This window comes from Citrobacter sp. VF227 (assembly GCF_052950715.1).
This window is the reverse complement of sequence record NZ_JBRFVF010000004.1, coordinates 250,670-308,340: the sequence shown is the minus strand read 5'-3', so window position 1 is coordinate 308,340 and position 57,671 is coordinate 250,670. Positions and strand designations below refer to the sequence as shown.

Here is a 57,671-nt window from a genome sequence, read left to right as displayed (position 1 = left end):
GCGCATTTCCGACGACCTGTATGTGTTTAAAGATGCGACTGGCACAGTGAATGTCGATATCGACCACAAGCGTTGGAACGGCGTAACCGTCACGCCGCAGGATGTGGTTGAAATCCAGGGTGAAGTGGATAAAGACTGGAACTCCGTTGAAATAGACGTGAAACAGATTACCAAAGTTGCCAAATAATCCTCATCAGGGCCGCATTCGTGGCCCTTTTCTTTGTGACTCAACACGCCAGATAGGGTAGTATCTGCGGCAATATTGCCCTTCAATAAAGGGGTACAAAGTTGAGGAACCACGATTAATGAGCGATATGGCAGAGCGCCTGGCGCTGCATGAATTCACGGAAAACGCCTATCTGAACTACTCCATGTACGTCATCATGGACAGGGCGTTGCCGTTTATCGGCGATGGTTTGAAACCCGTTCAGCGTCGCATCGTGTACGCGATGTCCGAGCTGGGGCTGAATGCCAGCGCCAAATTTAAAAAGTCCGCCCGTACCGTCGGTGACGTACTGGGTAAATACCACCCCCACGGCGACAGTGCTTGCTATGAAGCGATGGTGCTGATGGCGCAGCCGTTTTCTTACCGTTATCCGCTGGTTGACGGGCAGGGGAACTGGGGGGCACCGGACGATCCGAAATCCTTCGCGGCAATGCGTTATACCGAATCCCGCCTGTCTAAATATGCGGAAGTCCTGCTGGGTGAACTCGGCCAGGGCACGTCGGATTGGGTGCCTAACTTCGATGGCACCATGCAGGAGCCGAAGATGTTGCCTGCGCGTCTGCCGAATATTCTGTTAAACGGCACTACCGGTATCGCCGTTGGTATGGCGACGGACATTCCGCCGCACAACCTGCGTGAAGTGGCTAAAGCAGCGATCACCCTGATTGAGCAGCCGAAAACGACGCTGGATCAATTGTTGGATATCGTGCAGGGGCCGGATTATCCGACCGAAGCAGAGATCATTACGTCGCGTGCGGAGATTCGTAAGATTTACGAAAACGGACGCGGCTCCGTACGTATGCGTGCGGTATGGTCGAAAGAAGACGGCGCGGTGGTGATTTCCGCGCTGCCGCATCAGGTTTCCGGGGCTAAAGTGCTGGAGCAGATCGCCGCTCAAATGCGCAATAAAAAGCTGCCGATGGTCGACGACTTGCGCGACGAATCGGATCACGAAAACCCGACCCGTCTGGTGATTGTCCCACGCTCCAATCGCGTGGATATGGAACAGGTGATGAACCACCTGTTTGCGACCACCGATCTGGAAAAAAGTTACCGCATCAACCTGAACATGATCGGGCTTGATGGGCGTCCGGCGGTGAAAAACCTGTTGGAGATCCTCACTGAATGGCTGGCGTTCCGCCGCGATACCGTGCGTCGTCGCCTCAACTATCGTCTGGAAAAAGTGCTTAAACGCCTGCACATCCTCGAAGGTTTGCTGGTGGCGTTCCTCAACATTGATGAAGTGATCGAAATTATTCGTCATGAGGATGAACCAAAGCCAGAGCTGATGTCGCGGTTTGGCATTTCTGAAACCCAGGCTGAAGCCATCCTCGAGCTGAAATTACGCCATCTTGCCAAACTCGAAGAGATGAAAATCCGCGGTGAGCAGGATGAGCTGGCGAAAGAGCGCGATCAGTTGCAGGGCATTCTGGCCTCCGAGCGTAAAATGAGTAACCTGCTGAAGAAAGAGCTGCAGGCTGACGCCGAGGCCTATGGTGACGATCGTCGTTCTCCGCTGCAGGAGCGTGAAGAAGCGAAGGCGATGAGCGAGCATGACATGCTGCCGTCTGAGCCGGTGACTATTGTGCTGTCCCAGAGTGGCTGGGTGCGTAGCGCGAAAGGCCACGACATCGATGCGCCAGGATTAAGCTATAAAGCGGGCGACAGCTTTAAGTCGGCGGTGAAGGGTAAGAGCAACCAACCGGTAGTGTTCGTTGACTCGACCGGACGCAGCTACGCCATCGACCCGATTACGCTGCCGTCGGCGCGTGGTCAGGGTGAGCCGTTGACCGGGAAGCTCACGCTGCCGCCAGGCGCGACGGTTGAGCACATGCTGATGGAAGGCGACGACCAGAAACTGCTGATGGCATCCGACGCGGGCTATGGTTTTGTCTGCACCTTCAATGACCTGGTAGCACGTAACCGTGCGGGTAAAGCATTGATTACGCTGCCAGAAAATGCGCGCGTTATGCAGCCGGTAGTGATTGAAGATGAAACCGATATGCTGCTGGCGATTACTCAGGCCGGTCGCATGTTGATGTTCCCGGTAAGCGATTTACCGCAGTTGTCGAAGGGCAAAGGGAACAAGATCATTAATATCCCCGCAGCGGAAGCGGCAAAAGGCGAAGATGGTCTGGCGCTGCTCTATGTGTTACCGCCGCAAAGCACGCTGACTATCCACGTCGGCAAGCGCAAAATTAAACTGCGTCCTGAAGAGTTGCAAAAAGTTACCGGCGAGCGTGGTCGTCGCGGTACGCTAATGCGCGGCCTGCAGCGTATCGATCGCATTGACATTGATTCGCCTCGACGCGCCAGTCACGGCGACAGCGAAGAATAACGCTACCGTCCAGCTCTCCCTGTTTTCGCGCAGGGAGAGCCAACGTTAAAAATTCCCGTGAAACCGTTGTTTATTCGAGCGTTGCGATTAACAATACGCTTTTCCTTAAGAGCCGTTCTTAACAAAGCCCTAACCTGATGCCGAGTTGTGCATCCGGTGACGTAAAACGCCAGGTTCTTAGGCCTTTAGAGGTTGTTATGCTATATATTTTTCGTGTCATCATTACTGTTATTTACTGCGTTCTGGTCTGTATCTTCGGGTGCATATACTGTCTGTTCAGCCCGCGAAATCCTAAACACGTCGCCACGTTTGGCCACATGTTTGGCCGCCTGGCTCCCCTTTATGGTCTGAAGGTCGAATGCCGCATGCCGGCAGACGCGCAGAACTATGGTAATGCTATCTATATTTGTAACCATCAGAACAACTACGACATGGTTACCGCTGCGAATATCGTTCAGCCGCCGACGGTAACGGTAGGTAAAAAAAGCCTGCTGTGGATCCCGTTCTTTGGCCAACTTTACTGGCTAACCGGTAACCTGCTGATTGACAGAAACAACCGCGCAAAAGCGCACAGCACCATTGCAGCCGTGGTTAACCATTTCAAAAAACGTCGCATTTCTATCTGGATGTTCCCGGAAGGAACACGCAGCCGCGGTCGCGGTTTGTTGCCGTTTAAAACCGGTGCGTTTCACGCGGCGATTGCGGCAGGTGTCCCGGTTATTCCGGTGTGCGTTTCAACAACCTCGAACAAGATAAATTTAAATCGCCTCAATAATGGTCTGGCGATTGTCGAGATGTTGCCGCCGGTGGATATTAGCCACTTTGGGAAAGATCAGGTTCGTGAACTGGCAGCGCATTGCCGTACGCTGATGGAACAAAAAATCGCAGAACTCGATAAAGAAGTTGCTGAACGGGAAGCCGCCGGTAAGGTTTAATCCGTGCTATTCGGGTTTTTTACAGGAAAAGATTTCCTGTGTGTTAATCGCCAGTTTTTCATGGAGTTTATATGTCATTCAGTCGGCGTCAGTTCATTCAGGCATCGGGGATCGCACTGTGTGCAGGTGCTGTTCCGCTGAAGGCTAATGCTGCCGGTCAGCAACAACCGTTACCCGTACCTCCGCTGCTGGAGTCCCGTCGGGGGCAGCCGCTATTTATGACGCTGCAGCGCGCGCACTGGTCCTTCACGCAAGGCACGCGCGCACCTGTCTGGGGAATTAACGGTCGCTACCTGGGACCGACAATCCGCGTCTGGAAAGGGGATGACGTCAAGCTTATCTACAGCAACCGTTTGACTGAAAATGTCTCGATGACTGTCGCCGGTTTACAGGTACCTGGCCCGCTAATGGGCGGCCCGGCACGCATGATGTCTCCTAATGCGGATTGGGCGCCAGTGCTGCCGATTCGGCAGAATGCCGCCACGTTGTGGTATCACGCTAATACACCAAATCGTACAGCCCAGCAGGTCTATAATGGCCTTGCCGGGATGTGGCTGGTTGAGGATGAAGTGAGTAAATCGCTGTCTATCCCCAATCACTACGGGGTGGATGATTTTCCGATCATTATCCAGGACAAGCGTCTGGACAACTTTGGTGCGCCGGAATACAGCGAACCCGGCAGCGGTGGTTTTGTTGGGGATACGCTGTTGGTCAACGGGGTGCAAAGTCCGTATGTCGAGGTTTCTCGCGGCTGGGTGCGCTTGCGCTTGCTCAACGCCTCAAACTCGCGCCGTTACCAGTTGCAAATGAGCGATGGCCGTGCGCTGCATGTGATTTCCAGCGATCAGGGCTTTTTACCTGCGCCCGTTTCGGTGAAGCAGCTCTCGCTGGGGCCTGGCGAGCGCCGTGAAATTCTGGTGGATATGACTAACGGTAATGAGGTCTCTATCACCTGCGGTGAGGCGGCCAGCATTGTCGACAGGATCCGCGGATTCTTTGAGCCTTCCAGTATTCTTATCTCCACGCTGGTATTGACGCTGCGTCCGACTGGCCTCCTGCCGCTGGTGACCGACAGCCTGCCAATGCGCCTGTTGCCAACGGAAATCCTCAGCGGTTCGCCGATTCGCAGTCGTGACATCAGCCTGGATGATGATCCTGGTATCAATGGTCAGCTGTGGGACGTCAATCGCATGGATATTACCGCTCAGCAAGGCTCCTGGGAGCGTTGGACTGTGCGGGCGGATATGCCCCAGTCTTTCCATATTGAAGGCGTCTCGTTCCTGATCCGTAATGTGAATGGCGCGATGCCGTTCCCGGAAGACAGAGGCTGGAAAGATACCGTTTGGGTCGACGGCCAGGTTGAATTACTGGTCTACTACGGACAACCTTCCTGGGCCCATTTCCCGTTTTACTTTAACAGTCAGACGCTGGAAATGGCGGACCGTGGTTCGATCGGACAGATGTTGGTGAACCCGGCGCCGTAATGCGCCGGGGTTTCCGTTACGCCCGCCAGAACATGCGCGAGAACAGGATTAGAATGGGGTAAATCTCCAGACGCCCCAGGATCATGGCCGCGCACATCAGCAGTTTTGCTTCATCGTTCAAAGTACCAAATGTCGTTGCGGTGACGCCAAATCCCAGACCCATGTTGTTGATGCAGGCGGCGACGGTGGCAAAAGAGGAGAAAAGATCGTAGCCCATCAGATTGAGCGCCCAGATAAAAAAGCTGGTGAACAAAACGTAAAGAAAGAAGAAGCTCCATACCGAACGCACCACGCGGTCGCTTACCACGCTATTACCCACTTTGATATTCAGTAAAGCGCGAGGATGTGCGAGTTGGTGTAGCTCCTGACGGCACTGCTTGAACATAATTAAAAAGCGCAGCACCTTAATCCCACCGCAGGTCGAGCCCACGCAACCGCCGAAGAAACTGGCGCTGAGCAGCATAAAGATGGTATGCGAGGGCCACTGCGCGTAATCCGCCGTGGACAGGCCATTATCCGTCAGCATGGAGCTGGCGAGAAAAAAGGCATGCACCAGACTGTCCGTTATCCCATACATGCCCGCCCGCCAGACCTGCCAGGTGGCGATCACGGTGACAACCAGCGCAATAAGCAGAAAGAAACGCAGTTCGGCATTGCGACGAAAGGGTTTGAAGGTACGTTTCGCAATAGCCACGTACCAGAGGGTGAAGTTAAAAGCAGACAACAGGGAAAACACCCCAGCGACCAGCTCAATCGCATGGCTGTCATAGAAGCCGATACTCTCACTGCGCGTGGAAAAACCGCCGAGGGAGACCGTCGACAGCCCATGGCACAAGGCGTCGAAAAACGACATCCCGGCTGCCCAGTAGGCCAGAGTACAGATTAGACCCAAAATGACATAGGTCAGCCACAGCGTACGTGCAGTATCGGCAAGTCTTGGCGTGAGGCGTTCTTCTTTAAAGGGCCCCGGCATTTCAGACTGATACAGCTTCATGCCGCCGATACCCAAAAGCGGTAATACCGCCACGGCGAGGACAATAACCCCCAGCCCGCCAATAAAATTGAGCTGGGCCCGATAGTAGAGATACGATTTCGGCAACGCGCTGACGTCGTGAATCACCGTTGCACCCGTGGTGGTTATACCGGAAACCCCTTCAAACAGGGCATCGGCAAAAGAGAGATTTAAGCCGTCGTCCATCCACATCGGCATCGCGCTGATAAACGAAAACAGCAGCCAGAACAGAACGATAATGACGAAGCCATCCCGGGTTCGTAGTTGAATACCCGCATGCTTGGTTGCCAGCCATGCGCCGCCGCCGAGGGTAAAGAAGGTCATAAACGTGCTGAAAAAAGCGAAAAAGCTCCGCTCTTTGTTTAACAAAGCAATGGTCATCGGTGGCAGCATGGAGAAGCTGTAGAGAAGAACCAGAAATCCGCACAGGTGAACAACCACCCGTAACTGGGAAATATGCAGTGAATCGTTGAGTCGCAATGAAAAATCCCCCGCCAAAAAAGAGTGACCTCAGCTGGTCGGCATGGCGTTAATAATGATGGATCAAAATGGGCTGCGTAAAATTTAACAATTTATAAATCTTTCTACTCGTCTGGTTCAGACTCCACTTCATTTCTTGCCGACATACAGCGTATAATCCCCGGCCTTTGATTATTTTTTTACCATTTTTGGAAGCACTATGAGCGCAATATCCCTGATCCAGCCGGACAGAGACCTTTTCTCCTGGCCGCAGTACTGGGCTGCCTGTTTTGGCCCGGCACCGTTTTTGCCGATGTCACGCGACGAAATGGACCAACTTGGCTGGGATAGCTGCGACATCATTCTGGTTACCGGCGATGCCTACGTCGATCACCCCAGCTTTGGCATGGCAATTTGCGGCCGTATGCTGGAAGCTCAGGGCTTTCGTGTTGGGATTATCGCCCAGCCGGAGTGGAACAACAAAGACGATTTTATGCGTTTGGGTAAACCGAACCTGTTCTTTGGTGTAACCGCAGGCAATATGGACTCGATGATCAACCGTTATACGGCCGATCGCCGACTGCGCCATGACGATGCCTATACGCCAGACAACGTGGCGGGCAAACGCCCGGACCGTGCCACGCTGGTCTATACCCAGCGCTGTAAAGAAGCATGGAAAGATGTGCCGGTTATTCTCGGTGGTATTGAGGCCAGTCTGCGCCGTACCGCGCACTACGACTACTGGTCTGATACCGTTCGTCGCTCCGTGCTGGTGGATTCAAAAGCCGACATGCTGATGTTTGGTAACGGTGAGCGCCCGCTGGTGGAAGTGGCGCATCGTCTGGCGATGGGGGAAACCATCGATCAGATCCGCGACGTGCGTAACACTGCGATTATGGTTAAAGAAGCACTACCGGGCTGGAGTGGGGTGGATTCCACGCGCCTCGACACGCCGGGCAAAATTGACCCGATCCCGCATCCGTACGGCGAAGATCTGCCGTGTGCCGACAACAAACCGGTCGCCCCGAAAAAGCAGGAAGCGAAAGCGGTAACGGTACAGCCGCCGCGCCCGAAACCGTGGGAAAAAACCTACGTGCTGCTGCCCTCTTTCGAAAAAGTGAAGGGTGACAAAGTGCTGTATGCGCATGCGTCGCGTATCCTGCACCACGAAACCAACCCAGGCTGCGCGCGTGCGCTGATGCAAAAGCATGGCGATCGCTACATCTGGATTAACCCGCCAGCTATTCCGCTTTCTACCGAAGAGATGGACAGCGTCTTTGCGCTGCCGTACAAGCGCGTGCCGCACCCGGCGTATGGCGATAGCCGCATTCCGGCCTACGAGATGATCCGTTTCTCGATCAACATTATGCGTGGCTGCTTTGGCGGCTGTTCGTTCTGTTCGATCACTGAGCACGAAGGCCGCATCATCCAGAGCCGCTCTGAAGATTCGATAATCAATGAGATCGAAGCCATTCGCGACACCGTTCCGGGCTTTACCGGCGTGATTTCCGATCTCGGTGGTCCAACGGCGAACATGTATATGTTGCGCTGTAAGTCACCGCGTGCTGAGCAGACCTGCCGTCGTCTGTCCTGCGTTTACCCGGATATCTGTCCGCATATGGATACCAACCACGAACCGACGATTAACCTTTATCGCCGGGCGCGTGATTTGAAAGGCATTAAAAAGATCCTCATTGCTTCCGGTGTGCGCTATGACATCGCGGTTGAAGATCCGCGCTATATCAAAGAGCTGGCGACCCACCACGTTGGCGGCTATCTGAAGATTGCGCCAGAGCATACTGAAGAAGGCCCGCTGTCGAAGATGATGAAGCCGGGGATGGGCAGCTACGATCGCTTTAAGGAGCTGTTCGATACCTACTCTAAACAGGCGGGTAAAGAGCAATACCTGATCCCATACTTCATCTCCGCGCACCCGGGTACGCGTGACGAGGATATGGTGAATCTGGCGCTGTGGCTGAAACAACGTCGTTTCCGTCTGGATCAGGTGCAGAACTTCTATCCATCGCCGCTGGCGAACTCCACAACCATGTATTACACCGGGAAAAACCCGCTGGGTAAAATTGGTTATAAGAGTGAAGACGTGGTGGTGCCGAAAGGCGATAAGCAGCGCCGTTTGCATAAAGCCCTGCTGCGTTACCACGATCCAGCTAACTGGCCGTTAATCCGCCAGGCGCTGGAAGACATGGGTAAAAAGCATCTGATCGGCGGTCGTCGTGAATGTCTGGTTCCGGCGCCTACGCTGGAAGAGATGCGTGAAGCACGTCGCCAGAACCGTCATACCCGTCCTGCGTTGACCAAGCATACGCCAGTGGCTCATCAGCGCCAGACGCCTGCCGCGAACAAAAAACGCGGCAAAGTTGCGGGGCGTTAATGCCAGATTGAATGCCGGATAAGGTACAAATGCTTTACCCGGCAATCACATCCAACGTTATGCCTCACGAATTCTGGCCGCTAATGCGGCCAGTTTTGCATCATCCGCTCGTTCGTGGTCGTGTGATGACAGATAGCCTTCATACTGCTCGAAAAATTTGGTCTGCCGCGACTCAATCGGTTTCCAGTGGGGGAGGTCGCCAGTACCGTGCATAGGGCTTAATTTGCTGTGCACATGGTCTACGCCGAAACCTTCGAAGAACATCCCCGTACGACTGACATCCGGGAAAGCCTTATCCAGTTTCTTAGCCACTTTTTGGGTTGCCATCATCAGGTCAGCCAACGCCTGCGGCGGCATATCGAAGGCATAGCTGGGGTAATGCTTTTTCGGGATCACCACGGTAAAACCGTCAGTGTTCGGGAAAATAGACAGAAAAGCCAGATGGTGCTCGTCTTCCCAGACCTTATGGCAGGGGGCTTTGCCTTCAACTATTTGACAGAAAATACAGGTCATTCCTTTTCTCCGCAGTAAGGTATGTCGTCAGGACGCAGTCAGTTTAGTACAGACCCAATACCTTCCACCACATCAACCCCACGGTGATAAACACCGCCTGGTTAAACAGGCTGATGATAAAGCCTGTGCGCCACCAGACGCCCGTTGGAACGTACCCGGCGCCAAACAGGATTGGACCGCGAGCGTGGGTGTACTGGGTGAGCGAGCAGTACAAACTGCTGGTGAAGGCCAGCATTAGCGCCGTGGGGGCAGCGGGGATGTTCAAATGCAGACCTACGCCGAGGAAAACGGCGTACAGCGCGGCAATCTGTGCATTGCCGCTGGCAAAAAAGTAGTGAGTATAGAAATAGGCGGCGTTCAGCAGCAGCAGGACGATTACCCAACTGGTACCGTGCATGGTGCTGCTCAGGCTGTCACCGATCAGATTGCCAAACCAGGTGGTAAAACCCAGTTTTTTCAGCTGGTTTGCCATCATCAGCAGCGCGGCAAACCAAATCAGTGTGTCCCAAGCGCCTTTTTCACTTTTGACGTCTTCCCAGCTCAGAACACCGCTTAGTAATAAAATAGACAGTCCCACGAACGAGGCAGTGGTGGCGTCGACGCCTAACGTATCGCCAAAAATCCACAGCACCAGCAGCACGCCGACGGTAGCCAGCATCAGCCATTCCCCACGAGACATCCGACCCATTTCCACCAGCTCTTTACGCGCCAGATTCGGGGCATCTGGTGTGTGTTTAATTTCCGGGCGTACAATCCAGTAGACCAGCAATGGAACCAGCAGTAAGGAGACCAGGCAAGGCAGCAGCGCCGCCATGAACCAGCCGCCCCAGGTCAGCGTGACGCCCGCATTGGCCGCCAGCTTCACCGCTAACAGATTGCCAGTGTAGCCGGTCATAAATAGTGCGGCAGTGACGTCGTTGACGTTGCCAATACAGGTGATAAGAAAGGTACCGATTTTACTGCGGGACTCATCTTCCGGATTCGAATGAAAACTGCGCGCCAGGGAGTCGGCAATGGGGTAGATGACGCCGCCGCAGCGTGCCGTATTGCTCGGCATTGCGGGGGATAGGATCAGATCGGCAAAGGCCAGACCGTAGGCGAGTCCGAGAGTGCGTTTGCCAAGCAAACGGATCATCTGCAGCGCAATACGTCGTCCGAGGCCTGTTTTGATAAACCCGCGGGCAATCATAAAAGCGACGACGATAAGCCAGATAAGCGAACTGTTCAGTTCGCTTAGCGCTGTGGTGATAGCGCCGCTGGCGGTTTTATCTCCGGCAGCATAGGCGAGTGCAAAAACCGTAATTCCAATAATGCCGACTGCGCCGATGGGTAACACTTTCGCCACGATAGAGGCGATGGTGGCGACGAAGATAATTGCTGAATGCCAGGCTGGCGTACTTAGCCCTGTCGGCGGGGTAAGCTGCCACAGTCCAGCGGAAATGAGTGTTATAAGAATCAATGGGAGCCATTTGACACTATTGCTTTTTTTCTCAGTCACGGTTACGCACCTATAGGTGTTATAAATATATTCATATCATGAATATATTTACTGAATAATTAACAGGTTATGTTGCGTAATGCTGCTCCAGGGATTGCAAGAAATACATCAATATATGTGTGTGAATTGTTTCCTGATATTTCAAATCAGAAAAGGCCCGACGAGAGTGTCGGGCTGGAAGGAAGGGGTTAACCGCCGAACTGGTCTGGATCGGGTCCCAGACGTTTACCCTGATCGAGTTTCGCGATTTCGCCTAATTCATCTTTATCCAGGCGGAAGTCCCAGACGTTAAAGTTTTCTACGATACGCGCAGGGGTGACCGATTTCGGAATCACCACCAGGCCGCTATCCAGATGCCAGCGGATGACAATCTGCGCGGGTGATTTGCCATATTTCTCTGCGAGGTCACGGATTATCTTTTGATCGAAGACATCTTTGCCGCCCTGCGCCAGTGGACTCCAGGATTCGGTCTGGATTTTATGTGTGGCGTTCCAGGCGTGCAGTTGGCGTTGTTGCATGAGCGGGTGAAGTTCTATCTGATTAATCACCGGAGGTACGCCGGTTTCATCCATTAGCCGCTGGAGATGGTTTATCTGAAAGTTGCACACGCCGATGCTCTTAATCAGCCCTTCTTTTTGCAGGTCTATCATGCTTTCCCACGCTTCAACGTAGTGGTCGATCGCCGGAACGGGCCAATGCATCAGATACAGATCGAGGTAATCAAGCTGGAGTTTCTCCATGCTTTCGAGTAAGGCTTCCCGGGGGCGTTTCTGGTCATCATTCCACAGCTTAGTGGTAATGAATAACGCTTCCCGCGGCACGCCTGCATCGCGTATTGCTTTGCCGACACCTTCTTCATTTTTGTACGCTGCCGCGGTATCGATTGAGCGATACCCCACTTCCAGCGCTTTATGAATGGCGGTGATGACTTCTTCGTTGCTTGCCTTCCAGACCCCCAGGCCCAGTTGTGGCATGACGTTGCCATCCTGTAGTTTTATAATGGTTGGAGTGGTCATAATTCCCCCCTTAATGTCTGTCACCGGAACATACTCCGGTGACATAGGTGTGACTTAAGCCTGGTATAAATACCCAAAAACGAAAGGTGGAGGTCAAAAAACCTTAGCGGGCAGCTTCGTAAATCCGACGGCTGACGTCGAGCGTAATGTCCTGATGTTCTCCCAGTTTCGTATTCCCATGGGCTTCCAGTTTTTCCAGTAACGCCGGGATAGAACTGCCGTCCAGACCGTAGTCAGACAGGCGAGTCGGTACGCCCATTTGCTCGAAGAAAGCGCGGGTTGCTGCAATGGCGGCATCGATGCGCTGGTCATCGCGTCCTTCGGTGATATTCCACACGCGTTCAGCATACTGCAGCAGTTTGGCGCGCTTGGCATCGCGTTTTTCATTCCACAGCGCAGGCAGAACGATGGCCAACGTTTGGGCATGATCGAGACCATGCATTGCGGTCAGTTCGTGACCCAGCATATGCGTTGCCCAGTCCTGCGGTACGCCTGCACCAATCAGGCCGTTGAGTGCCTGGGTTGCCGCCCACATGACGTTTGCACGGACGTTGTAATTTTCCGGCTCCTGCAATGCTTTCGGGCCTTCTTCGATAAGCGTCAACAGAATGCCTTCGGCAAAGCGATCCTGAATTTTCCCGTCGACCGGATAGGTCACATACTGCTCAACGGTATGAACGAACGCATCCACGACACCGTTAGCAACCTGACGCGGCGGCAGTGTATAGGTGTAAACCGGATCCAGCACGGCAAATACCGGCTGCACAAACGGGGTCATAAAGGCCAGTTTATCGCCAGTGGTTTTACGTGAAATTACCGCACCGGAATTAGATTCAGAGCCGGTAGCTGGCAGGGTTAATACGGAGCCCATCGGGATGGCGCTTTTTACGTCATTACCGTGGGTTTCCAGAATACGCCATGGATCAACGCCGTCCGCGTACTGTGCCGCAGCCGCGATGAATTTGGTGCCATCCAGCACTGAACCACCGCCCACCGCCAGCAGGAACGTCACTTTCTCATCACGTACGATTTTTACCGCGTTCATTAGCGTTTCATAAGACGGGTTCGGCTCAATACCGCCAAACTCAATCACGTCCAGACCTTTTAGCGCGTCCTGAACCTGTGCCAGAACGCCGGTTTTTTTCACGCTGCCGCCGCCGTAGGTAACCAGTACGCGAGCGTCCTGAGGGATTTGATCGCGCAACTGTGCAATTGCGCCTTTACCAAACAGAATGCGGGTTGGGGTATGGAGATTAAAATTGTTCATTGCTCGTTCCCTTATGTGGGTAAAAAAGAGGGCAGGAGAGTATCTGCCGGATGATGAACATTGTGGTCGTCAGTCGCGTAGCTCTCAATGCTCATTTCTGCCGATGTCTTGCCCATTTCTACAGACGACTGGAGAAAAAGTATAAATCTGCGCATTATGGCAGGGTTACAAACCGATGATGAACTGGTGCTCTATGAACCGTGATGAGATCTGCCTTCTGCTGACAGATAAAATTAAGCAGTTGAAAAATAATGAAAATAAACTCAGCGAACTGCTGCCAGATGTTCGTCTGCTCCACGGTACTGAGCCGGCGGCGCGTACACCGGTGATGTATCAGCCTGGCATCATATTTCTCTTTTCGGGGCATAAAATTGGTTATATCAATGAACGCGTATTTCGTTATGACGCCAACGAATATCTGTTGCTGACAGTACCTTTACCCTTTGAATGTGAAACGTATGCGACGCCGGAGGTTCCACTGGCCGGTATTTACCTGAATGTCGATATTCTGCAATTGCAGGAGCTGTTGATGGACATTGGGGAAGACGAGCTGTTCCAGCCCGCCATGGCGGCCAGCGGGATCAACTCCGCGACGCTCTCTGACGAAATTCTCTGTGCCGCTGAGCGTCTGCTGGATGTGATGGAGCGGCCGCTGGATGCGCGTATTCTGGGAAAACAGATCATTCGCGAGATCCTCTACCATGTGCTGACCGGGCCGCGTGGCGGCGCGTTACTCGCGCTGGTTAGTCGCCAGACGCATTTCAGTTTGATAAGCCGGGTGTTGAAGCGAATTGAAACCAAATACACCGAAAACCTCAATGTAGAACAGCTGGCGGCAGAAGCGAACATGAGCGTGTCGGCGTTTCATCATAATTTTAAAGCGGTGACCAGCACATCGCCGCTGCAATATCTCAAGAGTTATCGGCTGCATAAAGCACGGATGATGATGATCCACGACGGAATGAAGGCCAGCGCGGCCGCCATGCGTGTCGGCTATGAGAGCGCATCGCAATTCAGTCGTGAGTTTAAACGTTTCTTTGGCGTAACGCCGGGAGAGGATGCGGCCAGAATAAGAATGATGCAGGGGAGTTGACTTCTTGTCGGCCTGACAGGTACACCGTACGCCTTAAAGCTGCGTGCTATAAGGCGAAATGCCGGAGAGTATCCGGCCTACGGATGCGATTCAGGCGCTACAGTATTTTTTTTTAATCACCACGAACAGCGTTCCCAACAGACCTGCGGTTAACAGGGCAATCGGCAGGATCATTAAAAAGGTCATCACCTGATCTTCATGGCGTTTGACGAACGGGATCATGCTTAGCGCATAGCCGAAGCCGGTGACGACCGTGACCCACAGCAGTCCGCTCAGCCAGTTAAAAAACTGGAATCGACGATTAGGAAGCCCTGAAATACCCGCCATTGTTGGCAGCAGGGTACGAACGAATGCCAGAAAGCGTCCGGCCAGCAGCGCCATCAACCCATGTTGATCAAACATACAAGTGGCACGCTGATGATACTTTTCAGGTAATTGCGCCAGCCAGCCTTTTACCGTCCGCGTGTTGCCCAGCCATCGTCCCTGAATGTAGCTCAGCCAGCAGCCCAGACTGGCTGCGGCGGTCAGAATAGCTATGGTAGGTAAAAAACTCATCACGTCCTGAGCGATCAGTGCACCTGCCAGCAATAACAGGCTGTCTCCGGGTAAAAAGGAGGCGGGCAGCAGACCATTTTCTAAAAACAGTGTGGCGAACATAACGAAGTACACCACGCTCACAACGTGTGGATCCGCCAGCGCGGCAAAATCGTGTTGCCAGAGCGCGGAGACAATATCTTGAATGACTACCATGGACTTTCCTGTGGAACAGCGTTTATGTGTGGATTGTACTCCTGAATTGTCCGGGATGCCTTGATCCCGGACGCAACAATTGCAGACTTTTCCACCAGAAGTGTCTGCATATATGTCCATCTATGGCAATTTTACTCGATTCGGGCAAATCCTGCGGCTAAATCGGCAATCAGATCGTCAACATTCTCTAAACCGATATGCAGACGGATGAGCGTTCCACTGAAGTCCACCTCGCCTTGTGGACGAATTGCCGCAATGTGCTCCGGCTGATTAGCGAGAATCAACGACTCAAAGCCGCCCCAGGAGTAAGCCATGCTGAACAGGTTGAAGTGATCCATATACGCGCTCAGCTCCTCATGATTGAGTTTCTTATTCAATACGAACGAGAACAGACCGCTGCTGCCGGTGAAATCACGCTTCCAGAATTCGTGACCCTTACTGCCGGGCAGCGCTGGGTGGTTCACGCGGGCGACCTGCGGATGGCTGGCCAGCCATTCGGCAACCTTTACGCTGCTTTCATGATGCTGACGCAGGCGTACGCTCAGCGTACGCAGTCCACGGCTGGTCATATAGGCAGTATCGGCATCCAACATTTGTCCCATCAGATACGCATTTTCGCGCAGTTGATCCCAGCAGCGGGCATTGGATACCGCCGTGCCGACCATGCCATCGGAATGACCAATCAGATATTTGGTGCCAGCCTGAATAGAAACATCGATGCCAAAATCCAGCGCTTTGAACAGCACCCCGGCAGCCCAGGTGTTATCAATCATGATGATCGCGTCAGGTGCAACGCTTCTGACGGCGGCAACAATAGCCGGAACATCATGCACTTCCATGGTGACAGAGCCGGGCGATTCCAAAAATACGACTTTGGTGTTCGGCTGCATGTGCTTCACTATATCGGCGCCAACCAGCGGATCGAACCAGCCGGTGGACACGCCAAGCTTGCCGAGAATTTTTGTGCAGAAATCCTGGCTGGGTTCATAGGCGGTGTTGGTCATCAGCACATGATCGCCTTGCTCCACAAAAGCGAGGATGGTGTTTGCCACGGCTGCCGCGCCGCAGGGGAATAAGGCGCAACCTGCTCCGCCTTCCAGTTCACACATCGCCTCCTGCAGGGAGAAATGCGTCAGGGTTCCGCGACGTCCGTAAAAAAGTGCGCCGTTAGCCCGGTTATGGGTAGCCTGTTTTTTGGCCTCTAAGGTATCAAAAACCAGCGAAGAAGCGCGCTGGATCACGCTATTTACCGAGCCCAGCGTGTACTTTTTACTGCGCCCTGCATGCACAAGTTTGGTTTCAAGTTGTTTATCTGCCATGTTGTTTGACCTGTTTTTATACGTCTGGATGTCTAAACTACCATGAATCAAAGATGACGCATCCCGCAGAACAGGCATACAGTAGAAAATAATCTCAAACTGCGTCTGGTGACTTTTTTACTGCGTAAGCGCAAGGAAAAGAAACCAAAGGTGCGGCACTATGTAAATAGTAATGAGAACGACTATCAATTCGACGTCGTTTTGATATCATTACGCACAGATTTTGTGACTTGCGTCCTGGAGATACAGAGTGGGTAATAATTTGATGCAGACGGACCTTTCCGTCTGGGGTATGTATCAGCACGCCGATATCGTGGTTAAGTGCGTGATGATTGGGCTGATTTTGGCGTCAGTGGTCACCTGGGCAATTTTCTTTAGTAAGAGCCTTGAGTTCTTTACTCAGAAACGCCGCCTTAAGCGCGAGCAGCAACTGCTGGTGGATGCTCGCTCTTTAGACCAGGCAAGTGAGATTGCCGCAGGATTCGATGGCAAAAGCCTGGGCGCGCTGTTGATTAACGAGGCGCAGAATGAGCTGGAACTGTCTGAAGGTAGCGACGACAACGAAGGTATTAAAGAACGTACTGGTTTCCGTCTGGAGCGTCGCGTCGCGGCGGTAGGGCGTCATATGGGGCGCGGTAACGGATACCTGGCGACCATTGGGGCTATCTCTCCGTTCGTGGGGCTGTTCGGTACGGTATGGGGCATCATGAATAGCTTCATCGGGATCGCGCAAACCCAAACGACCAACCTGGCCGTTGTTGCGCCGGGTATCGCAGAAGCGCTGTTAGCCACCGCGATTGGTCTGGTTGCAGCAATTCCTGCAGTTGTTATCTATAACGTTTTCGCACGTCAGATTGGCAGCTATAAAGCGATGCTGGGCGATGTCGCGGCGCAGGTGCTGTTGCTGCAAAGTCGCGATCTCGACCTGAACGCTAGCGCATCCGCGCATCCGGTACGTGCTGCGCAGAAATTACGTGTAGGATAATGTTCCATGGCAATGAGCTTTAATGAAAACCTGGACGATAACGGTGAAATGCATGAAATAAACGTGACGCCGTTTATCGACGTTATGTTGGTTTTATTGATCATCTTTATGGTGGCTGCGCCGTTGGCAACGGTGGATGTGAAGGTGAATCTCCCTGCTTCCACCAGCACACCGCAACCGCGTCCGGAAAAACCGGTTTACCTGTCTGTGAAAGCCGATAAGAGTATGTTTATTGGCAACAACCAGGTGACGGACGATACCATGATTAGCGAGTTAAATACGCTGACTGATGGCAAGAAAGACACTACGATCTTCTTCCGTGCGGATAAAACCGTCGATTATGAAACCATGATGAAGGTTATGGATGCTTTGCATCAGGCGGGGTTCCTGAAGATTGGTCTGGTTGGTGAAGAGACTGTAAAAGCGAAGTAATCTTCATTGCCGGGTGGGGGGGGCGCCTTACCCGGCCTGCAGCTCCTGATTCAACGTTCTCCACTCGCCCTTATCTGTCTTCATCCAGGGCGACTGTCGTTATCCTGGTTGGCTCGTAGTTGCCTTCAGACAGTTTACGCGTCAGGCGAAGGGTGGCTGTTTCTCGCCTGAGAATATGCTGATATGCGCTTTCCAGCCGGGTCATTATTTTGTCCCGCAGTTCCGGTTGCTGCTCCATAATGGCCTCAATGGCGGCGCCGTAGATCTCTTCTTTAGCTTGTAGCGCATAAATCTCACGGCGATTTTGCCATTTCATTCGTACCAGCGCGGCGGGGATAGAAACAATCTCCTGAGCGACGCTTTCCAGCGTCGCGTTTTTATTGGCAATCAACACGGCTAAATTTTGCTTTAAGACAAACTCATCGCTTTTATGGTCATCTAAAGCCAAATAAACATTATTATCCTCAATATCTTTCATTTTATTTCTTTTCCAGAGAATAAAAAATAGGATCGCTGGTTTCATGTGTGATTAAATTAAGCCAAATTTTATTACCTTGCTCATTTATGATAGCTGTTTTTGTGGACAAAATTTTACTTAATTCTTGAGCGTTAATGTCGCCTTCTGCTTGTAGTGAATTGAGCAAGCGAGTGAATGACTCAATTTTCGCGGCACGAAACAAACGCTCTTTTAAATGACGATCACACTCTTCAAATAACATATTGCGTGCCTGACCGGTAGCTGTAGCACTAATCAAAATATCGGGTTCGTAATCGCTTAACGTTCTCTTTCCCTGATTCAAATTTTCACTATTATCTACGGGTTCAGTATTGGTAGATGGACTGGATAAGTGAAAATGCGAGGGAACAAGATGCTCGGGAAGCATGTTGAAATATCCTTTGATGCCAATGATATGTTGTTTTAAATAAATCAGGCCGCGTTGACAATAGCATGGCGTAATTTTAAAATCAAAAAAAATGGAGCCAGTATATGAACAGTATATTTTATTCTGTTATAACCCTGCTATTGCTGACCTGCGGGGTACTTTTTTTAATGCGCAGTGCAAATAAAAACCGATATGCAGAAAATGGACATTCTGAAAACCAGCCGGAAATGCTGAGTAAAGAAGAAGGCGAGGACCATTTCTCGGTATTGATGAATTCGATTACCCCAGTCTGGTATTGGCGCGTTAATCACGAATATATCGATTTTATCCACTCCACGATCAAACGGATGACAATGGTGGAGTTGAATGAGATTCCTGGATTATTTGATGCACAGCGGCGTTGCAGCGACCTCAACTCTGCGGTGTATAAATATTACGACAATATTAAAAAACGCTGTTTGAGCGGTGAGAAGGTCCCGCATGCTGACCTGGACGTGCTCAACCTGCGTCAGTGCTTCAGGGAGTTCAGTCTTGAGGCTTATCCTGCACTTGTCGCGCTGGTCTGGCCGGAGTATCAACGCCCGGAGATCAACGCGGAAGAAGTGTGAGGGGACTGTCGGGTCTGCATTACGTGCCGGGGAGGTTAACGGCACCTTCCGGCACGGAGTGATAAACAGCTATTTGTCCGATGAGGCCTGCCACAGGTTCAGCTTACCGTCTGCGACGTGCTTATCGATCTGCGCCAGTTCTTCGGCACTGAACGTCAGGTTCGCCAACGCCTGAACGTTTTCCTCCAGTTGCTCCGGCCGGCTGGCGCCAATTAATACCGAAGTCACCCGGTTGTCTTTCAGCAGCCAGCTTAAGGCCATTTGCGCCATCGACTGTCCTCGCTGTTGCGCCATCTCATTGAGCAAACGCAGGCTGGTAAGATTTTCTTCCGTCAGCATGTTTTCCGTCAGCCCACGGGCTTTTTTCCCTTCACGTTGCATGCGTGAACCTTCCGGAATGCCGTTGAGGTATTTCCCCGTCAGCAGCCCCTGGGCCAACGGCGTAAATGCGATACAGCCCATGCCGTTGGATTCCAGTGTATCCAGCAAACCGCTACTGTCTACCCAGCGGTTAAGCAGGTTGTAAGAAGGCTGGTGGATCAGCAACGGAATTTTCCACTCCCGCATCAGCTCGGCCATTTTCTGCGTACGCTCCGGGGAATAGGATGAGATACCGACATACAGCGCTTTACCGCTTTGCACCGCATGGGCCAGGGCTGAGGCGGTCTCTTCCATTGGCGTATTTTCGTCAACGCGGTGTGAGTAGAAGATATCGACATAGTCGAGGCCCATGCGTTTCAGGCTCTGGTCGAGGCTGGCGAGCAGGTATTTGCGCGAACCGCCAGAACCGTATGGACCTGGCCACATGTCATAGCCTGCTTTGCTGGAGATGATCAGCTCATCACGATATTGTGCAAAATCCTCGCGCAGTAATCGGCCAAAATTCTCTTCTGCGCTGCCCGGAGGCGGTCCATAGTTATTGGCTAAATCAAAATGCGTGATGCCTAAATCAAATGCTTTACGCAGCAGGGCGCGCTGTGAATCCAGCGCCTGAACGTGCCCAAAACTGTGCCATAAACCCAGCGATAGCGCGGGTAAACGCAAACCGCTGCGCCCACAGTAACGATAGAGCATCTGCTCGTAACGTTCAGGATTGGCAAACCAGGCCATGAGATCTCCTTAGTGCAGGTGAATTTCGAAACAACGTTTCTATTCTAGCGGGTTCCCGCTGAAGATCCCGTTCACCAGGTCACACTGGGATGAAAAACTGGGTAAAAACAGACCACTGTGTTTTGCGTATAAAAACATCAATCAGGAGCGCTGCCATGCCGCGTTTAACTGCGAAAGACTTTCCATAAGAGTTGCTCGATTACTATGACGGTATCCAAATTAATGAGGGGGCCTGCTTATGAGGAGGCACTCAAGGCCAATAAGAGAGTCTATGAGGCATATATCTATCCCGGCGTTAATCATGGTTTTCATAATGATTCGACACCACGTTATGATAAGACTGCTGCTGATTTATCCTGGAAACGCACTCTTACATGGTTTAATGAATATTTACGATATAAAACAAAGGATTATTAAATGATTCAGGCTAATCATCTGAATAGTAATGCTAGCTAATTTCATTAGCATTCATGTTGATATAGTGTAAATAGATATTGAATGTACTTAAGAAAGTAAAAAAATAAAGAACGCATTATATCTTCTCTGTTGCCTGCCGATAACAAGGATAAGTATCGCCTGATGGCGAATTCCTCATCAACGGCAAGGAAATTATTATGCGTTTGCTGAAAAACTTCACTATTCGTATTGTCATGTTGGCAATACTAGGACTTTTTTGCCTGCTCTGGTCGGGCGTGGGTTTATTCAGTCTTCATTCTTTATCAAAAATATCTGAAGGCAATGATATTGACCGTCATCTCGTCCATCAGATGACGGTGCTCAGTCAGGGGAACGATCAGTACTTTCGCTTCGTTACGCGGTTAAGTCGCGCCATGGACGTCAAAATGAGTGGCGGAACGCCTGATTTTGCGCCGGCGCAGCAGTCCCTTGAGAACATGAGCAAAAAACTCCAGGAGATGAAAACATTGTCTCCAGGCCCCATGGATCCGGAAGTTGCCGCGGCGGTACTGACGAAGTGGCAGGCGCTGCTGGACAATGGCGTGATCCCGCAAATGCAGCTGGCAAAGCAGGGCACGCTCACGGCCTTTGCGGAACATGCCAGCACCATAACGCCAGCGCTGAGCCGTGAATTTGGCGCCAGTGCCGAACGTTTTAACGCCACGGCAGGAGAGCGGCTTGATACCACCCGTGTTATGGTCGATGGCAAAACGTCTATCATCCGGACGTTAATTATTACTGCCGTGATCTTCGGTATTGCCCTACTGTTCTTTACCGACCGTTACCTCGTCGCCATGATGGTGAAACCTCTGGGACGCATCCGTCAGCAGTTCCAACAGATTGCGCAGGGCGATCTCAGCCATCCTATTGAAGATTTTGGGCGTAACTGCGTGGGCCAACTGGTGCCGTTACTATGCGCGATGCAGGACAGCCTGCGCGAAGCCGTCAGTACCATTCGTTCAGGTAGTGACAACATCTGGCGAGGAGCTACGGAAATTTCCACCGGTAATAACGATCTCTCCTCACGTACTGAAGAGCAGGCTGCGGCGCTGGAAGAGACCGCTGCCAGCATGGAGCAACTGACCGCCACGGTAAAACTTAACGCCGAAAATGCGCGTGAGGCCAGCCAGCTTGCCGATACGGCGACAGAGACGGCAGGTAAAGGCAGCACGCTGGTTTCTGAAGTGGTTGAGACGATGGATGGCATTGCCGCCAGCTCGAAACAGATCGCCGAAATTACGTCTGTTATTAACAGTATTGCTTTCCAGACCAACATTCTGGCGCTTAACGCCGCAGTTGAAGCTGCCAGAGCGGGCGAGCAGGGACGTGGTTTTGCCGTCGTTGCTGGTGAAGTACGTAACCTTGCCAGCCGGAGCGCCGGAGCGGCGAAAGAAATTGAGACGCTGATTGGCGAATCGTCGCGTCGTGTCGATCAGGGCGCTCGTCTGGTTAAAGAGACGGGATTAACCATGGAGGCAATTCTCCGCGGTGCCACCGAAGTGACCGTTATCATGAAACAAATTGCCTCTGCCTCGGAAGAACAGAACAAGGGCATCTCGCAGGTGAGTGTGGCGATCACCCAGATGGATAGCGTCACGCAACAGAACGCTGCATTGGTTGAGCAAGTCTCTGCCGCGGCTGTGGCGCTGGAACGACAAACGGAAGAGCTGCAACGCTCGGTGCAACAGTTCCGCCTGTCAGCGAATGATGTGCAATACGCTGCTGCGAATACCACTTCCCCTTCAGCAGACAGCAAAACGTCTGCGGCCGCCAAAACGGACGAGTGGGTGTCCTTTTAAGCAGGCGCAAAAAAGTACGTGAAACCTCTGGCCTTTGCTTAAAAAATCGCTATATAATTTATTATATAGCGATTGGGGGTTACGCATGGACAATCATTTTGGAAAAGGTCTGATGGCCGGATTAAACGCGTCAAGCGCGGATAGCGCCCGTATGGTGGCCAATTTTTGTGCTGATTATAAACGTGGCTTTATACTGGGATTTTCACATCGTATGTTTGAAAAAACGGGCGATCGGCAGCTTAGCGCGTGGGAGGCGGGCATCCTCACGCGCCGCTATGGCCTGGATAAAGAGATGGTGATGGATTTCTTTAAAGAGAACCAGTCCAGTACGACAATTCGGTTTTTCATGGCTGGCTATCGGCTCGAAGCTTGATCCGAAAGGGGTATTCCGTTGCTTTAATTAATTACACTATTGACCAACACCTTCGTTTTGTTGCTCCGTCGAAGTAATATATCGCACATAACCATATAAAAAGTGTGGTAAATGGCGCGCCGATCGCAATATGCAACATGCGAATGGTGCAAAATAAAAAGCCAGGTCTTCGCAACGGAATAACTATAAAATGACTGGAGATAACTCTCTCATCAATTCGAACGGCATCAATCGCCGTGATTTCATGAAGCTTTGTGCAGCACTGGCCGCTACCATGGGGCTCAGTAGCAAAGCCGCCGCAGAAATGGCCGAATCAGTTTCTCGTCCTCAGCGCCCACCAGTTATCTGGATTGGTGCTCAGGAGTGTACGGGTTGTACTGAATCGCTGCTTCGCGCGACACACCCTACAGTGGAAAACCTCGTTCTGGAGACCATCTCTCTCGAATACCATGAGGTACTCTCTGCCGCCTTCGGCCACCAGGTTGAAGAGAATAAACATAACGCTCTGGAGAAGTACAAAGGGCAATATGTTTTGGTTGTAGATGGTTCTATCCCACTAAAAGATAATGGTATTTACTGCATGGTTGCCGGTGAGCCGATCGTGGATCACATCCGCCGGGCCGCTGAAGGCGCTGCCGCTATCATTGCCATCGGCTCTTGCGCCGCGTGGGGTGGTGTTGCTGCCGCTGGCGTTAACCCAACGGGTGCAGTCGGCTTGCAGGAAGTTCTGCCAGGCAAAACCATTATCAACATCCCCGGCTGTCCGCCGAACCCACATAACTTCCTTGCAACGGTCGCGCATATCATCACTTACGGTAAGCCGCCGAAGCTGGATACCAAAAACCGTCCGACATTCGCCTATGGCCGTTTGATTCACGAACACTGCGAACGTCGCCCGCACTTCGATGCTGGCCGTTTTGCGAAAGAGTTTGGCGATGAAGGCCACCGTGAAGGTTGGTGCCTCTACCATCTGGGCTGTAAAGGACCAGAAACCTACGGTAACTGTTCAACGCTGCAATTCTGCGATGTTGGTGGCGTGTGGCCGGTGGCTATCGGTCACCCTTGCTACGGCTGTAACGAAGAAGGCGTCGGTTTCCATAAAGGTATTCACCAGCTTGCTCATGTAGAAAACCAAACGCCACGTTCCGAGAAACCTGACGTCAATATGAAAGAAGGCGGCAATGTTTCTGCCGGAGCGATTGGGCTGCTTGGCGGCGTAGTAGGACTGGTTGCCGGTGTCAGCGTGATGGCGGTTCGTGAACTGGGGCGTCAGCAGAAGAAAGATAACGCTGACTCACGGGGAGAATAACCGTGAACAGACGTAACTTTATTAAAGCAGCCTCCAGCGGGGCATTGCTGTTGGGCGCCGCGCCGTCCATCAGCCATGCGGCTGCAGAAAACCGTCCGCCGATCCCTGGTTCTTTGGGGATGCTCTATGACTCGACGCTGTGCGTAGGCTGCCAGGCCTGTGTCACCAAGTGTCAGGATATCAACTTCCCGGCGCGTAACCCGGAAGGCGAGCAGACCTGGTCGAACAACGACAAACTGTCTCCGTATACCAATAACATCATCCAGGTGTGGCGTAGCGGAACAGGTGTGAACAAAGACCAGGAAGAAAATGGCTACGCATATATTAAGAAACAGTGCATGCACTGTGTCGATCCGAACTGCGTCTCCGTTTGCCCGGTCTCCGCGCTGAAGAAAGATCCGAAAACCGGCATCGTCCACTATGACAAAGATGTCTGTACAGGCTGTCGTTACTGCATGGTTGCCTGCCCGTACAACGTGCCTAAGTACGACTACAACAACCCGTTTGGTGCGCTTCACAAATGTGAACTCTGTAACCAGAAAGGCGTTGAGCGTCTGGACAAAGGCGGTTTACCGGGTTGTGTTGAAGTGTGTCCTGCCGGTGCGGTGATTTTTGGTACCCGTGAAGAGCTGATGGCTGAGGCGAAAAAACGTCTCGCGCTGAAGCCTGGCAGCGAATACCACTATCCGCGTCAAACGGTGAAAGCAGGCGATACCTACCTGCATACGGTACCGAAGTATTACCCCCATCTGTACGGTGAGAATGAGGGGGGGGGTACGCAGGTTATGGTGCTGACGGGTGTTCCTTACGAGGATTTGGATCTGCCGAAACTGGATGATCTTTCAACCGGTGCGCGTTCCGAACATGTTCAACATTCCCTGTACAAGGGCATGATACTACCCCTGGCTGCGCTGGCGGGCTTAACCGTGCTGGTTCGTCGTAACACGAAAAACGACCATCACGATGGAGGAGACGATCATGAGTCATGATCCTAAACCGCTGGGCGGAAAAATAATCAGCAAACCGGTCATTATTTTTGGGCCGCTTATCGTCCTGTGCATGCTCCTGATCGTGAAACGTCTGGTCTTCGGATTGGGTTCAGTCTCCGATCTGAACGGCGGTTTCCCATGGGGGGTATGGATTGCATTTGACCTGTTGATTGGTACTGGCTTTGCGTGCGGCGGTTGGGCGCTGGCGTGGGCGGTGTATGTTTTCAACAGAGGACAATACCATCCGCTGGTACGTCCGGCGCTGCTGGCGAGCCTGTTTGGCTACTCGCTGGGCGGTCTGTCGATCACCATTGACGTCGGTCGTTACTGGAATCTGCCGTATTTCTACATTCCGGGTCACTTCAACGTGAACTCGGTACTGTTCGAAACGGCGGTCTGTATGACCATCTATATCGGCATCATGGCGCTGGAATTTGCTCCGGCTCTGTTTGAACGTCTGGGGTGGAAAGTTTCTCTCAAGCGTTTGAATAAAGTGATGTTCTTTATTATTGCCCTCGGCGCGCTGCTGCCAACCATGCACCAGTCTTCAATGGGTTCATTGATGATTTCTGCGGGTTATAAAGTACATCCGCTTTGGCAAGCTTATGAAATGTTGCCGCTTTTCTCGGTATTAACCGCCTTTATTATGGGCTTCTCGATCGTCATCTTTGAAGGCTCGTTGGTACAAGCTGGTCTGAAAGGTAACGGCCCTGACGAGAAAAGTTTGTTCATCAAGCTGACGAACACCATCAGCGTGCTGTTGGCGATTTTCGTGGTTCTGCGCTTTGGCGAACTGATCTATCGCGACAAGCTGTCGTATGCGTTTGTAGGCGATTTCTACTCAGCCATGTTCTGGCTTGAGGTCGTGCTGATGGTCTTCCCGCTGGTGGTGCTGCGCGTCACTAAGCTGCGTAACGACTCGCGCATGCTGTATCTGTCTGCGCTGAGCGCATTGCTGGGTTGTGCGACATGGCGTCTGTCTTATTCGCTGGTGGCGTTCAATCCTGGTGGTGGCTACCACTACTTCCCGACCTGGGAAGAACTGTTGATTTCTATTGGTTTTGTGGCTATTGAGATTTGTGCATACATCGTACTCATTCGTCTACTGCCGATACTTCCTCCTTTAAAACAAAACGATCAAAATCGTCATGAGGCGAGCAAAGCATGAGCCAGAGAATTACTATTGATCCGGTAACCCGTATTGAGGGTCATTTACGCATCGACTGCGAAATCGAAAATGGCGTGGTATCTAAAGCATGGGCTTCCGGTACCATGTGGCGCGGCATGGAAGAGATTGTGAAAAACCGCGATCCGCGCGATGCCTGGATGATTGTGCAGCGTATCTGTGGCGTTTGTACGACCACTCACGCTATCTCTTCCGTTCGTGCTGCAGAAAGCGCGCTGAATATTGATGTTCCGGTAAACGCACAGTATATCCGTAACATCATTCTGGCCGCGCACACCACGCATGACCATATTGTTCACTTCTATCAGCTCTCAGCGCTGGACTGGGTGGATATCACCTCTGCGCTGAAGGCCGATCCAGCGAAAGCGTCTGCCATGCTGAACGGTGTGTCCTCCTGGCACCTGAACAGCGCAGAAGAGTTCACTAAGGTTCAGAACAAGATTAAAGACCTTGTTGCCAGCGGTCAGTTAGGTATTTTTGCCAACGGTTGCTGGGGTCACCCGGCAATGCAACTGCCGCCGGAAGTGAACCTGATTGCGGTCGCTCACTACCTGCAGGCACTGGAATGCCAGCGTGATGCCAACCGCGTTGTGGCGCTGTTGGGCGGTAAAACGCCGCACATCCAGAACCTGGCAGTAGGGGGGGTTGCTAACCCAATTAACCTCGACGGTCTTGGCGTGCTGAACCTTGAACGCCTGATGTACATCAAGTCTTTCATTGATAAGCTGAGCGACTTCGTTGAGCAGGTTTACAAGGTAGATACTGCGGTTATTGCGGCGTTCTATCCTGAGTGGCTGGAACGTGGTCAGGGTGCGGTTAACTATCTGAGCGCACCGGAATTCCCGACTGACGGTAAAAACGGCAGCTTCCTGTTCCCGGGGGGTTACATCACCAATGAAGATCTGTCGACCTATCGTCCGATCACCTCTCACTCCGATGAGTACCTGATCAAAGGGATTCAGGAGAGTGCGAAACACGCGTGGTACAAAGACGAAGCGCCGCAGGCTCCGTGGGAAGGTACAACGGTTCCTGATTACACCGGTTGGTCAGATGACGGTAAGTACTCCTGGGTTAAAGCGCCGACCTTCTACGGTAAAACGGTTGAAGTGGGGCCGCTGGCCAACATGTTGTGTAAACTGGCGGCTAAACGCGAGTCTACTCATGCCAAGCTGAATGAAATCATCGCGATTTACACCAAGCTGACCGGTAAAACTATCGAAGCGTCGCAGTTGCACTCTACGCTGGGCCGTATTATTGGTCGTACCGTTCACTGCTGTGAACTGCAGAACGTTCTGCAGGATCAGTACAACGCGCTGATCGTGAACATCGGTAAAGGCGACCACACCACCTTCGTGAAACCGGATATTCCGGCAACGGGCGAATTCAAAGGTGTTGGTTTCCTCGAAGCGCCGCGCGGTATGCTGTCTCACTGGATGGTGATTAAAGATGGCATTATCAGCAACTACCAGGCGGTTGTACCGTCAACCTGGAACTCTGGCCCACGTAACTTTAATGATGAAGTGGGACCGTATGAGCGCTCGCTGGTAGGAACGCCGATTGCCGATCCAAACAAACCGCTGGAAGTGGTTCGTACCATTCACTCCTTCGACCCTTGTATGTCATGTGCGGTGCATGTGGTGGACGTTGACGGGAACGAAGTGGTCTCAGTTAAGGTTCTGTAATGCGGATATTAGTCTTAGGGGTCGGCAATATTTTGCTGACCGACGAAGCCATCGGGGTACGTATCGTTGAGGCATTAGAGCAACGGTACATCCTGCCAGACTTTGTTGATGTTCTGGACGGTGGTACAGCTGGGATGGAGCTTCTCGGCGATATGGCGAACAGAGATCATCTGATCATTGCTGACGCTATTGTGTCGAAGAAAAACACGCCAGGAACGATGATGGTCCTGCGGGATGAAGAGATCCCGGCGTTGTTTACCAACAAAATCTCACCGCACCAGCTTGGCCTGGCCGACGTTTTGTCGGCCCTGCGTTTCACCGGCGAGTTTCCGAAAAAGCTGACGTTAGTCGGCATTATTCCGGAATCGCTGGAGCCGCATATCGGGCTAACGCCAACGGTCGAAGCGATGATTGAACCTGCGCTTGAGCAGGTTCTTGCCGCGCTTCGCGAATCAGGCGTTGAAGCGATCCCTCGGGAGGCGGCTCATGTCTGAGGAGTTTGTCGGTTTTCAGACGGCCCCGAAGATGCAGATTCAGGCAGCGTTTGAAGAGGTTGCCCGGCGCTCGATGCACGATCTTTCTTTTCTGCATCCGAACATGCCGGTATATGTCTCTGATTTTACGCTGTTTGAAGGGCAGTGGACGGGGTGTGTTATCACACCCTGGATGCTCAGCGCACTGATTTTCCCTGGACCAGACCAGATCTGGCCGGTACGTAAAGTCAGCGAAAAAATCGGGCTGCGTCTGCCGTATGGCGAGATGACCTTTACCGTTGGTGAACTGGAGGGCGTATCGCAATACCTTTCCTGTTCACTGATGTCACCGCTTTCGCACAATATGTCGGCGCAGGAAGGCGTACGCTTGACTGACGATTGCGCGCGAATGCTGTTATCGCTGCCGGTGAGCGATCCAAATGCGCCGCAGCTCAATCGCCGCGCGCTGCTGCTGGGTCGTCGGAACTGCGAAAATGCATGAGCTGTCCCTTTGTCAGAGCGCGGTTGAGATTGTTCAACAGCAGGCAGAGCAGCACGGTGTCAAACGAGTAACCGGCGTTTGGCTGGAAATCGGGGCGCTCTCCTGCGTTGAAGAGAGCGCCGTGCGTTTCAGTTTCGACATCGTCTGTCAGGGGACGCTGGCGCAAGGGTGTGAGCTGCATATTGATTACAAGCCAGCCCAGGCATGGTGCTGGGATTGCAGTCAGGTTGTGGAAATCACCCAGCATGATGCGCAGTGCCCACATTGTCAGGGGGATCGTCTGCGAGTTGATGCGGGCGATTCACTGAAAGTGAAAAGTATTGAAGTCGAATAACCCATAGGTTGCTATGGGGCGGAGTCAGATATGTGTATTGGAGTCCCTGGTCAGGTTCTGGCCGTTGGTGAAGATATTCACCAACTTGCGCAGGTTGAAGTGTGCGGCATCAAACGTGATGTCAATATTGCCCTGATTTGTGAAGGTGATACGGCTGAGCTGGTCGGGCAATGGGTGCTGGTGCACGTAGGGTTCGCCATGAGCATCATTGATGAAGATGAAGCTAAAGCCACGTTAGACGCACTTCGCCGCATGGAGTACGACGTCACCAGCGCGTGACAACCGGTTTGTGCCTCATAGTGCTGCGCTTATCGGGCCTATGCCTTAGATGTAGGCCCGATAAGGCATTTATGCCGCCATCCGGCATCTTGCGTTAGCCCTGGCGCTTATCTTCGGTGCTGGTGTCGAAGTCGCTGGCGTCATGGCGCTCATGAAGCTGCTCGTTCAGCGGTCCGTTAGTGCGGTTTACAATCCGACCACGTTTAACCGCCGGACGCGCTGCCACCTCTTTTGCCCAGCGCTGTACGTGCTTGTAGCTTCCGGCGTCAAGGAACTCTGCCGCGTCGTACACGTTGCCCAGAACCACATTACCAAACCATGGCCAGACCGCCATATCGGCAATGGTGTATTCATCTCCGGCGACAAACTGATGCTGCGCTAGCTGTTTATCCAACACGTCGAGTAAGCGCTTGGCTTCCATGGTGAAGCGATTAATCGCGTATTCAATTTTAACCGGCGCATAATTATAGAAGTGACCAAAGCCACCGCCAAGGAACGGGGCAGCGCCTTGTAACCAGAACAACCAGTTCAGCGTTTCTGTACGCTTAGCCAAATCCTGCGGCAGGAAATAACCATATTTTTCCGCCAGATAGAGTAGGATTGCGCCAGATTCGAATACGCGAACCGGTGGGTTTTGCGAGTGATCGCGTAGCGCCGGGATCTTCGAGTTCGGATTCACCTCCACAAAACCGCTGGAAAACTGATCGCCATCGCCAATGCGGATGAGCCAGGCATCGTATTCCGCGCCCTTCACGCCCTGTGCTAACAACTCCTCCAGCATAATCGTCACTTTCTGCCCATTTGGCGTTCCCAACGAATAGAGCTGCAGCGGATGTTTGCCAACCGGCAGCGTTTTCTCGTGGGTGGCGCCGGAAACAGGGCGGTTGATATTGGCGAACGCGCCGCCGTTCGATTTTTCCCACGTCCAGACTTTCGCGGGCTGATAGGTATTGTCTGACATAGTGATCTGCCTTCTGAGTGGTTGTTTGATGCAGTGTAGCAGCCAGGTAGAACTCAATTTAACAGATTGGGACTTTATGCCGTTTTGTGCTGAAAGGGGAAGATAAATCTAACCCGTTCATTGTACCTGGCCCGTACTCCATGAAGAGGAAATCAATGTTGCACGGAAATTGCTACCGTATTCACCATCAAAAATTGGTGGTGAATAAGCAGTAATAATGAAAAAAGGTGTTCCAGGAGTAAGCGGTTATCAGGGCCCGGCGGGTGGGTGGGGCGCGGTAAAAGCCGTTACTGCTTCGCTGTTTTCGCAAAAGGCTGTCGCCCGCGACATTATCGCGATGTTCAAAATGAACCAGGTTAAAGGGTTCGACTGTCCAGGCTGTGCGTGGCCGGACCCAGAGCATCGGGCGCCAATGGAGTTGTGCGAAAATGGCGTTAAGGCGGTCTCCTGGGAGACAACCAACAAGAAAGCGTCACCGGAATTTTTCAGCCGTCACCCGGTTTCCGCACTCTGGCACTACAGCGATTATGAGCTGGAAAATATCGGTCGTTTGACGCATCCCATGAAATACGATGCCGCATCAGATACCTGGCGAGCGGTGGATTGGGATATCGCATTTCAGGAAATCGGCGAGCGTCTGCACAGTTATGATTCAGCCCAGCAGGTTGAGTTTTACACCTCCGGCAGAACGTCAAATGAGGCGGCGTTCCTGTATCAACTGTTTGCCCGCGAATATGGCAGCAGCAACTTCCCTGATTGCTCAAACATGTGCCACGGACCGACCAGCGCAGGGCTAACGCCGGCTATCGGCCTTGGAAAAGGGACCGTTGAACTTGAGGATTTTGACCACTGCGATCTGGTGATTTGTATCGGGCATAACCCAGGCACTAACCATCCGCGCATGCTGACCACCTTACGCGACGTTGCCAAACGCGGGGCTAAAATTATCTCCATTAATCCGCTGAACGAAAGGGGGCTTGAGCGCTTTAGCTTCCCGCAAAGTCCGAAAGAGATGTTCACCGGTCAGGCGACGGCGCTGAGCCACGACTACTACCAGGTAAAAATGGGCGGTGACGCCTCGCTGCTCAAAGGCATCATGAAGGCGCTGATCGAAATGGATGAGGCACGGATCTTACTGGATCAACAACCGACGCTCGATCATGCGTTTATCGATGATCACACTGCCGGATATGCCGCGTTGTATGATGACTTACGCCAGCGTAGCTGGGCGGAACTGGAACAGGACTCAGGCCTGACGCGCAGTCAGATGGAAGATCTGGCGCACAGCTACAGTAAATCCAGTGCCACTATCGTTTGTTATGGTCTGGGCATCACCCAGCATAAAAACGGCACTGAGAACGTCCAGCAACTGGTAAACCTGCTGCTGCTGAAAGGCAATATAGGTAAGCCGGGGGCGGGGATCTGCCCGTTGCGCGGTCACTCTAACGTGCAGGGCGATCGTTCCGTGGGTATTAACGAAGCGGCGTCCGAAGAATTCCTGCAACGCCTTGAGACGCATTTCTCTATCCGCGTTCCGCGCAAACATGGCCGCTCCAGCGTGGAGAGTATTCGCGCCATTGAGCGCGGAGACGTAAAAGCGCTTATCTGCATGGGTGGTAATCTGGCGGTGGCGATGCCGCAGCCGCAGCGTACCTTTGCGGCGATGAAAAAGTTGGATCTGCAGGTTCACGTTGCGACCAAACTTAACAGATCGCATTTGCTGCTGGCAAAACATAACTACCTGCTCCCCGCGTTGGGCAGAACCGAGCGCGACATGCAGGCGACGGGCATTCAGTCGGTGACCGTCGAAGACTCGATGTCGATGGTTCACGCGTCCTGTGGCGCGCTGAAACCGGCTTCCCGCTGGCTAAAATCAGAGCCCGCGATTGTGGCGGGCATGGCGCGCGCCACGCTGCCGCTTTCGCCGGTAAACTGGGAAGCGTTGACCGGGGACTACGCGCTGATCCGTAATGCCATTGAAGCCGTGATCCCGGCGTTCCACGACTACAACGCCCGTATTGCTGAACCGGGCGGGTTTCGTATGGATACCCCTGCATCGCGCCGTGAATGGCGAACGGTAAATGGCAAAGCCAACTTTATCGTCAGCCATCAGCGGGCGGTAGAGCGGGAGAACCAGCCTGCTGCTGCGCTTGTGCTGGCGACGCTACGCAGCCACGATCAGTACAACACCACGATTTATGGTCTGAACGATCGCTATCGTGGCATTACTGGTCGTCGGGATGTGGTGTTTTTAAGCGCCCAGGAAGCGGCGGCTCGTGGTCTGAGCCAGGGTGATGTGGTTAACGTTCAGGCGCTGGACGACAACGGTCAGCCGTGTGCGGATCGCATCATGTGCGGTTTAACGGTGGTGATTTACAACATGGCGGAGGGCTCAATTGGCGCGTATCTGCCTGAAGCGAATGTCCTGCTCTCGTTGGACGCGGTGGATACACAAAGTTTGACTCCGGCCTATAAAAGCGTGCCGGTAATCCTTACCCAGGCGTAGATCCTGCTGTGAATTTTTCGCCTCTGAGCGCCAGCCGCTGCGTTGAGGTGTATGATGATGTCGACCTCTGTCCGGTTAGTGTCGCAGAGCAGGCAATCAGAGCGAAAAATTCACGCCAACCTGCTCAGGCTGTATTGTTTTGAGGTAAGGTGCATGAGCAAAGGAACGACCAGTCAGGATGCCCCATTCGGGACATTATTGGGCTACGCCCCAGGCGGCGTAGCAATCTACTCTTCAGATTACAGCTCCCTTGGCCCACGGGACTACGACGATGATGCGGCATTTCGCAGCTATATCGACGACGAATACATGGGCCACAAATGGCAGTGCGTAGAGTTCGCACGCCGCTTTCTCTTCCTTAACTATGGTGTGGTCTTCACCGATGTAGGCATGGCCTGGGAGATCTTCTCCTTACGCTTCCTGCGTGAAGTGGTGAATGACAATATCCTGCCGTTACAGGCATTTCCCAATGGTTCACCCCGCGCACCGGTAGCAGGCGCGTTGCTTATCTGGCAAAAAGGCGGCGAATTTAAAGATACCGGCCATGTGGCGGTCGTCACCCAGTTGCTGGAAAACAAAATCCGTATTGCCGAACAGAACGTGCTCCATACGTCGCTGCCTCCCGGACAGCAGTGGACCCGCGAACTGGAGATGGTGGTTGAAAACGGTTGCTACACTCTGCGGGATACCTTTGACGACACCACCATCCTTGGCTGGATGATCCAGACCGAGGATACTCGTTACAGCCTGCCGCAGCCGGAAATCGCCAATGACTCGCTGAAAATTGGCGGTGCGCGACTGGAAGATAACGGACAGTTTGACGGTAAATGGCTGGATGAGCAGGATCCGCTGCAAAAAGCCTACGTGCTGGCCAACGGCCACGTCATTAATCAGGATCCGCATCAGTACTTCACCATTACCGAGAGTGCCGAGCAGGAGCTGATCAAAGCCACGAACGAGTTGCACCTGATGTACCTGCACGCGACCGACAAGGTACTGAAAGACGACAACCTGTTGGCGCTGTTCGATATTCCGAAAATCCTCTGGCCGCGACTGCGCCTTTCCTGGCAGCGTCGTCGGCATCATATGATTACGGGGCGTATGGATTTCTGTATGGATGAACGCGGGCTGAAGGTGTATGAGTACAACGCCGATTCCGCATCGTGCCATACCGAAGCCGGTTTGATCCTCGAAAGATGGGCTGAGCGGGGCTACACAGGGCAGGGACACAACCCGGCTGAAGGGTTGATCAACGAACTGGCGGGTGCCTGGAAGCACAGCCGCGCGCGTCCTTTTGTCCACATCATGCAGGACAAAGATATAGAGGAAAATTACCATGCACAGTTTATGCAGCAGGCGCTGCGTCAGGCTGGGTTTGACAGCAAAATTCTGCATGGCCTCGATGAGCTACGTTGGGATGATGCCGGTCAACTGATTGACGGTGACGGTCGCCTGGTGAACTGTGTCTGGAAAACCTGGGCGTGGGAAACTGCGATAGAGCAGGTGCGAGAGGTTAGCGAAACGGAGTACGCCGCGGTGCCAATTCGTACCGGGCATACCAATCAGGAAGTGCGTTTAATCGACGTGCTGCTGCGCCCGGAAGTGCTGGTCTTCGAACCTCTTTGGACGGTGATCCCAGGCAACAAAGCGATTTTGCCGATCCTCTGGCAGCTTTTTCCGCATCACCGCTATTTGCTTGATACCGATTTCACGGTTAATGAAGAGCTGGCGCAAACCGGTTATGCGGTGAAACCTATTGCAGGACGCTGTGGCAGCAACATCGATCTGGTGAGTCATCAGGAAGAATTGCTGGATAAAACCAGCGGTAAGTTTGCCGAGCAGAAGAACATTTACCAGCAGCTTTGGTGTCTGCCAAACATTGCCGGTAAATATATTCAGGTTTGTACTTTCACCGTAGGCGGTAACTACGGCGGGACCTGCTTGCGCGGCGATGAGTCGCTGGTGATTAAAAAAGAGAGCGATATCGAACCGCTGATTGTGGTAAAGGAAGAGTAATCTTTTGGCATGTTTCTGATTGCAATACGAAAGCCGGAGTCTATCTCCGGCTTTTTTAATTTACAGTTAACTTGGTGCTGATTATATTTAAATAAGTTACGTAGTGTATATATAAATTCATAAGTATTTTCTTGGGTAATGTTTTATAGCTTAAATGCATTTGGTTGATGAATGCTTTTAACGATGATTAATTCCTGCTGCTTGTATTAAATAAATGTTTTATTGATTTTGATTTTAAATAAATATCACTAATATGTTATTTGGTTGATTAGTGATGCCGATCATGTTTTCCCGCGTGGAATATATCGGATTACATCGACATACTAATTATAATCATTAATTGTCATTAACGGTCATTGTTGACTGCCCACAGAAATGACGTTGTAAGAAACACGTTGAGCAATTGGAAAAGTGCTCCGTCAGGAAATGCAAAACATCGGCAGGAATCGCCGGTCTGAGAGGGACGTATGGGTGACAGTTTTCAGAGTGAAGTGCCGACGGCACGCGTTAATATTAAGTTAGATTTACATACCGGAGGCGTGCAAAAAAAGGTTGAATTGCCGTTAAAGCTTTTGACCGTGGGGGATTTCAGTAATGGTAGAGAACAACGACCATTATCGGAGCGCGAAAAGGTTGATATTAATAAGAATAATTTTAACGATGTGTTGGCTAAGTTCTCACCAGTAGTTAATCTGAGTGTTAAAAATACGTTGGCTGGCGATGACAGAAAAGACGATATTAACCTTACCTTTAAAAATATCCGCGATTTTGAACCCGAACAGGTCGCAAGGAATATCCCACAATTACGCGTTTTGTTAGCTATGCGTAACTTATTGCGTGACCTGAAATCTAACTTACTCGATAACGCCGCTTTTCGTCGCGAGCTGGAAATCATCCTTAAAGATCCAGCCCTGAGTCAGGAACTGCGTGAAGAACTGGCAACCATGATGCCGAAAGAGATTTAACGCTATACAGGGTTTCCTCCGCTTAATCGGCAGGAATAGTAAAGGATCATAAAAGGAATATGCTGATGTCTGTTCAGGAACATACTTCTTCAGTCGCGACCACCACGACCAGTGAACGCAGCGTTTATCAGTCTCTCTTTGACAAAATTAATCTTGCCCCGGTTTCGACATTAAAAAATATCGATGCGTGGCAGAGCGATGAAGCGCTATCTGATGCCGCGCCGGCTGAACGCGTGACCGCTGCGATTCAGGTTCTGGTCTCATGTCTGGCGGATGCTGCGCAGCCCCTGGAACGTCTGGATAAAACGCTGCTCGATGAGCAGATTGCTCGCCTGGATAAGCAGATTAGCGACCAGGTTAATGAAGTTATGCATCATGTAGAATTTCAAAAACAAGAATCGCTCTGGCGTGGTTTGCATTCGATGATTACCGGCATCGATTTTCGCCGAAATGTCCGTGTAGAAATGATGGATATCAGCAAGGATGCGCTACGTGATGATTTTGACGACGCGCCGGAGCTTATTCAGAGTGGGTTATACCGTCATGTTTATATTGAAGAATATGACCAACCAGGCGGCGAACCCATTGCGGCAATGATTTCAGCGTACGAATTTGATAACAGCCCGCAGGATATTGCACTGCTGCGCAATATTTCTGGCGTCTCGGCTGCCTGTCATATGCCGTTTATTGGTTCCGTGGGGCCTAAATTCTTCCTGAAAGAAAATATGGAAGAAGTCGCGGCCATAAAAGATATCAATGATTATTTCGAACGTGCTGAATACATCAAGTGGAAAGCATTTCGTGATAGCGACGATTCACGCTATATCGGGCTGACTATGCCGCGTGTACTGGGGCGTCTGCCGTATGGCCCTGATACCGTGCCGGTACGTAGTTTTAACTATGTTGAAGAAGTTAAGGGGCCGGATCACGAAAAATATCTGTGGACCAGCGCCTCTTTCTCTTTCGCTGTGAACATGGTGAAAAGTTTTATCAAGAATGGCTGGTGCGTCCAGATCCGTGGGCCACAGGCGGGCGGTGCGGTTAAAGATTTGCCTATCCATTTGTACGATCTGGGTACAGGTAATCAGGTGAAAATCCCGTCTGAGGTAATGATTCCGGAAACCCGTGAGTTTGAATTCGCTAATCTCGGCTTTATTCCGCTTTCATATTATAAAAATCGTGATTACGCCTGCTTCTTTTCTGCTAACTCGGCTCAAAAACCTGCGCAGTTTGATACTCCGGAAGCGACGGCTAACAGCCGGATTAACTCACGTCTGCCATATATCTTCCTGCTTTCTCGTATCGCTCACTACCTGAAAATCCTGCAGCGGGAAAATATTGGCACGACTAAAGATCGCCGTCTGCTTGAGCTTGAACTTAATAACTGGCTGCGCAGTCTGGTAACCGAAATGACCGATCCTGGCGATGACTTGCAGGCATCACACCCGCTGCGTGATGGGCGTGTCGTGGTAGAGGATATTGAGGATAACCCCGGTTTCTTCCGTGTGCGCCTGTATGCCATTCCGCATTTCCAGGTTGAAGGTATGGACGTCAGTCTGTCGTTAGTTTCACAAATGCCTAAGTCGAAATCTTAACGACGCAGCGCACAGGAGGTGCGATGAAGATCTACCGTCCGTTATGGAGCGAGGGGGCCTTTCTGGCTCCCCAGCAGTTTCAGCAGCAGACACGTTGGGATGCCTATGTCGCTGACGTAGTGGCACACATGTCACTTTCCTCACCATGGGGTGTCATCAGCGCGGAGTTTGACGAAAGTGCGCTAACGGTTTCCCGTTTGAATCCCGTTAATCTGGTGGTGCGCTTTCCTGACGGAACGTTAGTGGATACAGGTATTTCAGATAACCTGCCTCCGGCGTGTGATTTATCGCACCTTGCTGGTTACAACAGCGTTGATATCGTGCTGGCATTGCCACTGCTTTCGGCTAATGGCGGTAATCTTTCATCAGGCAACGGCGTTAGCCGCCCGTGTCGCTGGCAGCAGGAATGGCTGCCAGTGCAGGATCTTGCAGGCCAGGAAAGGACTGATATGGCGGTGCTGCGGCATGCTATTACCCTTCGGTATGCCCACGACGATAACAGCGCTTATCTGACCTGTCCGGTAGCTTGCCTTATTCGTAATGCTCAGGGGCAATGGGAGCTGGCACGCGATTTTTTACCCCCCTCGCTTTCACTCTCAGCGAGCCCCTCATTAATCAATTCGCTCGGTGATTTGGTACACCGTATCCAGGCCCGTTGTCGCCGCCTGATGGCCTTGCGCCGTGAAAGTAATGAACGAATGGCGGATTTTGCGGTAGCAGACGTTTCATTATTTTGGCTGCTGAATGCGCTTAATAGCTCGGAGCCTGTTCTGAAAGAAATGCTGCAAAACCCAGGCCGTCACCCCGAGCTTTTGTGGCGTGAGCTGGCGCGGTTAGCCGGCAGCCTGCTGACCTTTTCATTAGAAAATGATGTCAGCGTTGTACCTCCATACCAGCACGCAAATCCGCAGCAGGTATTCCCGCCACTGTTTGCACTGCTGGTGGAACTACTGGAAGCCAGCCTGCCATCTCGCGTTGTCGCGATTGAACTGACGCAGGAGCGACAGTTCTGGTATGGCGCTCTGTCGGATGCCCGACTGCGTGAAGGCGCTGATTTTTATCTGTCCGTTCGTTCGGCTCTTCCAGCGCATGTCCTCCTGACACAGTTTCCACAACTGTGTAAAGCCGGGAGTCGGGCTGATGTGTCAGATGTCGTCAATGTGGCACTCAGCGGCATTCCATTAAAACCGCTGACGCATGTACCCGCCGCTATCCCACTACGACTGGAAAATCAATATTTTGCTCTTGAGATTAATCATCCAGCCGCCCAGTCCATGCTGGACGCCGGTAATTGCGCTTTCTATGTGCCGGGAACGTTGGGAGAGATTCAACTTGAGCTATTTGCAGTATTAAGGGATTGAAATAAATGAATAAGGATATTGATCAGGTGTTCTGGCCAACCTGGCTTGCTGTAAGCCAATTACGCGATGGGTCGGAAGTCGACGATGGTGCTGCTTTCTATCGCCGGGCCTGCCAATGGATTGATTCTGCACGTGAAGCATTGCGTGACATGGGATACAGCGAACACAGCGTTGAGCACATGCTCTATACGCAATGTGCATTACTGGATGAAAGCGTGTTGAACCGCAACCGTCAGGATAGCGGTTATATCACCTGGCTTGCGACACCTTTACAGGCCCGCTATTTCAACACCACCAATGCCGGGGAAGAACTTTGGGAGCGCATCCGTACCGTTCTGCGCGAGCCCGTTCCTGACACCGCCGTATTAACCTGTTTTTATCGCGCAATCACACTCGGTTTTGTGGGGCGCTATCGTGAGCAAGGTGACGAACGTCGTGAAGATGTTCTTGAAGCGCTGGCGACTCAGGCGATGCCTTTTAAATTAAAGCACGATGCGCCAGTCATCATGCGGGCTTCCGGCTTCTCTGGCGGTAAGCGCCGCTGGTGGCTGGCATGGCTTGTCGGCGCGCTGGCGTTAGGTGCTTTATGGCTCACATTTTCTCATGTCTTACAAGGGCAGATTGCTCAGCTTATTGGGCAGGGTTAAGACATGGCTCAGTTGCGAGGGATCGTGAACTATGTACTGGCGACCGTGCTGGCTTTGTTGCTGGTCTGGGGATTCAGTCCGTTAAGTGCGAGTGTTCGCAGTGGTCTTACCGTCTTTATTTTACTGCTTTCCATTCCTGGAATCATTTATGGCTGGCGCCAGTATGGTCGGTTGACGTCTGCGCATTCTGCTCATGACATTCCGCTCCCTCCAGAGAGTTTCAGTGGGCCTGTTGTGCTGGTATGTGGCGATACTGCCCCCTTATTTGCCGGACGTGGCGATTCCTGCGAGAGTTCACAGGGGTGGTATTTATCTGTTCAATCCCCGGAGCATTATAGTGCTCTGGTTCGTCGGATAGCTGTGCAGCGTCCGGGGCTTCTTATGCGCGTTTCCGTGATGCTGGCGTTAATCCCGGAATGGCATAATGATGAAGATGCGCTTAAGCACATGCTACTCAGTTGGCGGCGGGTGGTGACCCAGAGTCGGCGTTGGTTATCAGGTATACCGCCATTTTGGCTGTGTTGTTGGCTGAATTCTCCTCAATGCAATGAGACTGTACGTTGGTTTATTCGCACTCCTCAGGATGCTGAAGTGCAGTCGGCTACAGGATTAGATGATTGTGTTCCTTTCTCATTGCAAGAGCACTCGGCTCGCCATTCTCATCTTACACATGCCGTATGGTTAGATACCTTACTGGGTTGGCTGAAGAGGGTACAAGGCGACGCAGGGCGCCATGTTCCGCCACTTTTCTCTGCTTTACGGGTTGCGTGTTTCACCTCATTAGCGGTCTGTGAAAATAATCTGTGGCAACGGCATATTACCGATCAGACAACGATTTCTCCTGCGGCTTCTGCAGGGTCCGAGCTGCTGCCTTTTCCTGATTTAGCATTGCCTTTTTTATCCCGCCGCCGGGCGCTGACAGCATTGCAACGAACGGTGGGTATAAGTGGTCTGCTATGCGGCATTTTTGTCGGACTGGCGATGGCATGCAGCTTTATCAATAACCAGCATCTCATCAGGGTCACAAACGATCATCTGACGTTATACCGCCATCTTAGCGGCAATCCTGTCGAGCCAAAGATTCAGGCCCAGGATCAGCTTCGTCGGGATGCGCAGCGGCTTGATCGCTGGTATCAGCGCGGCGAACCCCTTTCTCTTTCAATGGGATTGTACCAGGGGATGAGATTGATCCCACCTTTGCAGGCCGCAATCAGCGACTGGTTGCCACCTGAAAAACCAAAAGCGACCTCCCCGCAAACCGTGCGTCTCGACAGCATGTCGCTGTTTGATACGGGCAAATGGGCGCTAAAAGCGGGTTCAACAAAAGTACTCATTCGAGCTTTGGTCAATATCAAAGCCAGACCCGGTTGGCTGATAGTCATTGCCGGGCATACCGATGATGTGGGTGACGATAAATCTAATCAGCAGCTCTCTCTCAAACGTGCGGAATCTGTTCGCGACTGGATGCGTGATACCGGTGACGTCGCAGAGAGCTGCTTTGCCGTTCAGGGTTACGGTGAATCACATCCCTACAAAACCAACGATACGCTGGAGGGTCGGGCTGCCAACCGCCGTGTAGAGATCAGTCTGGTTCCGCAGGCTGATGCCTGTCGGGTACCGGGAATGAAGGAACCGTCACCGGAAGGCGGTGACGCATTAGCGAAGTAAAAATGGAGAAAGAGTTATGGCAATTCCAGTCTACCTTTGGCTGAAAGACGACGGCGGTGCGGATATCAAAGGCTCTGTTGACGTGAAAGACCGTGTGGGCAGTATCGAAGTAGTGGCTCAGGAACATAACCTGTACATCCCTACCGATAACAACACCGGTAAGTTGACCGGGACGCGTATCCATACCCCATTCCTTTTCACGAAGGAAATCGACGCCTCCAGCCCGTATCTGTACAAGGCTGTAACGACCGGTCAGACCCTGCGCCAGGCAGAGTTCAAATGGTATCGCATTAATGATGCGGGTCAGGAAGTGGAATACTTCAACACCACGCTGCACAACGTGAAAGTGGTGAAAGTAAACCCAGTGATGTACGACATCAAGGATCCGGCTAAAGAGAAGCACAACCACCTGGAGCAGATTGAACTGCGCTACGAGAAGATCGTCTGGACGTATAAGGATGGCAACATTATCCATTCTGACGCCTGGAACGAGCGTACCACCGCGTAATGCACTAACGGATGAGGATTTCCTCATCCGTTTTTTTATGCCCTCTGCTGAGCGTCCGGCGTGAGGGTTAGGCAGAGAGTATCAACGTCACTTATTACCTTATGGGCATTGGATTAAGGCTACGGGCGGTAGCGTGCCTGAATACAGGGAGTCAGGAACCAAATGGAACACCAGTCAGCAGTGTTATTACGTCGTCTCAATCCTTACTGTGCTCAGGCGCTTGAAGCGGCAGCATCGTTATGCCAGACGCGCGCGCATGCAGAAATCACGCCTGAACACTGGTTACTGAAGTTGCTTGAGCAGGGGGAGGGCGATATTACCGTCATCGCTCGTCGCTATGAATGGGATATCGACAATCTCTGGCAGTCGCTGCTGGCGCATCTGGATGATCAGCCTCGTTCCGTGAAAAGCCGTCCACAGTTGTCTGATGCGCTTCTTTCTTTAATGCAACAAGCGTGGCTTTGCGCCGCAACGGATGAAAATTCGCAGATACGGGGTGTGCATCTGCTGATGGCACTGGTAGGCAAGCCTTCACTACTGAAGTGTGATGGCCTGTGGCCTCTTCTGAGCGCCGGACATACTCAACTGGAACGCCTCCTGCCGCTATTAAATGTCCAGTCGGATGAGCGGCCGGAAAGACAGCAGGAAGCCGCTCTGGCGCAGATTTCTCCTGATGATGAATCGCGTCCTGGCCTGGCTCAGTCGACGTTGTCGCCAGCATTACAAGGCGTGCTCGATAAATTTACGCAGGACGTCACTGCGAAAGCGCGTGCCGGCGATATCGACCCGGTATTTGGTCGCGATAATGAAATTCGTCAAATGGTGGATGTGCTGTCCCGTCGGCGAAAAAACAATCCCATTCTGGTCGGAGAACCCGGCGTCGGCAAGACCGCTCTGGTGGAGGGGCTGGCGCTGCGTATTGCGGAAGGTAACGTGCCGGATAGCCTGAAAGCGGTGACGTTACGCACGCTGGATCTTGGGCTGTTACAAGCTGGCGCAGGGGTGAAAGGTGAGTTTGAGCAGCGGTTGAAAAATATCATTGATGCCGTTCAACAATCGCCAATACCGATTCTGCTCTTTATCGATGAAGCACACACCATCATTGGGGCCGGTAATCAGGCGGGGGGCGCTGACGCAGCCAATCTGCTAAAACCCGCTCTGGCCAGAGGTGAATTACGAACCATCGCGGCGACCACATGGAGCGAATATAAACAGTATTTTGAGCGTGATGCTGCGCTGGAGCGGCGTTTTCAGATGGTTAAAGTGGATGAGCCGGATGATGACACTGCTTGTTTGATGCTGCGCGGTCTGAAATCACACTATGCGGAACACCATGGCGTTCACATCACAGACGACGCGGTTAAAACCGCTGTTACGCTCTCCCGCCGCTACCTTACCGGGCGGCAGTTGCCGGACAAAGCCGTCGACCTGCTGGACACCGCAGGTGCAAGAGTGCGGATGAGCCTTGATACCGTTCCGGAACCACTGACGCGTTTGAGGTCGGAGATCACCGCGCTTGAAATTGAAAAGCAGGCGTTGCTTGCCGATCTCGCGCTAGGAAATGGTCAGCATGGTGAAAGGCTGGCGAGCATTGAACAGCAGGAAAATCGTCTGCTTGTCGAGCTGGATGAACGCGAAACCCAGTATGGCCAGGAATTATCGCTCACCGAGCAACTGCTGGCCAGCCGCCGTGATATTTCCCGTCAGGCGGAAACGGTTGAATTGCAGCAGCAGCTTAGTGTGCTTCAGCAGGGGCATCCTTTACTGTTTCCGGAGGTAGACGCGCGCACTGTCGCAACGGTGATCGCCGACTGGACCGGTATACCGTTGTCTTCACTAATGAAGGACTCCCAGGCAGACTTGCTGACGCTTGAAACTCAGATGGGAAAACGCGTTGTCGGACAGGATTATGCGCTTAATGCCATCGCGCAACGACTGCGCGCATCAAAAACGGGTCTTACGCCGGAAAACGGCCCGCAGGGTGTGTTTCTGCTTACCGGACCAAGTGGAACCGGCAAAACGGAGACGGCACTGGCCCTGGCCGACATTCTGTTTGGCGGTGAAAAATCGCTGATCACTATTAATCTGTCTGAATATCAGGAGCCGCACACCGTGAGTCAGCTCAAGGGCTCGCCTCCGGGATATGTGGGTTATGGTCAGGGAGGGATCCTGACCGAAGCCGTGCGAAAACGTCCCTATAGCGTGGTGCTGCTGGATGAAGTAGAAAAAGCGCATCGTGATGTCATGAACCTGTTTTACCAGGTATTTGACCGTGGCTTCATGCGTGACGGCGAAGGTCGTGAAATTGATTTTCGCAATACCGTTATTCTGATGACCTCCAATCTTGGCGGCGACGCAGTGATGCAACTGCTGGAAGAACAGCCGGAAACCACAGAGTCTGAGTTGCACGAACTGCTGCGCCCACTTTTGCGCGACCATTTTCAGCCAGCACTACTGGCTCGCTTCCAGACGATTATCTACCACCCGCTCGGTGAACCAGCGTTACGTACGATTGTACAAATGAAGCTGGATCAGGTTAGCCAGCGATTGCAGCGCCACTACGGTATCACCACGACGATATCCGAGAACCTTTTTGATGCCCTGACAGCCGCTTGTCTGCTACCGGATACGGGGGCGAGGAATATTGATAGTCTGCTCAACCAACAAATCTTGCCTGTGCTTAGCCAGCAGTTGTTAACGTATCTTTCCCGGCAGCAAAAACCTCAGCAACTTACTTTAAGTTGGCGTGATGAAGAGGGAATTATGCTGGAATTTAATGATGAGTAAACGTAACGATATTATTGAACCTTACGAGTGGACATCGGATCGTAAAACGGGGCTCGTTTATAGCGAAATATTGGGATGGATAGATATAGGCCATGCGCAGGGAAGCGATATTAAAAACCTACTGTTAGATATAAAACGAGGTGAATCAAGTCGTGATGGTTATTATGAAGTCACCTATAGCCAAAAGATGTTTGTATATCATCGCCAGTTTGGTACAGGAAAATTTGTTAAGTGGCGTATCAAACAAGGTTTATCTGCATGTGAGAAAAGCAGCGTTGCGTTAGCTATGATGATGATGACGGCGCGCTTGTTTGAAAGTTTGCAATCTAATTGGTGTTTTAGTTGGTATACCGACAGTGGATTTAGCGGTGAGGATCTTACATCCGATCTTTTAGGCTTCTACCGGGCAATCCTTCCCTCAAACTACCAGTCAAGACTGAGCTTAGTCAGTAAAGAGCGGGCACTGAGTAGATGGGATTTTTATGGGCCGATAGGTAAATATAAGAATAAAGGATTTTTACCATTACTGTTTCCAGATCCCCTGGATAACTGTGCTGTCCATAAACCCTATAAAGGAAGCCTGCCTTCATTTATGACATGGGTGCAACCGTGGAGTGATTTCACTTCGGGTCGGGTAGAAATTATCACCGGGGATGGCGGTTATTATTCATTCTTGTCAAGGTGAATGGTAATGAACTACTGTAAAATAATACTGGTGACGATTGTTTTTATTTCCTTGTCACCGCTGTTAATACCTTGGCCAGATAAATTAGAATATCGGGAAAACGATTTTTTTGATTACTATTTCTATACTGATGTGGACATCAAGCAGGCTCCAAGGATATCAAATAATTATTACTTTGAATATATTTCTCCTGATGGAAGTACACGGGAAACAAATCTTATTATTTTTTACGGTGGTGATGCGGGCATTATTCGTGATTATCTGACAGGTCTTGGCTTTCATCACTATGATTATATTGATAATGGAAGAGAAGAGCTTTGGATATCAAATGACAACCGTCGATTTACTTTTTCCATTGTCACTAACAAGAAAAAAGATTTAGTCAGTTTAATAAAGATAATGCGTTGAGGGTAAGTTTTCGTTCTGGAAGTGACTCTTTATAAAATTACAGGGGTTAAATATATGGGAATGGATGAATCACTTGGCGGTGGGATGTCATTTATATCTGAAAATACGTTGAATCGTTATCAATTGTATATCCCTTCATGCAAGTCAGTGCTGGATGTTATTAACTTTAATGGTACAGAGGAAATGAGTTCGCTGTATCGATATGTAGTACATTTTTCCAGCCAGGATAAAGACATTGCGGCCGAATCGATACTTGGAAAATCAACGGCATTGACCATGGGAATGGGGAAGTTAAGTGAGTTAACTGCCCGCAAAATGGTACATGGTATTGTGACATCTTTCCATCGTATCAGTGGTTCAAAAGACCAGGCAATCTATCAGATAATCATTGAACCTTTTGTCGCGTTGTTGAAAAACCAATTCCGCACACACCGCTTCTTTATTAATATGTCAGTTCCTGAAGTTGTTACTAAAATTTTACAAGAACATGGTTTAAAAGACTGGGAGTATAATTTTGATTTGGTAATGGAATATCCCAAAAGAGAACAAATTAAACAGTATCAAGAGAGCGATCTGGTTTTTATTGAACGTCTGCTTTCTGAAGTTGGAATTTTCTTCTTCTTCAGGCTTCAACCTGATGCTGGCACTGAGGTCATCTATTTTGCTGACAAACAAAGCGCATGGGAGTTTGGCAAAACATTATCGCTGAATAGCCCTTCCGGAATGAATGACAATGGCATCGACTCAGTCTGGGATATTCAGTTCCAACAGTCTACGGTGCAGGCATCGGTTACTGCCGGGGACTATAACCATCGCCAGGCTCAGAAAATATTATTTTCTGCACAAACTGATATGACTTACGGTGAAGGTGACGGGGTGACTTACGGGGATGTTTACCACTATCGTCCACGTCATCTTGAAACGGGTGATAAGGTTTCGCCATCGCCTGAGACAGGGAATTTTTGGGCGCGTCTGGAACATGAACGTTACCTCTCCTCACAAGCGACAATCACGGGATTATCGACCGATGTTAGCCTCAGCCCGGCTCAGGTCCTGAATATTACGGAATCCACATCTGTCCCAACGCTTCCTGCCAGTGTGCGTAACAACTTGCTGGTTACGGCGGTTTCATTCAGCGCAAGCCGAAAGGAAGCGCTACAGGTGGTGTTGATGGCGACCGTTTACAGTGAAACCCGCTGCTGGAGACCACCGCTAAAACCTCGGCCAGTGATTAGCGGCACGCTAATGGCACGTGTTTCAAGCCCGAAAAAGAATGATCAATATGCTCATTTAAATCAGAGCGGGCTTTATTGGGTTAAGTTTGATGCGGATCGCGATGATAAACAGCAGGGTTACGAGAGCATGCCAGTTCGTCTGGCCAGACCCTACGGAGGCGACACTTACGGGATTCACTTCCCGCTGATACAGGGCACAGAAGTGGCGGTGGCGTTCCATGAAGGGGACCCGGACCGACCCTATATCGCCCACGCGCTGCACGACTCCCGGCATCCGGACCACGTGACACAGGCAAACCACACCCGCAACGTCATCCGCACGCCCGCGAACAACAAGCTGCGCATGGAAGACAAACGGGGCGAGGAGCACGTCAAGCTCAGCACCGAGTACGGCGGCAAGACGCAGCTGAACCTGGGGCATAACGTGGATGCACAGCGTGCGCTGCGGGGCGAGGGGGCCGAGTTGCGCACGGATGACTGGGTGGCGGTACGCGGCGGGAAAGGGGTTCTGATAACCGCAGAGATGCAGGCGGAAGCCGTGGACCGGATGCTGGAGATGGACGGTGTGATACGTCAGCTTGAACAGGCGTTGTCACTGGCAAGGAGCCTGCAGCGGTCAGCGGAGACGGCAAAGGCAACGGCGGGAGACACAGCGAGCCAGCAGGCGCTGAATGATGCGCTGGAGGAACTGGCTCAGCCGGGTCTTATTCTGCATGCGCCAGCGGGCGTAGGGATGATGAGTGCGAAGGCCGTACGGGTGTCCTCGGGAACGGACAGCGTGGGGATCATGTCGGGGCACAATACGGACATCAGTACCGGCAGGTCATTTACGGTGGCGGCGAGCGATACGGTGAGTCTGTACGCACAGGAACAGGGAATGCAGCTGTATGCGGCAAAGGGAAAAGTGGATATTCAGGCCCAGGACGATGAAATGGGTGTGACGGCGAAGAAAGATATCACGGTGAGCAGTACAGAGGGAAAAATCACCGTGAACGCCAGCGAGGAGCTGTTACTGAGCTGTGGCGGGGCGTATATCCGGCTGAAAGGGGGGAATATCGAACTGGGATGCCCGAAGAATATCCTGCTGAAGTCGGTAAATGTGCAGAAACTGGGAGCCACGAGTCTGAATACTCCTGTGGAGGAATTACCCCGCGGTTTTTGTGAAGGTTTTACTGTTAAAAATAAAGAAACAGGTAAGCCAATTCCTTTTTCTCAATATCGGATTACCACAGGTGAAGGAGATATTTATGAAGGTGTGTCAGATCAATACGGCAAAACACTGCCAATATATACCGCAACCCCAACAAAACTAAAAATAGAACAAGTAAAAAAAGGTAATTCATAAAATGTGGTTTATGAGGTGAGAGTATGAACTATAATAATGTTAATAGATCTTTTGTTGCACTTCTTTCTATTTTTTTTATTGTATCGTGTAAGAGTTATGATGTAAGAATGCTAGAGGCAATGTCTGAGTCAGGTGATCATAAGGCTCAGGGTAATCTTGGCTTTATGTATCAATATGGTTATGGTGTTCGGGCAAATTATAATGAGTCTTTAAAGAGGTATAAACTTGCGGCAAGTGATGGTGATCCTCTTGCTGAAGGTACAGTAGGCAGGCTTTATTTTGAGAAACAAGATTATAAAAATGCTCTTCCCTGGTTTAAAAAGTGTGCCTTGCATGATATCCAATCTGGTACAGAAAGAAAAACAGAACAGACTATTCTGGCTTGTCAGGGAATGGTTGGCACAATGTATTTATATGGACAAGGCGTTCCAGTAAATAAACCGGAAGCTAAAGTATGGCTGAAAAAGGCAGCAGATCAAGGAGAAGGGTCTGCACAATGCTATGTCGGTGATTTTTATTATCTCGATCGAGATTATAAATCAGCCTATCCTTATCTCCAAAGTGCCCTGGAAAAGGGCTGCGCGAATGCAGCAAAATATTTGAGTGATATGTACAATAATGGCTTTTTTGTTGAAAAAGATAGTCAGCGAGCGAAAGAATTATACGAAAAATATCTCCGCCTCAAGAGTTATGACTAGGATGTCATATTCGTTATTTACACAATGAAATTATAAATGACAGGAATTTTAATTCATCCCTGTCATCTGGCTGTGTATTCGACAGATTATGTTTATCTCATCGCAGATATTCTTAACTGAAATAAACGAAAAGGAATTCTAATTATGACAGAAGTGACAACATCTACTCAGTGCAAATACCCTGATTTTTTTATAGAACATGAGGCATTTGATTGGGTAGAGTTCCAGTTAGTGGACGAATTAGGTGATGCCGTAGCCAATATGGAGTGGTTTGCCGAAAATGATGCTACAAGGTGCGGTTTGATTCCACGCTATACTGGCTATAGTGATGCCAATGGAATAATAAAGATTAAAGATATACATCCATTACCTTTGACATTAAAAGTCCAGTCTCAGCCTTTGGTTGATGAGATGGAGAACCGAGCCTTACGATTTGAAAGAGAAGGCTTTAATTCAGAGGTAAAAAAACTCTCCTCTGAGAATAACTATGGATACCAATATATCAGGGTTGGACAACTTTGCAATGTCAGACCAAAACTAGATAAATGGAATGAAATTGTTCTACCAGATTTTCATTTCCCTTTGGATAAAACGTATAAAGGCGTTACCGTTCATGTGGCGGACCTTAATAAACGTACGATGATCGAAATTTGTCCATTCCGTGCATGGACACTAATTTTGCATCATACCGCGAGTTACTCTCTGACCAATGCTTATAACCTGGGCATTATGGCCGATTTGGCTTACAGTTATGACTCCGAAACTGATCGTAATTCGGTGTATGGATTCTTTTGTATTCAATGTCTGGATCTGTCATCTGTTCCTGTTTTTGAAGATGGCAAACATCGATTCCCTGCTATTGTCACCGATGTTCCTTTTCGTGAACGGCATTCTAAACACATTTTTATGGATACGGCAGATGAAGAGGAAGGGGAAACTCAGCTATTTTATGTTACGACGAAAACGCAGGCGATTGTGGCCTGGCGTGGTACAGAGATGAGTAAGCTCAGTGATTTATGGACAGATGCAAGTTTTATGCCGGTAGAGTGTTTTGATATTGTTCCTGAAGGAAAGATTCACGGTGGTTTTTTACAGGCATACCAGATTGCGAAGAAAAACTATTCTAAGATATTTAAGCAGATTACGGATGATGGAAAAACATTGGAGCTATTTATCTGCGGACATAGTCTGGGAGGTTCGCTTGGGCTGATTCACAGCGCAGAAATAAGAGATCTTAATCCTTTGCTATATACGTATGGTATGCCCCGGACGTTGACCGCTTCTGCCGTTAAATTTTTAAAAAATCTCACCCATTTCCGTCATGTTAATGATGCTGACACCGTCCCAAGCGTTCCGCCTGATGCGAATCTCGATAACTGGTTTTATGACTTATGGGGGCCGGTAGGTGGCACGCTGGGTTTTTTCTGGTCGGTAATAGAACTCATGCCTCAAGCGCTAGGGTTGAAGTTTTGGGAATGTTTTTGGCATCATGGAAGTATTGCCGTATTTTTTAACACCACCCAAACGACGGAATGGAAGGAGTGTAAAGTACCCAACAACCCTTCTTCATGCCGCAGGATCCGTAAACGACTTCCTGTTGAGACCAGATTGTATTTGGTTCCTGAACTTATTTTAGAGGCCAGCCAAAAGGCGAATGAAGCACAAAAAAGATTTACGCAGTTATTAACAAAGATAGATAAAGAAGACTGGTTTCCTCCCTATACTAACCCTGATTTAGATCATGCAACGAACCTTGGCAGACATTCCATGCCAGATCAATATTTGAGTTATCTTAATAACCAACTTAAAGAATGTACTCAGCCAACGTTGATCATGATGAGGAAAATAAAAAGAGAGAGATTTTTAAAGCAAATGAAAACGTATGAAAATAGTTCCCCAGTGGAAGAGTTTACAAGAAATAGTGCTTTCATTGAAATTCATGATGTAGTCGCATCGACGCTGGATATGACGCGTGGGGTTAAGGGAGGAAATGAAGCTCTGGAATATATAAAACCACTTAACCTTGAGGAGTTTGAACTATGATTGAGAAATATTTTATTTTAACCTTGGTGATTATCTTATCGGGTTGCGTTTCAGAGCGGAACCGGACATTATCTCCACCAGAAGATACCCAATGGGTTACAGTGGGCGTAAAAATACCTGCCGAACTGCTCGTGCTCCCATTGAAGGTAATTTATCGTTCAGAAATATGTAAACGCACCCGACATAATTCATCCGGAGAAGCTTATGAAGTTCCCGGGTATAACTCAATGGAATTTCCGTTATCCCCAAAAGATAGTACAGAGAATTTCTTTGATGTGAAACTTGCCCGGCAAGGCGGGGGGCGTTGTCAATGGCACCTGTCTGTGGCTGATATACGGTTGCAATACAAAAATACCGTACAGTTTGGCCAGGGTACGGAGTCGGTGTTAAAACGCATCAGGCTGGCATTTGATTACCTTGCGGTGAATCAAGGTGGTGGTCATCAAAGAATCAACAGCGATGGTTTAATTTCAAAAGATTATTTTCCATATTTAAGTGAGGGTTTTATTGGTGGTTATGAAAAAAACATATGGATATATGATGGCGAAATGAACGAGCGGTACTCCGCATTAAATATCAATTCTATTATATTTTATCCCCTGTTACATTCAGATAAATTAGTCCGGAGCATAGGCCCGAAAAAGAAAGAGAAAGGAGTTTACGGGACGTTGATTTATCCTGACGGTACGACTGTTCCGAAAACAGAGACCTTCCCTGACATTGACGTATTGAAGCAATTTATAAAATGATGAAGGACAGATAAATCGATTATATTGTCATAAGTATAGTTCTCTTTTTTCATTTCAACCGTTTTAAGTTAACTATCTGTTTATGGATTAAAACTTTGTCGAGGGATTGGTAGATGATATGGAAATATTTATTTTTCGCTCCACTGGTAATCTTATCGGGTTGTGTTTCAGAGCGGAACCGGACATTATCTCCACCAGAAGATACCCAATGGGTCATGATGGGAGAACCATGTACTTGAAGAACTGGTCGTGCTGGCGGGGTTATATTAGATGAATATTGATGTGGGGATATTAGTGAAGAAACTTGGTAAGCCGTATCGAGAAATTTATAGCTAAGGCTTATAGGAGTGGCTGTAGCTTACATATTACCAGCTCCAGAACAAAATACTACGGCTTCATTTGATTATAATATTCATTTGTATAAATAATGACTTTTTGTTTATTGGAACATGCCAAAGGAATTCACACTGCGCAGGAAAACGGTTGGATGGGAATGAGTGAGTGTGCTGAGATGTTTTATTAACATCAGGTATTAATAATTTTTGATGTGCTAATTAAGTATGTTAGATGGAATTCTCTTTATTAAACGGAGTTAACGCTATGAATATGGAAATAACATCAGGGCCCACGCTTAACCGCTACAGTTTATCGGTTTCTTCATGCCCGCATGAACTGGATGTGGAACGTTTTGAGGGGCTGGAGCAGTTAAGCGTCCGTTACCATTATTCAGTCCGTTTTACCTGCAGCGCTTCAGAGCTGACTGCCGGTATGTTCCTGAACCAGCCGGCTTTGCTGACCATGAAAGGCGGGGAATTACTGCATGCCCTGCCCGTGAAATTCGTCCACGGCGTCGTGACTCATTTCCGGCGTCTGACGGAGTCGCGCGACCAGGTCAGCCATGAAATCATCATTGAGCCTTATCTCTCCCTGCTGGATAAACAGTTCCGCACGCACCGTTTTTTCATAAACAAATCGGTCCCGGAAGTGGTGGGTGAAATCCTGCAGGAACACGCCCTGCACGGCTGGGAGTATGACTTCACGCTGACGCAGAGTTATCCGAAGCGTGAGCAGATAAATCAGTACCAGGAGAGCGACCTGGCGTTCATTGAGCGTCTGCTGGCGGAAGTGGGGATATTTTACTTCTTCACGCTGCAGCCGGATACCCGGACGGAAGTGGTGCATTTTGCAGACCAGCAGAGTGCCTATGAGTTTGATAAACGGCTGACGCTGAACAGCCCGTCAGGAATGAGCGACAGCGGGGCGGATTCCGTCTGGGGGCTGAACATCCTGCACCAGGTGGCACCGGCGGGAGTGACGACAAAAGACTATAACCACCGCGAAGCGCAGAAGGTGCTGCAGTCGGCGAGGGCGGATATCACCGGCGGCGAAGGCGAGGAAATGCGCTATGGCGAGGTGTATCACTACAAACCGCGCCATCTTGAAACCGGGGATGCATTCGATCCGGCGGTGGAAACCGGGAACTTCTGGGCGCGACTGGACCACGAGCGTTTTCTGGCGGAGCAGACGCTGATAACGGGTTTCAGCACGGATGCGGGGTTACGTCCGGGACAGGTGCTGACGATAACCGACAACAGCGTGCCGTCGACGCTGCCGGGCGTGCTGCAGCAGCCGGTGGTGGTGGTCCGGGCGGGGTTCAGCGGCAGCAGGAAAGATGCGCTGAAAGTGTCGCTGGCGGCGGTGCCGTACAGTGAGACGCAGTGCTGGCGTCCGGCACTGAAGGCGAGACCAAAGGTTAGCGGCACGCTGACGGCACGGGTCAGCAGCCCGAAGAGCGGGGACATCTACGCGCATCAGACGGCGGAGGGGCTGTACCGGGTGAAGTTCGATGCCGACCAGGACAGCAAACAGCAGGGTTACGAGAGTATGCTGCTGCGCCTGGCCAGACCCTACGGCGGCGACACTTATGGGATTCACTTCCCGCTGATACAGGGCACAGAAGTGGCGGTGGCGTTCCATGAAGGGGACCCGGACCGCCCCTATATCGCGCATGCGCTGCACGACTCCCGGCATCCGGACCACGTGACACAGGCAAACCACACCCGCAACGTCATTCGCACACCCGCGAATAATAAGCTGCGCATGGAAGACAAACGGGGCGAGGAGCACGTCAAGCTCAGCACCGAGTACGGCGGCAAGACGCAGCTGAACCTGGGGCATAACGTGGATGCACAGCGTGCGCTGCGGGGCGAGGGAGCTGAGCTGCGCACGGACGACTGGGTGGCGGTACGCGGCGGGAAAGGGGTTTTTATCACCTCGGACAGGCAGTGTGAGGCTGCAGGCACGATGCTGGAGATGAAAAATGCTGCCGCGCAAATGGCTCAGGCGCTGTCTGTGAGTGATGCCCTGGCGAATGCTGCCGATATCGCACAGGCCTGGCCGGCAGATTCAGATACAGCAAAGGCACTGAATACAGCGTTAAACAATCTTACTCAGCCCGGGATTGTGCTCAATGCCCCGGAGCACATCAGCATCAGCAGTCCGAAGTCGGTGCGTCTGTCGTCCGGCAGTGAAAGCGTGGGGCTGGTCGCGGGGGGAAATACCGATATCAGCGTGATGAAGAAATTTACTGCCGTGGCGGGGGAAGCCATCAGTCTGCTGGCCCTGAAGCTGGGTATACGTTTATTTGCTGCAAAAGGGAAGGTTGAGATACAGGCTCAGGATGACGGCATAGACGCGGTGGCGAAAAAGGACATTTCCATCACAAGCGTGGAGGGCAAAGTGTTAGTGACGGCAGCCGACGAACTGGTGCTGAACTGCGGCGGAGCTTATATCAGACTCAGCTGCGGTAATGTGGAGATCGGCTGTCCGAAAAATATTCTGCTCAAATCTATCAGCGTGCAGAAATTAATGGCTGCTGATTATGACCTGCCAAAACCAGATCTACCGAAAGGGTTTAATGATTTCTTTATCGCCAAAGATGAGGATTCCGGAGAGATTATGCCTTTCGTACCTTATCGAATTAAAACAGGAGAGGGAAACGTATATGAGGGGGTCACGGATGCTGAAGGCAAAACCATTACCGTATATACCGCACAGCCTGAATCTTTAGATATCGAATTACTTTGATCTTTAAACTATAAACAGGGAGGTGTTTATGGCAACAGGTGAAGAACAAACTAAAACTTCTGCGCAAGGCTCTGGAAAAGTTGTTAAAGGTAAGTACGATCCAGAACTTTATCTCCACCCAAGCAGCGCGACCATACTCTGTGTTGATGCAGGCGCTGAAAAAACAATTCAGGAAGAGCACTACTTTTTATCAGGATTATTGGAAAAACAGTTACAGGCACAGAAAGATCTTGATGAAGCCAATTATGCGGCAATTTTACAGGCTAATACCGTACCAGAAAGACAACTTCAGAGTAAGGTAACAGAAGCATACGCCGCACTCAATAAAGCCAACAAAGCATTTCGTCAGGAATTAATGACTCTCACGGCCAATGCCCCTGAAGGGGAACTTTTGGATGAAAAAATGAAGGAGAATGCCATTGACATCATGGAGTTAATTCCCCTTAATAAAAGCTCTGTCACTGGATTCAAGAAAACTTATATTCGTTCTGATAAGATCAAAGAAGGTTGGCGCAGATATAAGCTGAGTAATGTTGATAAAAAAACAGGTGAAGCCAGCTTTATTAAGTACCATGACAAAACTATCACCGTACAAGATGAGAATGGTAAAGCTGTTAATAAAACGGTGCGCCAGGCAAAAATAGACCCCCAGGAACTTAAAAAACAGCTGAAAGAGGCCTCTGTTAAATTCAAATTTGATATTTGTGAAGATAGCAACATTATTGTCAGCGATTGGGCAAAAGAGATGAATAAATCGCTGTCCTGGCCGAAGGGGGGGAATGCTGATGAGTCCGTCTATCATCAGTATGTTGATATTAGCGCTCAGGCCCAGCTCATGCGATTCAGCCATGGCGCAGGGTTATCCGCGGAATTTAATCCACTTCAGGGTAAGGTAGAAGGGAAATTAGAGGGGCACGCCAGTTTTGCGTTAGGTGAAGCGAAAGCAGAAAGCACTTTATATGTTCCGGACAGGTTAGGCATCAGTCTGCTGTTTCCGGCGAAAGCCGATACACCGCAAACGCCAGGCGGTATCTGTAATATGGGGGCGCTACGTTTTGCCCTGAAAATGGTGTTGTCCGGCAGTGTCGGAGCCAGTGTGGCCGTTGAGGTTGGCGTGACGCTCGACTGGAGTGGTGAAATGGGCAAAGGTTACGGTATTAAAGGCCGTCCAGCGGAGCTTCCCCCGCCGCCGTTGCCGGGCAAACGAAAAATTAATTTACATATGCCGGAAGCACCTGAAGCGCAGGGCGGCGGGGAAATTGGCGCTTTTGTGGGTGCCCAGTTCGGGGGCAATATCAGCGGCGCCATAGAATGGTTCGACCCACATCCTGACGACACGCCTCCCGCTAACGTCGAGAAGACGGACGATAAAACCATCGTTAGTAAAGAACGGAAATTTGCGGCAATTGCGAAGCTGGAAATGGGCGTATCGCTACAGGCGGGGGCTGGGGGAAGCGCGGTTTTTTACGTTACCTACATCCAGGGGCGTTTTCGTATTTATTGCAAAGCGGCATTTTGCTGGGGAGCCGGAGCAAAGGGGAGTCTGGGGTTTGAGGTTGATGGCGGCTGCTATTTTGCCTTTATGAAAAGCTTTATGTACATGCTGCGCAACGTTGATTATCAGAAGTTAGCCGACATGATGGAATTAGACGCCTTTCAGGCATTGTGCGCCATCCCCTTAATTATGGCGGCCCGTGGTGTCCAGGCGGCGGTCGCTATGGCTGATGAGGCAATGGATATCATTACCCAATTAGGAAATGATCTAATAGAGGAAAATAACCGGGTTAAGCTGATGGAAAGTGTGCTGAATAACCCGGACCAGTTTAAATACTCGCCACCGGAAACCAAAGGCGCACTGATTGCACAGTTAATGGATATCAATTGGGCGGGCCCTCTCGACCCGCGAAACCAAAACAATAACCCACTCACGTTTAATTCCTGGAAATTAGGGCCAATGAAACGCCGTAAGCAGGCCATCTTCCTGGCGTTGAAATGGGTGCAGAGTAAAGCCGATTACGACAATGTTATGCAGCATGTTACTAAAAGTCCTGGCAAGGGAAAAGGTGACCGTAATAAAAATGAACAGACGGTAATTACATTCCTTTCCGACGGTGAGAATGATTCTGTATTTTTTACCCATTACGGTAAGAAGCTACCTGAGTTATATAACAATCTTCCGGAGAGGGTTTCACCAGAAAAACCGTTTAAACCTATACCCGATGAATTAATGGATCGGTATTTAGCGTTGATTGACCAGCAGCAGACATATGACCCCATGAGTGATAATGGACAGACCAGAACGGTTTAATTAAGGATATCAAAATGAATAAGCAATACTGCGCCGCGCTATTAGTAACAATAGCATTTTGTAATGGCTGTGATAACAGCACCAGTGCGGAAAACCAGCAACTCACCCAGGCGCTGGTGAAACGCTCGCTGGATAATATGGTCCCGGTTGCGGGAGGTGAGTTTTTAATGGGGGACTTCGGTCCGCTGATTTGGGAAAAGCTGCCCTTCAGCTCGAACCAGGATGATAAATACCTGCATAAGGTCAGACTGAGTGACTTTATGATCGGAAAATATAAGGTCACGCATAAAGATTATAATGAGTATATAAAAATCACTCATGGCAAAAAGCTTACCTATGTATTTGGTGAGAAGTTACTGGCGGATGACGTTCCCGTCAGTGTCCCCTGGCAGATGG

General features: G+C 50.9%; 48 protein-coding genes and 1 pseudogene (1 of these 49 cut by a window edge). 38 read left to right on the top strand and 11 right to left on the bottom strand.

Annotated features, from left to right (window positions below):
• The 4 genes from ACU8YC_RS15995 to ftsP form a co-directional block, all read left to right on the top strand.
• Positions 1-187: the end of a YgiW/YdeI family stress tolerance OB fold protein gene (locus ACU8YC_RS15995; RefSeq protein ID WP_005123105.1), read on the top strand. It extends 209 nt beyond the left edge of the window; 187 of the gene's 396 nt are visible here — the last part of the coding sequence; the start codon falls outside the window, past its left edge; it ends in the stop codon at positions 185-187.
• A 118-nt stretch (positions 188-305) separates the two neighbouring features.
• A complete protein-coding gene (parC, locus tag ACU8YC_RS15990; RefSeq protein ID WP_151217724.1) occupies positions 306-2,564 on the top strand; it encodes a DNA topoisomerase IV subunit A in 2,259 nt (752 codons plus the stop codon).
• Positions 2,565-2,761: 197 nt separating this feature from the next.
• The gene (gene plsC, locus ACU8YC_RS15985) at positions 2,762-3,499 is read left to right on the top strand and encodes a 1-acylglycerol-3-phosphate O-acyltransferase (protein WP_060854968.1); all 738 of its coding nucleotides are present in this window, start codon (positions 2,762-2,764) and stop codon (positions 3,497-3,499) included.
• 71 nt (positions 3,500-3,570) lie between these two features.
• Entirely contained in the window at positions 3,571-4,983 is a 1,413-nt protein-coding gene (gene ftsP, locus ACU8YC_RS15980) for a cell division protein FtsP (RefSeq protein ID WP_446895537.1), read from the top strand.
• Positions 4,984-4,999: 16 nt separating this feature from the next.
• Here the strand turns inward: ftsP and ACU8YC_RS15975 are convergent, their stop codons facing one another.
• Positions 5,000-6,475 carry a TrkH family potassium uptake protein gene (locus tag ACU8YC_RS15975; protein ID WP_151224351.1) on the bottom strand — a complete coding sequence of 492 codons (1,476 nt, stop codon included), beginning with the start codon at positions 6,473-6,475 and terminating at the stop codon, positions 5,000-5,002.
• Between the two features lie 199 nt (positions 6,476-6,674).
• Between ACU8YC_RS15975 and ACU8YC_RS15970 the strand changes: the two genes are divergently transcribed.
• Positions 6,675-8,846, top strand: coding sequence for a YgiQ family radical SAM protein (locus ACU8YC_RS15970; RefSeq protein ID WP_003024532.1), 2,172 nt, complete (start codon positions 6,675-6,677; stop codon positions 8,844-8,846).
• Positions 8,847-8,903: 57 nt separating this feature from the next.
• Here the strand turns inward: ACU8YC_RS15970 and ACU8YC_RS15965 are convergent, their stop codons facing one another.
• From ACU8YC_RS15965 to yqhD, 4 genes are all read right to left on the bottom strand, one after another.
• Positions 8,904-9,359, bottom strand: a complete 456-nt coding sequence (locus ACU8YC_RS15965; RefSeq protein ID WP_151217721.1) for an HIT family protein — start codon at positions 9,357-9,359, stop codon at positions 8,904-8,906.
• Between the two features lie 43 nt (positions 9,360-9,402).
• Positions 9,403-10,857: a DASS family sodium-coupled anion symporter gene (locus tag ACU8YC_RS15960; RefSeq protein WP_187253256.1), complete on the bottom strand. Its 1,455-nt coding sequence runs from the start codon at positions 10,855-10,857 to the stop codon at positions 9,403-9,405.
• Between the two features lie 188 nt (positions 10,858-11,045).
• The gene (dkgA, locus tag ACU8YC_RS15955) at positions 11,046-11,873 is read right to left on the bottom strand and encodes a 2,5-didehydrogluconate reductase DkgA (RefSeq protein WP_151217720.1); all 828 of its coding nucleotides are present in this window, start codon (positions 11,871-11,873) and stop codon (positions 11,046-11,048) included.
• Between the two features lie 103 nt (positions 11,874-11,976).
• Positions 11,977-13,140, bottom strand: a complete 1,164-nt coding sequence (yqhD, locus tag ACU8YC_RS15950) for an alcohol dehydrogenase (RefSeq protein ID WP_446895536.1) — start codon at positions 13,138-13,140, stop codon at positions 11,977-11,979.
• A gap of 193 nt (positions 13,141-13,333) precedes the next feature.
• Between yqhD and ACU8YC_RS15945 the strand changes: the two genes are divergently transcribed.
• Positions 13,334-14,233 (top strand): AraC family transcriptional regulator, encoded by a 900-nt coding sequence (locus tag ACU8YC_RS15945; RefSeq protein ID WP_029139662.1) that lies wholly within the window; start codon positions 13,334-13,336, stop codon positions 14,231-14,233.
• A 90-nt stretch (positions 14,234-14,323) separates the two neighbouring features.
• On the opposite strand, the gene yghB is transcribed toward ACU8YC_RS15945, so the two are convergent.
• Both yghB and metC read right to left on the bottom strand, forming a co-directional pair.
• Complete coding sequence (gene yghB / locus ACU8YC_RS15940; RefSeq protein WP_187253254.1) at positions 14,324-14,983, bottom strand: DedA family general envelope maintenance protein YghB; 660 nt, start codon at positions 14,981-14,983, stop codon at positions 14,324-14,326.
• A 131-nt stretch (positions 14,984-15,114) separates the two neighbouring features.
• Positions 15,115-16,302, bottom strand: a complete 1,188-nt coding sequence (gene metC, locus ACU8YC_RS15935; RefSeq protein WP_252838758.1) for a cystathionine beta-lyase — start codon at positions 16,300-16,302, stop codon at positions 15,115-15,117.
• Between the two features lie 250 nt (positions 16,303-16,552).
• Between metC and exbB the strand changes: the two genes are divergently transcribed.
• Positions 16,553-17,287, top strand: a complete 735-nt coding sequence (exbB, locus tag ACU8YC_RS15930) for a tol-pal system-associated acyl-CoA thioesterase (RefSeq protein ID WP_151217716.1) — start codon at positions 16,553-16,555, stop codon at positions 17,285-17,287.
• A 6-nt stretch (positions 17,288-17,293) separates the two neighbouring features.
• Entirely contained in the window at positions 17,294-17,719 is a 426-nt protein-coding gene (exbD, locus tag ACU8YC_RS15925; protein ID WP_151217715.1) for a TonB system transport protein ExbD, read from the top strand.
• Between the two features lie 70 nt (positions 17,720-17,789).
• Here exbD and ACU8YC_RS15920 read toward each other — a convergent pair whose 3' ends face one another.
• Positions 17,790-18,197, bottom strand: coding sequence for a cytoplasmic protein (locus tag ACU8YC_RS15920; protein WP_187259009.1), 408 nt, complete (start codon positions 18,195-18,197; stop codon positions 17,790-17,792).
• Between the two features lies 1 nt (position 18,198).
• On the bottom strand, positions 18,199-18,603 hold the full coding sequence (locus tag ACU8YC_RS15915; protein WP_414438241.1) for a hypothetical protein: 405 nt from the start codon (positions 18,601-18,603) through the stop codon (positions 18,199-18,201).
• A gap of 104 nt (positions 18,604-18,707) precedes the next feature.
• Here ACU8YC_RS15915 and ACU8YC_RS15910 point away from each other — a divergent pair, with 104 nt between their 5' ends.
• On the top strand, positions 18,708-19,211 hold the full coding sequence (locus tag ACU8YC_RS15910; protein WP_151217713.1) for an ESA_00282 family adhesion-associated protein: 504 nt from the start codon (positions 18,708-18,710) through the stop codon (positions 19,209-19,211).
• Between the two features lie 69 nt (positions 19,212-19,280).
• Here ACU8YC_RS15910 and ACU8YC_RS15905 read toward each other — a convergent pair whose 3' ends face one another.
• Positions 19,281-20,321, bottom strand: a complete 1,041-nt coding sequence (locus ACU8YC_RS15905) for an aldo/keto reductase (protein WP_187253250.1) — start codon at positions 20,319-20,321, stop codon at positions 19,281-19,283.
• A gap of 231 nt (positions 20,322-20,552) precedes the next feature.
• Here ACU8YC_RS15905 and ACU8YC_RS15900 point away from each other — a divergent pair.
• The 11 genes and pseudogenes from ACU8YC_RS15900 to hybG all read left to right on the top strand — a co-directional run.
• A pseudogene (locus ACU8YC_RS15900) lies at positions 20,553-20,738 on the top strand (dienelactone hydrolase family protein); the annotation flags it as partial.
• Between the two features lie 197 nt (positions 20,739-20,935).
• Positions 20,936-22,576 (top strand): methyl-accepting chemotaxis protein, encoded by a 1,641-nt coding sequence (locus ACU8YC_RS15895; protein ID WP_446895535.1) that lies wholly within the window; start codon positions 20,936-20,938, stop codon positions 22,574-22,576.
• Positions 22,577-22,661: 85 nt separating this feature from the next.
• On the top strand, positions 22,662-22,949 hold the full coding sequence (locus tag ACU8YC_RS15890) for a DUF2623 family protein (RefSeq protein WP_151224347.1): 288 nt from the start codon (positions 22,662-22,664) through the stop codon (positions 22,947-22,949).
• A 190-nt stretch (positions 22,950-23,139) separates the two neighbouring features.
• Positions 23,140-24,258: a hydrogenase 2 small subunit gene (gene hybO, locus ACU8YC_RS15885; RefSeq protein ID WP_040233985.1), complete on the top strand. Its 1,119-nt coding sequence runs from the start codon at positions 23,140-23,142 to the stop codon at positions 24,256-24,258.
• Positions 24,259-24,260: 2 nt separating this feature from the next.
• Positions 24,261-25,247, top strand: coding sequence for a hydrogenase 2 operon protein HybA (gene hybA, locus ACU8YC_RS15880; protein ID WP_187253248.1), 987 nt, complete (start codon positions 24,261-24,263; stop codon positions 25,245-25,247).
• Positions 25,237-26,415, top strand: coding sequence for a Ni/Fe-hydrogenase cytochrome b subunit (gene hybB, locus ACU8YC_RS15875; RefSeq protein ID WP_446895534.1), 1,179 nt, complete (start codon positions 25,237-25,239; stop codon positions 26,413-26,415). Before hybA ends, hybB begins: the two co-directional genes overlap by 11 nt.
• Positions 26,412-28,115: a hydrogenase 2 large subunit gene (gene hybC, locus ACU8YC_RS15870; protein ID WP_446895533.1), complete on the top strand. Its 1,704-nt coding sequence runs from the start codon at positions 26,412-26,414 to the stop codon at positions 28,113-28,115. Before hybB ends, hybC begins: the two co-directional genes overlap by 4 nt.
• The gene (locus ACU8YC_RS15865; protein WP_003024473.1) at positions 28,115-28,609 is read left to right on the top strand and encodes a HyaD/HybD family hydrogenase maturation endopeptidase; all 495 of its coding nucleotides are present in this window, start codon (positions 28,115-28,117) and stop codon (positions 28,607-28,609) included. The genes hybC and ACU8YC_RS15865 overlap by 1 nt, the downstream gene beginning before the upstream one ends.
• Positions 28,602-29,090: a hydrogenase-2 assembly chaperone gene (gene hybE / locus ACU8YC_RS15860; RefSeq protein WP_151217711.1), complete on the top strand. Its 489-nt coding sequence runs from the start codon at positions 28,602-28,604 to the stop codon at positions 29,088-29,090. Before ACU8YC_RS15865 ends, hybE begins: the two co-directional genes overlap by 8 nt.
• Positions 29,083-29,424: a hydrogenase maturation nickel metallochaperone HypA gene (gene hypA / locus ACU8YC_RS15855; protein ID WP_003024462.1), complete on the top strand. Its 342-nt coding sequence runs from the start codon at positions 29,083-29,085 to the stop codon at positions 29,422-29,424. Before hybE ends, hypA begins: the two co-directional genes overlap by 8 nt.
• A gap of 30 nt (positions 29,425-29,454) precedes the next feature.
• Complete coding sequence (gene hybG / locus ACU8YC_RS15850) at positions 29,455-29,703, top strand: hydrogenase maturation factor HybG (protein ID WP_003024459.1); 249 nt, start codon at positions 29,455-29,457, stop codon at positions 29,701-29,703.
• Positions 29,704-29,797: 94 nt separating this feature from the next.
• Here the strand turns inward: hybG and yghU are convergent, their stop codons facing one another.
• Entirely contained in the window at positions 29,798-30,664 is an 867-nt protein-coding gene (yghU, locus tag ACU8YC_RS15845; protein WP_151224345.1) for a glutathione-dependent disulfide-bond oxidoreductase, read from the bottom strand.
• Between the two features lie 217 nt (positions 30,665-30,881).
• Between yghU and ACU8YC_RS15840 the strand changes: the two genes are divergently transcribed.
• The 18 genes from ACU8YC_RS15840 to ACU8YC_RS15755 all read left to right on the top strand — a co-directional run.
• Positions 30,882-33,170: an FdhF/YdeP family oxidoreductase gene (locus ACU8YC_RS15840; RefSeq protein ID WP_187253247.1), complete on the top strand. Its 2,289-nt coding sequence runs from the start codon at positions 30,882-30,884 to the stop codon at positions 33,168-33,170.
• Positions 33,171-33,323: 153 nt separating this feature from the next.
• Complete coding sequence (gene gss, locus ACU8YC_RS15835; protein ID WP_446895532.1) at positions 33,324-35,186, top strand: bifunctional glutathionylspermidine amidase/synthase; 1,863 nt, start codon at positions 33,324-33,326, stop codon at positions 35,184-35,186.
• Between the two features lie 467 nt (positions 35,187-35,653).
• Positions 35,654-36,151: a type VI secretion system contractile sheath small subunit gene (gene tssB, locus ACU8YC_RS15830; RefSeq protein WP_210905366.1), complete on the top strand. Its 498-nt coding sequence runs from the start codon at positions 35,654-35,656 to the stop codon at positions 36,149-36,151.
• Between the two features lie 65 nt (positions 36,152-36,216).
• On the top strand, positions 36,217-37,746 hold the full coding sequence (gene tssC, locus ACU8YC_RS15825; protein ID WP_187253245.1) for a type VI secretion system contractile sheath large subunit: 1,530 nt from the start codon (positions 36,217-36,219) through the stop codon (positions 37,744-37,746).
• A 23-nt stretch (positions 37,747-37,769) separates the two neighbouring features.
• The gene (gene tssK, locus ACU8YC_RS15820) at positions 37,770-39,107 is read left to right on the top strand and encodes a type VI secretion system baseplate subunit TssK (protein ID WP_252838761.1); all 1,338 of its coding nucleotides are present in this window, start codon (positions 37,770-37,772) and stop codon (positions 39,105-39,107) included.
• 5 nt (positions 39,108-39,112) lie between these two features.
• The gene (gene tssL, locus ACU8YC_RS15815; protein ID WP_151217704.1) at positions 39,113-39,754 is read left to right on the top strand and encodes a type VI secretion system protein TssL, short form; all 642 of its coding nucleotides are present in this window, start codon (positions 39,113-39,115) and stop codon (positions 39,752-39,754) included.
• 3 nt (positions 39,755-39,757) lie between these two features.
• Positions 39,758-41,422 (top strand): OmpA family protein, encoded by a 1,665-nt coding sequence (locus tag ACU8YC_RS15810; protein ID WP_446895531.1) that lies wholly within the window; start codon positions 39,758-39,760, stop codon positions 41,420-41,422.
• Between the two features lie 16 nt (positions 41,423-41,438).
• Positions 41,439-41,930 carry a type VI secretion system tube protein TssD gene (gene tssD / locus ACU8YC_RS15805; RefSeq protein WP_003024437.1) on the top strand — a complete coding sequence of 164 codons (492 nt, stop codon included), beginning with the start codon at positions 41,439-41,441 and terminating at the stop codon, positions 41,928-41,930.
• 162 nt (positions 41,931-42,092) lie between these two features.
• Positions 42,093-44,717 (top strand): type VI secretion system ATPase TssH, encoded by a 2,625-nt coding sequence (tssH, locus tag ACU8YC_RS15800; RefSeq protein ID WP_446895530.1) that lies wholly within the window; start codon positions 42,093-42,095, stop codon positions 44,715-44,717.
• The gene (locus ACU8YC_RS15795) at positions 44,710-45,402 is read left to right on the top strand and encodes a hypothetical protein (protein ID WP_151217907.1); all 693 of its coding nucleotides are present in this window, start codon (positions 44,710-44,712) and stop codon (positions 45,400-45,402) included. Before tssH ends, ACU8YC_RS15795 begins: the two co-directional genes overlap by 8 nt.
• Positions 45,403-45,408: 6 nt before the next feature.
• A complete protein-coding gene (locus tag ACU8YC_RS15790) occupies positions 45,409-45,810 on the top strand; it encodes a hypothetical protein (protein WP_151217701.1) in 402 nt (133 codons plus the stop codon).
• A gap of 54 nt (positions 45,811-45,864) precedes the next feature.
• The gene (locus tag ACU8YC_RS15785; RefSeq protein ID WP_446895529.1) at positions 45,865-48,390 is read left to right on the top strand and encodes a type VI secretion system Vgr family protein; all 2,526 of its coding nucleotides are present in this window, start codon (positions 45,865-45,867) and stop codon (positions 48,388-48,390) included.
• A 23-nt stretch (positions 48,391-48,413) separates the two neighbouring features.
• Positions 48,414-49,088, top strand: a complete 675-nt coding sequence (locus ACU8YC_RS15780) for a tetratricopeptide repeat protein (protein ID WP_446895528.1) — start codon at positions 48,414-48,416, stop codon at positions 49,086-49,088.
• A 144-nt stretch (positions 49,089-49,232) separates the two neighbouring features.
• On the top strand, positions 49,233-51,131 hold the full coding sequence (locus tag ACU8YC_RS15775; protein ID WP_414438247.1) for a lipase family protein: 1,899 nt from the start codon (positions 49,233-49,235) through the stop codon (positions 51,129-51,131).
• Positions 51,128-51,880 carry a hypothetical protein gene (locus ACU8YC_RS15770; RefSeq protein ID WP_210905357.1) on the top strand — a complete coding sequence of 251 codons (753 nt, stop codon included), beginning with the start codon at positions 51,128-51,130 and terminating at the stop codon, positions 51,878-51,880. Before ACU8YC_RS15775 ends, ACU8YC_RS15770 begins: the two co-directional genes overlap by 4 nt.
• 600 nt (positions 51,881-52,480) lie before the next feature.
• The gene (locus ACU8YC_RS15765) at positions 52,481-54,967 is read left to right on the top strand and encodes a type VI secretion system Vgr family protein (protein WP_446895527.1); all 2,487 of its coding nucleotides are present in this window, start codon (positions 52,481-52,483) and stop codon (positions 54,965-54,967) included.
• A gap of 28 nt (positions 54,968-54,995) precedes the next feature.
• A complete protein-coding gene (locus ACU8YC_RS15760; protein ID WP_446895526.1) occupies positions 54,996-57,275 on the top strand; it encodes a hypothetical protein in 2,280 nt (759 codons plus the stop codon).
• A 14-nt stretch (positions 57,276-57,289) separates the two neighbouring features.
• A partial coding sequence (locus ACU8YC_RS15755; RefSeq protein ID WP_446895525.1) for an SUMF1/EgtB/PvdO family nonheme iron enzyme occupies positions 57,290-57,671 on the top strand: 382 nt, incomplete at its 3' end.

Excerpts from the sequence above, each read along its gene's own strand:
- parC (WP_151217724.1), top strand. The coding sequence starts at position 306 with ATGAGCGATATGGCAGAGCGCCTGGCGCTGCATGAATTCACGGAAAAC.
- plsC (WP_060854968.1), top strand. The coding sequence starts at position 2,762 with ATGCTATATATTTTTCGTGTCATCATTACTGTTATTTACTGCGTTCTG.
- ftsP (WP_446895537.1), top strand. The coding sequence starts at position 3,571 with ATGTCATTCAGTCGGCGTCAGTTCATTCAGGCATCGGGGATCGCACTG.
- ACU8YC_RS15970 (WP_003024532.1), top strand. The coding sequence starts at position 6,675 with ATGAGCGCAATATCCCTGATCCAGCCGGACAGAGACCTTTTCTCCTGG.
- ACU8YC_RS15965 (WP_151217721.1), bottom strand. The coding sequence starts at position 9,359 with ATGACCTGTATTTTCTGTCAAATAGTTGAAGGCAAAGCCCCCTGCCAT.
- dkgA (WP_151217720.1), bottom strand. The coding sequence starts at position 11,873 with ATGACCACTCCAACCATTATAAAACTACAGGATGGCAACGTCATGCCA.
- yqhD (WP_446895536.1), bottom strand. The coding sequence starts at position 13,140 with ATGAACAATTTTAATCTCCATACCCCAACCCGCATTCTGTTTGGTAAA.
- ACU8YC_RS15945 (WP_029139662.1), top strand. The coding sequence starts at position 13,334 with ATGAACCGTGATGAGATCTGCCTTCTGCTGACAGATAAAATTAAGCAG.
- yghB (WP_187253254.1), bottom strand. The coding sequence starts at position 14,983 with ATGGTAGTCATTCAAGATATTGTCTCCGCGCTCTGGCAACACGATTTT.
- metC (WP_252838758.1), bottom strand. The coding sequence starts at position 16,302 with ATGGCAGATAAACAACTTGAAACCAAACTTGTGCATGCAGGGCGCAGT.
- exbD (WP_151217715.1), top strand. The coding sequence starts at position 17,294 with ATGGCAATGAGCTTTAATGAAAACCTGGACGATAACGGTGAAATGCAT.
- ACU8YC_RS15920 (WP_187259009.1), bottom strand. The coding sequence starts at position 18,197 with ATGAAAGATATTGAGGATAATAATGTTTATTTGGCTTTAGATGACCAT.
- ACU8YC_RS15915 (WP_414438241.1), bottom strand. The coding sequence starts at position 18,603 with ATGCTTCCCGAGCATCTTGTTCCCTCGCATTTTCACTTATCCAGTCCA.
- ACU8YC_RS15910 (WP_151217713.1), top strand. The coding sequence starts at position 18,708 with ATGAACAGTATATTTTATTCTGTTATAACCCTGCTATTGCTGACCTGC.
- ACU8YC_RS15905 (WP_187253250.1), bottom strand. The coding sequence starts at position 20,321 with ATGGCCTGGTTTGCCAATCCTGAACGTTACGAGCAGATGCTCTATCGT.
- ACU8YC_RS15895 (WP_446895535.1), top strand. The coding sequence starts at position 20,936 with ATGCGTTTGCTGAAAAACTTCACTATTCGTATTGTCATGTTGGCAATA.
- ACU8YC_RS15890 (WP_151224347.1), top strand. The coding sequence starts at position 22,662 with ATGGACAATCATTTTGGAAAAGGTCTGATGGCCGGATTAAACGCGTCA.
- hybO (WP_040233985.1), top strand. The coding sequence starts at position 23,140 with ATGACTGGAGATAACTCTCTCATCAATTCGAACGGCATCAATCGCCGT.
- hybB (WP_446895534.1), top strand. The coding sequence starts at position 25,237 with ATGAGTCATGATCCTAAACCGCTGGGCGGAAAAATAATCAGCAAACCG.
- hybC (WP_446895533.1), top strand. The coding sequence starts at position 26,412 with ATGAGCCAGAGAATTACTATTGATCCGGTAACCCGTATTGAGGGTCAT.
- ACU8YC_RS15865 (WP_003024473.1), top strand. The coding sequence starts at position 28,115 with ATGCGGATATTAGTCTTAGGGGTCGGCAATATTTTGCTGACCGACGAA.
- hybE (WP_151217711.1), top strand. The coding sequence starts at position 28,602 with ATGTCTGAGGAGTTTGTCGGTTTTCAGACGGCCCCGAAGATGCAGATT.
- hypA (WP_003024462.1), top strand. The coding sequence starts at position 29,083 with ATGCATGAGCTGTCCCTTTGTCAGAGCGCGGTTGAGATTGTTCAACAG.
- hybG (WP_003024459.1), top strand. The coding sequence starts at position 29,455 with ATGTGTATTGGAGTCCCTGGTCAGGTTCTGGCCGTTGGTGAAGATATT.
- yghU (WP_151224345.1), bottom strand. The coding sequence starts at position 30,664 with ATGTCAGACAATACCTATCAGCCCGCGAAAGTCTGGACGTGGGAAAAA.
- ACU8YC_RS15840 (WP_187253247.1), top strand. The coding sequence starts at position 30,882 with ATGAAAAAAGGTGTTCCAGGAGTAAGCGGTTATCAGGGCCCGGCGGGT.
- gss (WP_446895532.1), top strand. The coding sequence starts at position 33,324 with ATGAGCAAAGGAACGACCAGTCAGGATGCCCCATTCGGGACATTATTG.
- tssB (WP_210905366.1), top strand. The coding sequence starts at position 35,654 with ATGGGTGACAGTTTTCAGAGTGAAGTGCCGACGGCACGCGTTAATATT.
- tssC (WP_187253245.1), top strand. The coding sequence starts at position 36,217 with ATGTCTGTTCAGGAACATACTTCTTCAGTCGCGACCACCACGACCAGT.
- tssK (WP_252838761.1), top strand. The coding sequence starts at position 37,770 with ATGAAGATCTACCGTCCGTTATGGAGCGAGGGGGCCTTTCTGGCTCCC.
- tssL (WP_151217704.1), top strand. The coding sequence starts at position 39,113 with ATGAATAAGGATATTGATCAGGTGTTCTGGCCAACCTGGCTTGCTGTA.
- ACU8YC_RS15810 (WP_446895531.1), top strand. The coding sequence starts at position 39,758 with ATGGCTCAGTTGCGAGGGATCGTGAACTATGTACTGGCGACCGTGCTG.
- tssD (WP_003024437.1), top strand. The coding sequence starts at position 41,439 with ATGGCAATTCCAGTCTACCTTTGGCTGAAAGACGACGGCGGTGCGGAT.
- tssH (WP_446895530.1), top strand. The coding sequence starts at position 42,093 with ATGGAACACCAGTCAGCAGTGTTATTACGTCGTCTCAATCCTTACTGT.
- ACU8YC_RS15795 (WP_151217907.1), top strand. The coding sequence starts at position 44,710 with ATGAGTAAACGTAACGATATTATTGAACCTTACGAGTGGACATCGGAT.
- ACU8YC_RS15790 (WP_151217701.1), top strand. The coding sequence starts at position 45,409 with ATGAACTACTGTAAAATAATACTGGTGACGATTGTTTTTATTTCCTTG.
- ACU8YC_RS15785 (WP_446895529.1), top strand. The coding sequence starts at position 45,865 with ATGGGAATGGATGAATCACTTGGCGGTGGGATGTCATTTATATCTGAA.
- ACU8YC_RS15780 (WP_446895528.1), top strand. The coding sequence starts at position 48,414 with ATGAACTATAATAATGTTAATAGATCTTTTGTTGCACTTCTTTCTATT.
- ACU8YC_RS15775 (WP_414438247.1), top strand. The coding sequence starts at position 49,233 with ATGACAGAAGTGACAACATCTACTCAGTGCAAATACCCTGATTTTTTT.
- ACU8YC_RS15770 (WP_210905357.1), top strand. The coding sequence starts at position 51,128 with ATGATTGAGAAATATTTTATTTTAACCTTGGTGATTATCTTATCGGGT.
- ACU8YC_RS15765 (WP_446895527.1), top strand. The coding sequence starts at position 52,481 with ATGAATATGGAAATAACATCAGGGCCCACGCTTAACCGCTACAGTTTA.
- ACU8YC_RS15760 (WP_446895526.1), top strand. The coding sequence starts at position 54,996 with ATGGCAACAGGTGAAGAACAAACTAAAACTTCTGCGCAAGGCTCTGGA.